This is a genomic window from Paraburkholderia bryophila (genome assembly GCF_013409255.1).
Taxonomy (GTDB): Bacteria; Pseudomonadota; Gammaproteobacteria; order Burkholderiales; family Burkholderiaceae; genus Paraburkholderia.
The window spans coordinates 2,985,214-3,042,884 of record NZ_JACCAS010000002.1 but is presented as its reverse complement, the minus strand read 5'-3'; the positions used below and the strand labels follow the sequence as shown (position 1 = coordinate 3,042,884).

51 protein-coding genes (2 of these 51 only partly in view) are annotated in these 57,671 nt (G+C 63.6%); 32 read left to right on the top strand and 19 right to left on the bottom strand.

Translation table 11 applies throughout. The annotated features are described in order from the left end of the window. The 10 genes from sapR to GGD40_RS34510 all read left to right on the top strand — a co-directional run. On the top strand, positions 1-107 hold the 3' end of the coding sequence (sapR, locus tag GGD40_RS34555) for a sap1 transcriptional regulator SapR (RefSeq protein WP_179746739.1). The gene continues 787 nt to the left of window position 1, outside the view; only the last 107 of its 894 coding nucleotides appear in the window; its start codon lies beyond the left edge, outside the window; it ends in the stop codon at positions 105-107. Positions 108-214: 107 nt separating this feature from the next. Next, positions 215-436 (top strand): hypothetical protein, encoded by a 222-nt coding sequence (locus GGD40_RS34550; RefSeq protein ID WP_179709054.1) that lies wholly within the window; start codon positions 215-217, stop codon positions 434-436. A gap of 119 nt (positions 437-555) precedes the next feature. Then, on the top strand, positions 556-1,167 hold the full coding sequence (locus GGD40_RS34545) for a GNAT family N-acetyltransferase (protein WP_179746738.1): 612 nt from the start codon (positions 556-558) through the stop codon (positions 1,165-1,167). Positions 1,168-1,325: 158 nt separating this feature from the next. Next, entirely contained in the window at positions 1,326-2,423 is a 1,098-nt protein-coding gene (locus GGD40_RS34540) for a hypothetical protein (RefSeq protein WP_179746737.1), read from the top strand. A 114-nt stretch (positions 2,424-2,537) separates the two neighbouring features. Further along, positions 2,538-3,389, top strand: coding sequence for a MerR family transcriptional regulator (locus tag GGD40_RS34535; protein ID WP_179746736.1), 852 nt, complete (start codon positions 2,538-2,540; stop codon positions 3,387-3,389). 257 nt (positions 3,390-3,646) lie between these two features. Next, positions 3,647-4,663 (top strand): sulfonate ABC transporter substrate-binding protein, encoded by a 1,017-nt coding sequence (locus tag GGD40_RS34530; protein ID WP_179746735.1) that lies wholly within the window; start codon positions 3,647-3,649, stop codon positions 4,661-4,663. A gap of 131 nt (positions 4,664-4,794) precedes the next feature. Then, complete coding sequence (locus tag GGD40_RS34525; RefSeq protein ID WP_179746734.1) at positions 4,795-6,390, top strand: flavin-containing monooxygenase; 1,596 nt, start codon at positions 4,795-4,797, stop codon at positions 6,388-6,390. A 42-nt stretch (positions 6,391-6,432) separates the two neighbouring features. Beyond that, the gene (locus GGD40_RS34520) at positions 6,433-7,341 is read left to right on the top strand and encodes an SDR family NAD(P)-dependent oxidoreductase (RefSeq protein ID WP_179746733.1); all 909 of its coding nucleotides are present in this window, start codon (positions 6,433-6,435) and stop codon (positions 7,339-7,341) included. Between the two features lie 59 nt (positions 7,342-7,400). Next, positions 7,401-8,282 (top strand): metal-dependent hydrolase, encoded by an 882-nt coding sequence (locus tag GGD40_RS34515; RefSeq protein WP_179746732.1) that lies wholly within the window; start codon positions 7,401-7,403, stop codon positions 8,280-8,282. Continuing rightward, on the top strand, positions 8,279-9,259 hold the full coding sequence (locus GGD40_RS34510) for an alpha/beta fold hydrolase (RefSeq protein ID WP_179746731.1): 981 nt from the start codon (positions 8,279-8,281) through the stop codon (positions 9,257-9,259). The genes GGD40_RS34515 and GGD40_RS34510 overlap by 4 nt, the downstream gene beginning before the upstream one ends. On the opposite strand, the gene GGD40_RS34505 is transcribed toward GGD40_RS34510, so the two are convergent. Then, positions 9,234-9,788 carry a putative glycolipid-binding domain-containing protein gene (locus GGD40_RS34505; protein ID WP_179746730.1) on the bottom strand — a complete coding sequence of 185 codons (555 nt, stop codon included), beginning with the start codon at positions 9,786-9,788 and terminating at the stop codon, positions 9,234-9,236. The two genes, GGD40_RS34510 and GGD40_RS34505, sit on opposite strands and share 26 nt — an antisense overlap. Positions 9,789-10,079: 291 nt before the next feature. Between GGD40_RS34505 and GGD40_RS34500 the strand changes: the two genes are divergently transcribed. The 3 genes from GGD40_RS34500 to GGD40_RS34490 all read left to right on the top strand — a co-directional run bounded on the left by GGD40_RS34500 (position 10,080) and on the right by GGD40_RS34490 (position 12,059). After that, positions 10,080-10,997 (top strand): urea transporter, encoded by a 918-nt coding sequence (locus tag GGD40_RS34500; protein ID WP_179746729.1) that lies wholly within the window; start codon positions 10,080-10,082, stop codon positions 10,995-10,997. A gap of 18 nt (positions 10,998-11,015) precedes the next feature. Then, positions 11,016-11,792, top strand: coding sequence for a class II aldolase/adducin family protein (locus tag GGD40_RS34495; protein ID WP_179746728.1), 777 nt, complete (start codon positions 11,016-11,018; stop codon positions 11,790-11,792). Between the two features lie 75 nt (positions 11,793-11,867). Then, positions 11,868-12,059 carry a 4-oxalocrotonate tautomerase gene (locus tag GGD40_RS34490; protein WP_035556550.1) on the top strand — a complete coding sequence of 64 codons (192 nt, stop codon included), beginning with the start codon at positions 11,868-11,870 and terminating at the stop codon, positions 12,057-12,059. Positions 12,060-12,210: 151 nt separating this feature from the next. On the opposite strand, the gene GGD40_RS34485 is transcribed toward GGD40_RS34490, so the two are convergent. The 7 genes from GGD40_RS34485 to garD all read right to left on the bottom strand — a co-directional run bounded on the left by GGD40_RS34485 (position 12,211) and on the right by garD (position 20,542). After that, positions 12,211-13,410: a porin gene (locus tag GGD40_RS34485; protein ID WP_179746727.1), complete on the bottom strand. Its 1,200-nt coding sequence runs from the start codon at positions 13,408-13,410 to the stop codon at positions 12,211-12,213. 76 nt (positions 13,411-13,486) lie between these two features. Beyond that, on the bottom strand, positions 13,487-14,839 hold the full coding sequence (locus GGD40_RS34480) for a TRAP transporter large permease (RefSeq protein WP_105509637.1): 1,353 nt from the start codon (positions 14,837-14,839) through the stop codon (positions 13,487-13,489). A gap of 7 nt (positions 14,840-14,846) precedes the next feature. Further along, positions 14,847-15,326, bottom strand: coding sequence for a TRAP transporter small permease (locus GGD40_RS34475; protein ID WP_179709078.1), 480 nt, complete (start codon positions 15,324-15,326; stop codon positions 14,847-14,849). Between the two features lie 165 nt (positions 15,327-15,491). Then, positions 15,492-16,484, bottom strand: a complete 993-nt coding sequence (locus GGD40_RS34470) for a TRAP transporter substrate-binding protein (RefSeq protein WP_179709079.1) — start codon at positions 16,482-16,484, stop codon at positions 15,492-15,494. Positions 16,485-17,125: 641 nt separating this feature from the next. Further along, a complete protein-coding gene (locus GGD40_RS34465; protein WP_179746726.1) occupies positions 17,126-18,061 on the bottom strand; it encodes an SMP-30/gluconolactonase/LRE family protein in 936 nt (311 codons plus the stop codon). After that, positions 18,058-18,900 carry an NAD-dependent epimerase/dehydratase family protein gene (locus tag GGD40_RS34460; protein ID WP_179746725.1) on the bottom strand — a complete coding sequence of 281 codons (843 nt, stop codon included), beginning with the start codon at positions 18,898-18,900 and terminating at the stop codon, positions 18,058-18,060. Before GGD40_RS34460 ends, GGD40_RS34465 begins: the two co-directional genes overlap by 4 nt. 52 nt (positions 18,901-18,952) lie before the next feature. Next, positions 18,953-20,542, bottom strand: a complete 1,590-nt coding sequence (garD, locus tag GGD40_RS34455; protein WP_179746724.1) for a galactarate dehydratase — start codon at positions 20,540-20,542, stop codon at positions 18,953-18,955. 214 nt (positions 20,543-20,756) lie between these two features. On the opposite strand from garD, the gene kdgD reads away from it, so the two are divergent. The 4 genes from kdgD to GGD40_RS34435 all read left to right on the top strand — a co-directional run bounded on the left by kdgD (position 20,757) and on the right by GGD40_RS34435 (position 25,724). Continuing rightward, the gene (kdgD, locus tag GGD40_RS34450; protein WP_134965340.1) at positions 20,757-21,674 is read left to right on the top strand and encodes a 5-dehydro-4-deoxyglucarate dehydratase; all 918 of its coding nucleotides are present in this window, start codon (positions 20,757-20,759) and stop codon (positions 21,672-21,674) included. A 107-nt stretch (positions 21,675-21,781) separates the two neighbouring features. Continuing rightward, positions 21,782-23,131, top strand: a complete 1,350-nt coding sequence (locus tag GGD40_RS34445) for an MFS transporter (protein ID WP_306456611.1) — start codon at positions 21,782-21,784, stop codon at positions 23,129-23,131. Between the two features lie 198 nt (positions 23,132-23,329). After that, on the top strand, positions 23,330-24,073 hold the full coding sequence (locus tag GGD40_RS34440) for a FadR/GntR family transcriptional regulator (RefSeq protein WP_176060689.1): 744 nt from the start codon (positions 23,330-23,332) through the stop codon (positions 24,071-24,073). A gap of 409 nt (positions 24,074-24,482) precedes the next feature. After that, complete coding sequence (locus tag GGD40_RS34435; protein ID WP_373565401.1) at positions 24,483-25,724, top strand: Fic family protein; 1,242 nt, start codon at positions 24,483-24,485, stop codon at positions 25,722-25,724. Between the two features lie 51 nt (positions 25,725-25,775). On the opposite strand, the gene GGD40_RS34430 is transcribed toward GGD40_RS34435, so the two are convergent. Continuing rightward, on the bottom strand, positions 25,776-27,359 hold the full coding sequence (locus GGD40_RS34430) for an aldehyde dehydrogenase (NADP(+)) (RefSeq protein WP_179709089.1): 1,584 nt from the start codon (positions 27,357-27,359) through the stop codon (positions 25,776-25,778). A 249-nt stretch (positions 27,360-27,608) separates the two neighbouring features. Here GGD40_RS34430 and garL point away from each other — a divergent pair, with 249 nt between their 5' ends. From garL to GGD40_RS34415, 3 genes are all read left to right on the top strand, one after another. Next, complete coding sequence (garL, locus tag GGD40_RS34425; RefSeq protein ID WP_179746722.1) at positions 27,609-28,409, top strand: 2-dehydro-3-deoxyglucarate aldolase; 801 nt, start codon at positions 27,609-27,611, stop codon at positions 28,407-28,409. Beyond that, positions 28,406-29,335, top strand: a complete 930-nt coding sequence (locus GGD40_RS34420) for a 2-hydroxy-3-oxopropionate reductase (RefSeq protein WP_373565429.1) — start codon at positions 28,406-28,408, stop codon at positions 29,333-29,335. Before garL ends, GGD40_RS34420 begins: the two co-directional genes overlap by 4 nt. 208 nt (positions 29,336-29,543) lie before the next feature. Next, positions 29,544-31,739 (top strand): glycoside hydrolase family 28 protein, encoded by a 2,196-nt coding sequence (locus GGD40_RS34415; protein WP_373565400.1) that lies wholly within the window; start codon positions 29,544-29,546, stop codon positions 31,737-31,739. A gap of 186 nt (positions 31,740-31,925) precedes the next feature. On the opposite strand, the gene GGD40_RS34410 is transcribed toward GGD40_RS34415, so the two are convergent. Together GGD40_RS34410 and GGD40_RS34405 are read right to left on the bottom strand one after the other, a co-directional pair. Further along, the gene (locus GGD40_RS34410) at positions 31,926-33,224 is read right to left on the bottom strand and encodes an MFS transporter (RefSeq protein ID WP_179746720.1); all 1,299 of its coding nucleotides are present in this window, start codon (positions 33,222-33,224) and stop codon (positions 31,926-31,928) included. Between the two features lie 28 nt (positions 33,225-33,252). After that, the gene (locus GGD40_RS34405) at positions 33,253-34,101 is read right to left on the bottom strand and encodes an NAD-dependent epimerase/dehydratase family protein (RefSeq protein ID WP_179746719.1); all 849 of its coding nucleotides are present in this window, start codon (positions 34,099-34,101) and stop codon (positions 33,253-33,255) included. Between the two features lie 428 nt (positions 34,102-34,529). On the opposite strand from GGD40_RS34405, the gene GGD40_RS34400 reads away from it, so the two are divergent. After that, positions 34,530-35,069 (top strand): DUF2867 domain-containing protein, encoded by a 540-nt coding sequence (locus GGD40_RS34400; protein WP_179709099.1) that lies wholly within the window; start codon positions 34,530-34,532, stop codon positions 35,067-35,069. 63 nt (positions 35,070-35,132) lie between these two features. Here the strand turns inward: GGD40_RS34400 and GGD40_RS34395 are convergent, their stop codons facing one another. The 5 genes from GGD40_RS34395 to GGD40_RS34375 form a co-directional block, all read right to left on the bottom strand. Further along, positions 35,133-35,951: an alpha/beta fold hydrolase gene (locus tag GGD40_RS34395; protein WP_179709101.1), complete on the bottom strand. Its 819-nt coding sequence runs from the start codon at positions 35,949-35,951 to the stop codon at positions 35,133-35,135. A gap of 374 nt (positions 35,952-36,325) precedes the next feature. Next, a complete protein-coding gene (locus tag GGD40_RS34390; protein ID WP_179746718.1) occupies positions 36,326-37,084 on the bottom strand; it encodes an IclR family transcriptional regulator in 759 nt (252 codons plus the stop codon). A 17-nt stretch (positions 37,085-37,101) separates the two neighbouring features. Beyond that, a complete protein-coding gene (locus tag GGD40_RS34385; protein WP_179709103.1) occupies positions 37,102-38,268 on the bottom strand; it encodes an acyl-CoA dehydrogenase family protein in 1,167 nt (388 codons plus the stop codon). 36 nt (positions 38,269-38,304) lie between these two features. Then, the gene (locus GGD40_RS34380; protein WP_176060678.1) at positions 38,305-39,606 is read right to left on the bottom strand and encodes a CitMHS family transporter; all 1,302 of its coding nucleotides are present in this window, start codon (positions 39,604-39,606) and stop codon (positions 38,305-38,307) included. A 192-nt stretch (positions 39,607-39,798) separates the two neighbouring features. Next, positions 39,799-40,944 (bottom strand): CaiB/BaiF CoA transferase family protein, encoded by a 1,146-nt coding sequence (locus GGD40_RS34375; RefSeq protein ID WP_257030665.1) that lies wholly within the window; start codon positions 40,942-40,944, stop codon positions 39,799-39,801. Positions 40,945-41,355: 411 nt separating this feature from the next. Between GGD40_RS34375 and GGD40_RS34370 the strand changes: the two genes are divergently transcribed. The 4 genes from GGD40_RS34370 to GGD40_RS34355 all read left to right on the top strand — a co-directional run bounded on the left by GGD40_RS34370 (position 41,356) and on the right by GGD40_RS34355 (position 45,114). Beyond that, a complete protein-coding gene (locus GGD40_RS34370) occupies positions 41,356-42,768 on the top strand; it encodes a cytochrome ubiquinol oxidase subunit I (protein ID WP_179746716.1) in 1,413 nt (470 codons plus the stop codon). Positions 42,769-42,814: 46 nt separating this feature from the next. Then, positions 42,815-43,819, top strand: a complete 1,005-nt coding sequence (gene cydB, locus GGD40_RS34365; RefSeq protein ID WP_179709109.1) for a cytochrome d ubiquinol oxidase subunit II — start codon at positions 42,815-42,817, stop codon at positions 43,817-43,819. Continuing rightward, the gene (locus tag GGD40_RS34360; protein ID WP_179744990.1) at positions 43,794-44,006 is read left to right on the top strand and encodes a hypothetical protein; all 213 of its coding nucleotides are present in this window, start codon (positions 43,794-43,796) and stop codon (positions 44,004-44,006) included. The genes cydB and GGD40_RS34360 overlap by 26 nt, the downstream gene beginning before the upstream one ends. A gap of 328 nt (positions 44,007-44,334) precedes the next feature. Continuing rightward, positions 44,335-45,114 (top strand): response regulator transcription factor, encoded by a 780-nt coding sequence (locus GGD40_RS34355; protein WP_179709111.1) that lies wholly within the window; start codon positions 44,335-44,337, stop codon positions 45,112-45,114. A gap of 15 nt (positions 45,115-45,129) precedes the next feature. On the opposite strand, the gene GGD40_RS34350 is transcribed toward GGD40_RS34355, so the two are convergent. Then, positions 45,130-47,028, bottom strand: coding sequence for an ATP-binding response regulator (locus GGD40_RS34350; RefSeq protein ID WP_179746715.1), 1,899 nt, complete (start codon positions 47,026-47,028; stop codon positions 45,130-45,132). 239 nt (positions 47,029-47,267) lie between these two features. Between GGD40_RS34350 and GGD40_RS34345 the strand changes: the two genes are divergently transcribed. The 3 genes from GGD40_RS34345 (at position 47,268) to GGD40_RS34335 (ending at position 52,426) form a co-directional block, all read left to right on the top strand. Further along, a complete protein-coding gene (locus tag GGD40_RS34345) occupies positions 47,268-48,059 on the top strand; it encodes a hypothetical protein (RefSeq protein ID WP_179746714.1) in 792 nt (263 codons plus the stop codon). A 53-nt stretch (positions 48,060-48,112) separates the two neighbouring features. Next, on the top strand, positions 48,113-51,523 hold the full coding sequence (locus tag GGD40_RS34340) for an alpha/beta fold hydrolase (protein WP_179746713.1): 3,411 nt from the start codon (positions 48,113-48,115) through the stop codon (positions 51,521-51,523). A gap of 120 nt (positions 51,524-51,643) precedes the next feature. Further along, positions 51,644-52,426, top strand: coding sequence for a substrate-binding domain-containing protein (locus tag GGD40_RS34335; protein ID WP_179709117.1), 783 nt, complete (start codon positions 51,644-51,646; stop codon positions 52,424-52,426). A gap of 73 nt (positions 52,427-52,499) precedes the next feature. Here GGD40_RS34335 and GGD40_RS34330 read toward each other — a convergent pair whose 3' ends face one another. Further along, a complete protein-coding gene (locus GGD40_RS34330) occupies positions 52,500-53,912 on the bottom strand; it encodes an FAD-binding oxidoreductase (RefSeq protein WP_179746712.1) in 1,413 nt (470 codons plus the stop codon). 21 nt (positions 53,913-53,933) lie between these two features. Beyond that, the gene (locus GGD40_RS34325) at positions 53,934-54,911 is read right to left on the bottom strand and encodes an isopenicillin N synthase family dioxygenase (protein WP_179746711.1); all 978 of its coding nucleotides are present in this window, start codon (positions 54,909-54,911) and stop codon (positions 53,934-53,936) included. A 278-nt stretch (positions 54,912-55,189) separates the two neighbouring features. Here GGD40_RS34325 and GGD40_RS34320 point away from each other — a divergent pair, with 278 nt between their 5' ends. The 4 genes in view from GGD40_RS34320 to GGD40_RS34305 are tightly spaced (at most 21 nt apart) and all read left to right on the top strand, a layout consistent with a single transcriptional unit that may run on beyond the window. Next, positions 55,190-56,017: a transporter substrate-binding domain-containing protein gene (locus GGD40_RS34320; protein ID WP_179709122.1), complete on the top strand. Its 828-nt coding sequence runs from the start codon at positions 55,190-55,192 to the stop codon at positions 56,015-56,017. Between the two features lie 21 nt (positions 56,018-56,038). Beyond that, on the top strand, positions 56,039-56,689 hold the full coding sequence (locus GGD40_RS34315) for an amino acid ABC transporter permease (RefSeq protein ID WP_179709124.1): 651 nt from the start codon (positions 56,039-56,041) through the stop codon (positions 56,687-56,689). A 19-nt stretch (positions 56,690-56,708) separates the two neighbouring features. Next, positions 56,709-57,371 (top strand): amino acid ABC transporter permease, encoded by a 663-nt coding sequence (locus GGD40_RS34310; RefSeq protein ID WP_176060669.1) that lies wholly within the window; start codon positions 56,709-56,711, stop codon positions 57,369-57,371. A 19-nt stretch (positions 57,372-57,390) separates the two neighbouring features. Next, positions 57,391-57,671, top strand: the 5' end (the start) of a protein-coding gene (locus GGD40_RS34305) for an amino acid ABC transporter ATP-binding protein (protein WP_306456610.1). 583 nt of this gene lie beyond the right edge of the window; only the first 281 of its 864 coding nucleotides appear in the window; it begins with the start codon at positions 57,391-57,393; the stop codon falls past the right edge of the window.

Here is a 57,671-nt window from a genome sequence, read left to right as displayed (position 1 = left end):
TCAATCTGCTGATCTCGGCGATCGTCGAACGGCTCGGGCCGGGTATCGACGAGCGCGTCGCCCGTAACCGCGAACTGCAGAGCGAATTCGACCAGTTCGATCTTTGACGCTTTCGGCGCATGGGCGCGTGTTGCAGTCAATCGGCCGAATCGACCGAATCGACCCCTCCGTTGCAAACCGGGTATCCTCTGCGGCTCGTTCCGAAGGAGGATTCATGAAATTGTCGCTTTGCCTCGTCGCCGCTTTGACGCTGTCCGCCGGTGCGGTCGCTCAAACCTCGCAAACTTTCCGCTTCGGCGAAGGCCAGAGCACGCTGCCGTCCGGCAATGGCCATGGCGCGCCCGCGCAATCCAACGCCAGCCCGAAGCACAAGACTCAACATCAGAAGCGTCACCGTGGACATGTGAAGCAGCCGGACACGTACTCGCATAACTGACCGGTATTGCCACACGAATAGCGGCCATACGCGATGGCGATTTTTGACTCGCTTCAAATCCGCGCGCGCGGCGGGCATAGTCAAACGTATTCATTCCAACGGCCACGACAGGAACACGTATGAGCACCACCCGCCCCGCGCCCTCCACGCCTGCCGCATCGGATGCGACCGCGACCTCGCCGCTGAATTCGCCGCGCAACCCACCGCTGATTCGCGACGCCACCGAAGCCGATCTACCCGCAATCCAGGCGATCTACGCGCACCATGTGCTGACCGGCGTCGCCTCGTTCGAAGAAACGCCGCCTTCCGTCGACGATCTGCGCACACGGCTCGCGTCGGTGCGCAGCCATGGGCTGCCGTATATGGTCGCCGAGATCGACGGCGAAGTCGCCGGCTATTGCTACGCGACGCCTTACCGGCCGCGCGCCGCGTATCGCAACACCATCGAAGATTCGATCTATGTGAACGACGCGTATCGCGGCCGAGGCCTCGGACGCATCCTGCTCGAAGCGCTGATCGAGCGTTGCGAAACCGGACCGTGGCGTCAGATGGTCGCCGTGATCGCCGACGGCGGCAGCGGCGGCTCGCTGTCGCTGCATACGCAGTTGGGCTTCGAATTGACCGGCACGTTGAAGGCGGTCGGCTTCAAGCACGGCCGCTGGCTCGATACCACGCTGATGCAACGCAAGCTCGGCGTGGGCGATTCGACGGCGCCGGACGACGTCGCGTAGGGGCGTACCAGAAGCGCTCGCGTCGCCTTGTCACTGGACGCATGGGATCGCTGCGCCTAATTTCGAGGTGACTCGCGGCGCCAACGAGTAGCGGCGCGCGAGAAGGTCGATTTCCGGTTCAAAGGATTCGACGTGACCTCGACATTCAGGAGCGCGCCGTGCCCCATCTCCCTTTTTCATGCCAGCAGCCGATGCGCTCGACGCGCAACGTCGACGCACCTCGTTCACGCTTCGCGGCGGCTCTCGCGTTTTTGCTGCTGGTGTGCCTGCTGGCTGCGGCGGGAGGCAGCGTCGCTTCCACGGTAACGGACTTCGACGGAGCGGTCGCTCGCGGATTGCCGGCCGGCTTACGCGGCGACCTGCCGGCTCAAGGCGCCGCGCGCGCCGATGCGACGCGTGCCGCTGCGATCATGCATGTCGACACGCGCATGCCGGTCAGGCTGGTTTATTCGGACGATGGCGAGGCCGCGCTGTACCGCGGCAAGGTCGACGGCTATCCGGCGATTTTTACCCGCTACGCGGACCGCCTGGATATTTTTGTCAACGCGGCGCCGCATTCCGACGCGTACACGATCAACTACGCCACCCAAAAACCCAACCCCGAGATACGCGTTCTCACCCAGCCGGCCAAAAGCGAAACCGTTCTTCGCGACATCGTGCTTGCGCCGGGCGAAACCACACCGGAATCGCCTACCGGCGACCGTGCAAAAGCAAAGGCCGACAGTCGCGATACCGCTGAATTGATCTTCTCCATATTCGTTCACGACGACGCCAAAAACGTCGCGATCAACGATCACCTAAGCTGGTGGGTTGGACTCATTGAAGCCTTGCTGCCGGTTGGGCGCACAATGGCGATCGATATTCGCCGCGACCTTCCCGGCGTCACCGACTTTGCCTATGCGAGCGACGACCCTAACAGGAAGCTCCTCGAGTGGCTGACACTCGTGCGCGCCAGGTTTCCGCAGGAGATCGACGTCGATAGCAAATTCCTCCTCTTCACGCGCAATCCGATAAGCAGTACCACGGCAGGAATAGCCTTTCAGGGCGGCGACTACGGCATTGCAAGTGCTAGCAGCCATCAAACTCTCGCCCACGAATTCGGCCACATGCTGGACGCAACCCATAAACACGCCGAAGTCAGATACAACGGCTGGTGGTGCGAAACGATCATGTTCGCAGCGCCGGTCGATTTACGATCGAATTGCTATGACTACTCCGACGCCAATGAAAAACTGATTCGATCCTACCTGGAATAAGCGTCGCCGCAGGCGCGCGACGCACGGTCCCGCTCGCTCCCATCACGCGCCATGACGCAACATGACGCACTGCCAGGCTGGCGGCCGCGCCGACGGCCGCGTTAAAATCCGCCCATGCCCAACATGCCGCCCTCCGTCCCGCCCTCGCCCGCCGACGCCAACGTCGCGGCCAGCCCAGCGCCGCGCAACGAATACACCGTCGACGAACTCGCGCGCGTCACCGACACCACGGTGCGCAACGTGCGCGCCTATCAGGACCGGGGCCTGCTCGCGCCGCCGGAAAAGCGCGGCCGGGTCGGCGTGTACGACGACACGCACGTGTCGCGTCTGAAGCTGATCAATCACCTGCTGACTCGCGGCTACACCCTGGCGAACATTCAAGACCTGATCATGGCCGTCGACGAGGGCCATGATCTGCGTTCGATCCTCGGTCTGGAGACCGCGATCGGCGGCCGCTGGTCGCGTGAGCGTCCGAAGAAATACTCGCTGATCGAACTGCTGCAAATGTTCGGCGACAAAGCCACGCCGAGCGCGCTCGGCAAAGCGGTCGAGCTCGGTCTGCTGGAACGCCACGGCCTCTCGTTCGTGTCGGGCAATCCCACGGCGCTGGCCGCCGGCGCGACCATGGCGAAGGAAGGCATTCCGCTCGCCGATCTGCTCGACGCCGTCGGCATCGCCCGGCCGCATTTCCAGGCGGTCGCCAAAGCGCTGGTGGATCTGGTGGTCCATCAACTGGATCGCTACGACGCCGACGCGCTGCCGCCGCCCGCCGACGTGCCCGCGCTGGTCGACGCGATCTGGCGCGTGCGGCCGCTCGCCATGGTGCTGGTGGAAAGCGAAATGAACCGCGCGCTCGAAGAAGCCTCCGGCGACTACCTGGGCGACCGCGTCGCGGCGATCATGGAAAAGAAGCTGGGCCATCCCGCCGACGGCGCTGCCGCGAAACCGGACAAGCCGAAGAAGTAGCCATACGCTGCTCGCCGCACGCCACGTGCGGCCTCGCCGCCTCGGCGCCTCGCGCGTCATATTCAAATCTCCATTGCTTCGTTGGTAGCGCTCCTCGTCCATGCGACGATCCATGAACGTCGCCGCGACGTGTTTCCCAGCGCTTGCGCGTCCATGCACGTCACGTCACCTGCTGTCAGATGACCCGCGTGCGCAAGGACCACGCTGACGACGCACGGCCGGCGAAATCACAATCGCACGCCATGGAGATTCGCCGCATGACCCGCCACGCCCGTTTTCCGCTTCACGTCGCCGCCGCTTTGCTGACGGCATTCACCACCTTCACCACCGTCAACGCCACCGCGCAGTCAGGCGGCAACGACAACCACAACGGCAGCGATGCCGCCAAGGTCCTGCGCATCGGCTACCAGAAGTCCGGCCTGCTCGCGATACTGAAGGCCCAAGGCTCGCTCGACGAACGCCTCAAACCGCTCGGCTACAGCATCAAGTGGTTCGAGTTCCCGGCGGGACCGCAACTGCTCGAAGCGCTGAACGCGAACAGCGTCGACTTCGGCTATACCGGCGCGCCGCCTCCGGTGTTCGCGCAGGCCGGCGGCGTGAACTTCGTCTATGTGGGCGCGGAACCGTCCGGCGAGCACGCGGAAGCGATTCTGGTGAGAAGCGATTCGACGCTGCGCAACGTCGCCGATCTCAAAGGCAAACGGATCGCGCTGCAGAAAGGATCGAGCTCGAACTACCTGCTGCTCGAAGCGCTGAAAAAAACCGGCCTGCGTTACGAAGACGTTCGGCCGGTCTACCTGGCCCCCGCCGACGCGCGCGCGGCGTTCGAAAGCGGCAGCGTCGATGCGTGGGTGATCTGGGATCCGTACTACGCGTCCGCGCAGCAGGCGTTGAAAGCGCGCACCCTGGCGGACTACGCGGGTCTCAACGGCCCCTACAACTTCTACGAGGCCACCCGCGACTTCGCCCGGCAGCATCCCGAGGTGGTCGGCGCGATTCTTGGACAATTACGCGCGGCCGGCCTGTGGGTCAACGCGCATCCGGTGGAAACCGCTGCGCTGATCGCGCCGAAGGTCGGCCTGGACCCGAAACTGGTCGAAACATGGGTACGCCGCTATCCGTACGGCACCACGGTCGTCACCGAAGACATCGCCCGCTCGCAGCAAGGCGTCGCGGATGCCTTCTACGGCGCTCACCTGATTCCGCAGAAAATCGTCGTGAAGGACGCCGTGTGGCAGAACCCCGTTGCCACGGCGGCGCTCGCGGCGAAATAGACCCGCCGACCGCGGCGTGCGGCCGCTCCTAGAGCCGGACATCTAACCGGCTTCTTGCGTCATCCGTTACCAGCCTCTATTGTTACATCACTCAATGTAACAGTTAAGACGGTAAAAAGGAGACGGATCGGATGAACGCACGTATGACGCCCCACGAAGCCACCGCTGACGCGTCCGCGCCGGTCGATACCGACATCGCCATCATCGGCTCCGGCTTTGCGGGGCTCGGCATGGCGATTCGCCTGCGGCAAGCCGGCCTGACCGACTTCATCATCGCGGAAAAGGCCGCGTCGGTCGGCGGCACCTGGCGCGACAACCACTATCCCGGTTGCGCCTGCGACGTCCAATCGCACGTCTATTCGTTCTCCTTCGCCCCGAATCCGCACTGGACCCGCATGTTCGCGCGCCAGCCGGAGATTCGCGGTTACCTGGAAGAATGCGCGCAGCGCTTCGGCGTTCAGCGTCATGTGCGCTTTGGCCATGAACTGGCGAGCGCGATCTACGACGAGACGCGCCACCGCTGGCAACTGACTTTCGCGAACGGCCAGCAATGGTCCGCGCGCGTGCTGATTTCGGCGATGGGTGGCCTCTCTCGCGCGGCCCTCCCCGACATTCCGGGGATCGAAAAATTTCGCGGCAAGACGTTCCATTCGCAGCAATGGGACCACGGTTATCCGCTCGACGGCAAACGTGTCGCCGTGATCGGCACCGGCGCAAGCGCGATCCAGTTCGTGCCGCAGATCGCGCCGCGCGTCGCGCATCTGGAACTGTTCCAGCGCACTCCGCCGTGGATCATGCCGAAGGCCGACCGTCCGGTGAAGCCGCTCGAACAATGGCTCTTCAGGCATCTGCCGTTCACACAGAAGATCATGCGCTCGGCGCTCTACTGCATGCTCGAATCGCGGGCGCTCGGTTTCGCGATTCATCCGTCGCTGATGAAAACCGCGCAGAAAGTCGCCGAACGGCATCTGCGCCGTCAGGTGCCCGACCCGCAACTGCGCGCCACGCTGACGCCGAACTACACGATGGGCTGCAAGCGCGTGCTGATTTCCAACGACTACTTCCCCGCGCTGTCGCGCCAGAACGTGGCGGTGACCACCACCGGGATCGCCCGCATCGAGGAAGACGCGGTGATCACGACCGACGGTGCGCGTCACCCGGCCGACTGCCTGATCTTCGGCACCGGCTTCCAGGTTGCCGATCCGTTTCCGCCGGGCGTGGTGCGTGGGCGTGGCGGCGTCGATATCGTCGATACGTGGCGCGACGGTGCGCATGCGTATCTGGGCACGGCGTTGCCGGGCTATCCGAACTTCTTCATGGTCGTGGGTCCGAACACCGGTCTCGGCCACAACTCGATGGTGTTCATGATCGAGTCGCAGGTCGAGTACATCCTGCGCGCGCTGAAGACGATGAACGCCGAGCGCGCCGCCGCGATCGAAGTGCGCCCGCAGGTGGAGCGCGCCTACAACGAGCGCATCCAGCAGAAACTCGGCCGCGCGATCTGGTCGACCGGCGGCTGCAAGAGCTGGTATCTCGATCCGAAGACCGGCAAGAACACCACGCTGTGGCCGGGGTTTGCGTACAAATTCCGCCAGGCCACGAGCACCTTCAGCATGGACGATTACGTCGCGTATGCGCCGGCGCAGCAGCCGGTTGGAATGGCGATGAATGCGCCGATGGAGGCGCCGAAGAATGCGCCGGTTACCGCGTCGGCGGAAGCGACCTGATCCGCACAACAACAACGACAACGTTGAACAGGAGATAAGCCAATGAAGAACTTCACCGACAGAGTGGCCGCCATCACCGGCGCAGGCTCGGGCATGGGCCGCTCGCTCGCGATTCAACTGGCGCGCGAAGGCTGCCATCTCGCCCTCGCCGACCGCAATGCCGCGAGCCTCGCCGACACCGCGCAACTCGCACAAGCCGCCGCGCCGCAGATCGTCGGCGCGCCGCTGCTCATCACCACGCGCGTGCTCGACGTCGCGGACCGCGCCGCGATGGTCGACTGGGCCGCGGAAACGGCCGCGCAGCATCGGCGGATCAACCTCGTGTTCAACAACGCGGGCGTGGCGCTGTCGAGCACGATCGAAGGCATGGATTACGCCGATCTCGAGTGGATCGTCGGCGTCAACTTCTGGGGCGTGGTGCACGGCACGAAAGCGTTTCTGCCGTATATCAAGGCCTCGGGCGCGGGGCATATCGTCAATACGTCGAGCGTGTTCGGGTTGTTCGCGCAGCCGGGCATGAGCGGCTACAACGCCACCAAATTCGCGGTGCGCGGCTTTACCGAATCGCTGCGCCAGGAACTCGATCTGATGAAGTGCGGCGTGTCGGCAACCTGCGTGCATCCCGGCGGCATTCACACGGGCATCGCGCAATCGAGCCGGATCGCGCCCAACATGGTCGGCTTCATGCTGGAAAACGAACAGCAAGGCAAGGACGACTTCGAGAAGTTCTTCATCACCACCGCCGACGAAGCCGCGCGCGTGATTCTCGACGGCGTGCGCAAGAACAAACGGCGCGTGCTGATAGGACGCGACGCGCGCGCCGCCGACTGGCTCGCGCGCACGTTGCCGGCGGCGTATCAGGCGCTGGTCGTGATGCAGGCGCGCCGGATGAAACGCATTGCGGAAAAGCGCGCGCGCCGTGCCGCGCAGATCGACGGCAGGCGCGCATGACGCGCGTCACGCCATCAACCGCTTCGACAGAACACCCAGGATCACAAGGAGAAAGGGCCATGATGCCGGTTCGCCGCGACCTTCGTTTCAATCTGCCGCCGGAACGTGCCTGCGACTGGCATGTGCAAGGCGCGCATGTGACACACTTCTTCAACGCGCTGTCGCTGCTATTCCCGGCGGGCGAGCGTTTCTTCATGGATAGCGTGCGCAACTATCGCGACCAGATCGACGACCCCGTGCTGAAAAAGCAGGTGCTCGGCTTCATCGGCCAGGAAGCCATGCATACGCGCGAGCACATCGAATACAACGACCTGCTGCAGGAAGCCGGGCTGCCGGCGCACAAGCTCGACAAGTGGCTGTGGGCGATCCTCAATTTCGGCCGCAAAGTGCTACCGCATTCGTATCAGCTCGCGGTCACCGTCTGCCTCGAACACTACACCGCGATGCTGGCGGCCCTGCTGCTGGAAGACGCGACGCGCGTCGGCGGCTCGGTGGAAGGCTACGCACAGATGTGGACGTGGCACGCGCTGGAAGAAACCGAGCACAAGGCCGTTTCGTACGACGTGTGGAACACCGTGCTCAAGCCGGGTCTCGGCCGTTACCTGCTGCGCACCGGCACCATGCTGGCCACCACCTTCACGTTCTGGCTGATCGTGTTCGATTTCCACCTGCGCCTGCTGATCGCCGACCGCAAACGCGGTGGCCACATTCGCGGCATGTGGCGCGTCGTCAAATATCTGTACGGTCCGCGTCACGGCGTGTTTCCGCGTATTGCCGGCGAATGGCTGAGCTTTTTCCGGCCCGGCTTCCATCCGTGGGATCACGACAATCGCGCGCAACTGGCGCGGATCGACGGTCTCGTCGCCGCCGTCGACGCCACCAATGCAACTGCCCCGAGCACCCGCAAGGCCGCGCGACGCGGCGCGCAGGCGGCCGCGTGATACGCGACACGCTGTCGGTCGTGGCCGGCGACGTGCGGCTCGCGGTCTACGTCAGCGGACCGCGCGACGCACCGCCGATCGTGCTGGTGCACGGTTATCCCGATTCGGCCGCGGTGTGGGAGCCGGTGCGCGCGCAACTGGATGCGCGCTACCGCGTCATCAGCTACGACGTGCGCGGCGCGGGCGCCTCCGAGGCGCCGGCCACGCGCAGCGCTTACCGACTCGAACGGCTGGCCGCGGATCTGGCGGCGGTTGCCGACGCAACCTGCGGCACGCGACCGTTTCATCTGGTCGGCCACGACTGGGGATCGATTCAGAGCTGGGAGGCGGTGACCGATCCGGCGTTCAAAGGCCGTATCGCGTCGTATACGTCGATTTCCGGGCCGTGCCTCGATCACGCGTCGCTCGGCTTGCGCGGGGGCGATGGTGCGCAGTTGGCGGATCAACCCGCGCATGAACCCGTCAAGCGGCCATTCGGCAGCGGTCTGCGGCAAATGATCAAGTCCTGGTACATTTTCTTTTTTCATCTGCCGTGGCTGCCGGAACTGGTGTGGCGCGCCGGCGGCGCACGCTGCTGGCCGCTGTGGCTGCGCGCGACCGAACGCGTGCGCCCTGAGCGCGATCCCGCGCAAAGGCGCAACGCGCTCAACGGTCTGAATCTGTATCGCGCGAATTTCATCGACAAGCTGCTGCGGCCGCGCTCGCGCCATGCGCATGCGCCGGTGCAGTTCATCGTGCCGCTGCGCGACCGCTATGTCGGGCCGGCGCTATCGCTCGGGCTGGAGGGATGGCTTGGCTCGTATCGGCGCACCGAGATCGATGCCGGCCACTGGGTCGTGCTGCGCGAACCCGAGCGGATCGCCGCGATGATCGAAGGCTTTGTCGCGCAGCAGCGGACCGGCCTCGGCCTTGACGAGACGCTCAACGAGACACCCAGCGCGACGGCGACGGTCAACCCTCGCGCGGCAGGCGTGTGAACAGCGTCGGATAGTCGATCACGAGGCCGTCTTCGTCCACCGTCAGGTTCGCCGTGAAGTTGCGGAACAGACCTTCGTAGCGATACACCTTATTCAACTCGATGCACGAATACGCCTGCTCGGCGCGCGTGACCTGCAAATCCGGCGTCGAGATATACGCCACTGAAATCGGCTGACGCTCGCCTTGCGCCAATTGCAGACGACGGATCGGCAGCGTGTTGGTGTACGGCGTGGCCGCAATGTCGATGTCGATGCAACCATCGAGCGCGCTCAGCACGTGGCCGTGACCATCGCGCCAATGGCCCTGGCCATCGCCGTGCAATTCCAGTTCGCCGCCGCCGGCGATCTTCAGCCACGCATGCGTGGTGCGCCATTGCGCGTCGCAGCGCACCGTGTAGTGCAATCCGTACGCCTTGCCGTAGCGCTGTCCCACCACCACGCTTTCCACCGCGAAGCCGTCGTCGCGGGCGTCGAACGTTAGATGTTCGATTCCTTCGTCCTCTTCCGAAGTCCATCGTAATTCACGCATTGTCTGTCTCCTCGTGAAACGGCTCGACCCGCATGCTTCGGGTTGCGCCGGGTACTCATCGGGTGTCTGGGGGTTCTCATCGTAGCGCGAAAGCTTTCGGTTCGCCGACACGGCGCGCCCCGCGCCTACGCATCGGGCTCGGTGTCGCAAATAGCCACTATCAACGCCTCGCGATGCCCTCAGCGCCGCTGCTAGCCTATGCTCGCGGTTCCGCTCCTTACCGACCTGGCTCGCACCTGACGCTCAAGCGTCGTGTCGCGCGCGTCGTCGAATTCACACCGCTCTCAAACCATGCACGCCGCCTCGACCCAAGCAAAATCCGCCGCTCTGCGCACACTGTTGCGCAGTCTCGGCCAGATCGTGCTGCAGCCGAATGCGTTCACCGGCGCGTGCCTGCTCGCCGGGTGGCTGCTGGTCGAACCGCGCCTCGCCTGCGCGGCGCTGATGGGCGCGACCGCGGCCAACGTGAGCGCCGTGCTGGCCGGCTATCGTGAAGCCGATACGCGCGACGGACTGCACGGCTTCAACGGCGCGCTGGCGGGTCTCGCCGCGTTCAATTTCATCGCCGACAATGCGACCGCCGCCGCGGTGGCGATTCTCGCCGCGACGGCGACAGCGTGGTTTCTCGAACCATGGACGCGCCGGCTGCGGGCGAACGGATTGGGCGTGTTCTCCAGCCCGTTTCTGATCGTCACATGGCTTTGGCTGCCGATGATCACGAGCGGCGCGCCAGTGGCACCCCAGGCGATCACGCCACCGTTCATCGCGACGCAATGGATCAACGGCATACTCGGCGCGCTCGCACAACCCGGCTTCGGCTCCGGCGCGTTGCCGGGCCTGCTCGTGCTGATCGGCATCGCCGCAGCGTCACGCAGGCATGCACTGTGGGCGCTGATCGGCGGCGCGCTCGCCAGCATGGCGCACGTGTTGCTCGGCGCCACGGCGAGTTCGCTCGACGCGGGCCTGTTAGGATTCAATGGCGCGCTGACCGCCATCGCGCTGGCCGATTGCGGCGCCGCGGCAACGCTTTGCGGCGTGGGCGTCGCGGTGCTGTTGCAAGCGGTCGCGAGCTACTTCGGCTGGCCGGCCATGACCGCGCCGTTCGTGCTCGCGAGCTGGAGCGTGCAGGGGTTCCGGCATCGCTTCACGCGGGGTGTCGTGGCGCGAAAAGCGATGGAACGCATCGATCCCTCTCAGCAACTCTCTTGAATGGGACTGGAGAACAACATGTCTTTCACTCATGCCCCTGCGGGCCGTCTCGCCGAAACAGGACCGCTGTCCGACGCGGAGCAGCAGACTCGCGTCGACCTCGCTGCCGCCTATCGTCTCGCCGCCCTCAACGGCTGGGACGATCTGATCTACACGCACATCTCGGCCAGCGTGCCCGGCGAACCGGGCCACTTTCTGATCAACCCCTTCGGCCTCGCGTTCGACGAAGTGTGCGCGTCGAACCTCGTGAAGATCGATATTGACGGCAATATTATCGGCACCAGCGAGCATCCGGTGAACGCGACCGGCTTCGCGCTGCATGCCGCCGTGCACGCGGCGCGCGCCGACGCGTTCTGCGTGATGCATCTGCACAATACGGCCGGCGTGGCGGTGTCGGCGCAACCCGCCGGTTTGCTGCCCGCGTCGCAGCACGCGCTGCGCTTTTACGGCCAGCTCGCGTATCACGACTATGAGGGCCTCGCGTTCTCACCGGCCGAGGGCGAACGTCTCGTCGCGCATCTCGCCGACAAACCCGCCATGCTGTTGCGCAACCACGGCACGCTGACCGCCGGCCGCACCGTGGCCGAAGCTTATGTGCTGATGGCGACGCTGCTCAAGGCATGCGAAATCCAGTTGCAGGCGCAAGCATGCGGTGCGGAACTCGTGGTGCCTGGCGATGCGGTCGCCGCGCGTACGGCCGAGCAACTTTACGACGGCGGCGCCATTGAAGGCGCGCTCGAATGGCCTGCGTTGCTGCGCAAGCTCGACCGGCTCGATCGCGCTTATCGTCACTGAAGTCGCCGCTGAAATCGCCACGAAAATCGCGCCTGGCCGCCCGCGTCCAACTCAATTCTTTAACGGAGTCATGTCATGCCCACGTTTCATATCGAACTCTTCGAAGGCCGCACAGTGGAACAGAAACGCCAGTTCGTCGAAGCCATCACGAAGGCAACCTGCGAATCGCTCAACGTCGAGCCGAATTCGGTCGACATCATCCTGACCGACGTGAAACGCGAAAACTGGGCAACGGGGGGTCGTTTGTGGTCGGACGCGGATGCGTGAAGGTTGCGTGAGCACCTAAGTCGTCGTCCGGAATTCCGCGCGCATTGCACGCGCAGTCAATACAGCGCAGCGACGCGTGTCTGAAACGCGTCGCTGCAGCGGCGTGAAACGTAAAATCACTACGTCCCTACGCCGCAGTTACTCACACCATTTAGAACTTGTGGATGATGCCCACGCCCGCAGCGAACTGGCTGCGTGACGACGACGGCGCGCTGTTCTGACCGTCGCCGATATCGGCCGTTGCGTTGATGATGCTGGTGCCGTTCGTCGCCAGCGTCTGGCCGCCCGCGCGCTGATATGCCTCGAGCGCGTACAGGCCGGTGCGCTTGGAGAGGCTGTAGTACTGCGACAGGTTGAACTGCTGATAACGCGCCGAACTCGTAATGCCGTTCGCCTGCGTGGCGCGCGTGTAGCTATAGCCAGCGGCCAGATCCAGCGCCGTCACCGGGCGGTAGTGCAGCACCGCGCCGCCCGTATTGAAGATCGCAGTGGTGTGGAACGGCGAGTTGATGCCCGCCACGTACTGCACGTTCGAGTACGAGAACGACACGTCCCATTGCGAGCTGAACGCGTAACCGCCGGTCACGGCCACGCGCTGCTGCGCCGCCGATTTCTGGTAGCCGTTGTTGATGCCCGACACACCCGCCTGCGCGCCCGCGTTCGACGTCGTGGAGTCGGCGCCCCACGCACCGCCGCCCGGCGTCGAATTGTTGATGCGCTGGAAGCCCACCGCGATACCGAACGGACCGGTAATGTATTGCAGCGCCGCGCTCCACGTCGAACCGGCATTCAGGCTGCCTGCCACGCCGCCCACCGAATACGAACCGCTCGCCGTGAACCCGTAGAAATTCGGCGACGTGTACACCAGCGAATTGTTCGCGCGGTACAAAGTGTCGAGCGAATCGATATCGCCCGGGTGCGCGCCGTAGGCGCCGGTCAGCCACGTGGTCGGGCTATACGGCGACAGCAGCGTGTAGTACGAGGTGTACTGGCGGCCGGCCGTCAACGTACCGTACGTGGCGTTGGCGACGCCCACATAAGCCTGGCGGTTGAACGCCAGACCGGAGACGCTCTGCGCGCCGGTCGCACTGTTGAAGCCCTCTTCCAACTGGAAGATCGCCTTGGTGCCGCCACCCAGGTCCTCGCCGCCCTTCAAACCGAAGCGGCTACCCGCCCAGATCCCGTTGACCATCTTGACCGCCGAGCGGCCGCCCGAGGTCGACCCGAGCGACGTCTGACTGCTCTGATAGCCGATCCCGGTATCGACGATCCCGTACAACGTCACGCTGCTCTGAGCGTGCGCGCCAAGGGCGACCAACCCAAGCGCAGAAGTTACCAGTGCCTTTTTCATTTGTGCTCCTCTGTTGAAAATTATTTTTTGATTCGCGGCGCCGCGCGGGCGCCGCTGAGTGTGAATGGGAGTCCGCTCAAAACACCGGGTGGCCATTGATCAGGCTCGGCAGCCAGGTGGAAAACATCGGTACGTAGGTGACGATGTTGATCGCGCTGAAAATGGCCAGGTAGTACGGCCACGCCACCTTGGTGGTCTCGCCGATCGACACGTTGCCGATCGCGCAGCCGATGAACTGCACCGAGCCGATCGGCGGATGCACGAGGCCCAACGAACAGTTCAGCAGAATCATGATGCCGAACTGCACCGGCCCCACGCCGGCATGCATCGCCATCGGCAGGAACAGCGGCGTCGTAATCAGGATGTGCGCCGCCATATCGACGAACGTGCCCAGGAAAACCTGCAGCAGGTTGATGTACAGCAGCATCAGCCACGGCATGCTGGTCGCACCGTCGAGCATGCGTTCGATCGCGTCCGGAATCTCCAGGTAGGCCATCTGGTAACGCAGCATGTTCGACACGCCGATCAGCAGCAGCACCACGCCGGTCGTCTTCGCCGCTTTCGAGAGCGCGTGGAAGAGCTTCTTCATCGTCATCGAGCGATACACGACGACGGTCAGCACCAGCGAATAGAACACGGCGATCGCCGCGGCTTCGGTCGCGGTGGCAATGCCCTTGGCGACGCAGAACAGAATGATCGCGATCACCATCAAGCCGGGCACGGCGCCGACGAAGGTTCGGGCCACCGCGTACCAGCCGGGGAATTTCTGCAGTTCGGTCGAACCGTCGGGACGGCGCGGATAACCGTACTTGACCGCTTGCCAGTACGCGGCGAGCAGCACGAAGCCCATCACCCACAGCACCGGCAGCAGACCGGAGAACAGCAGATCGCCGATCGACACGCCGCTCATCTGGTGACCGTTCAACGTGCCCGTAATGCCCTGGGCCGCGAACGCATAGATGATCATGTTCGTCGAGGTCGGCATCAACGCGCCCACCAGTGACGAATGGGTCGTCACGTTGACCGCATAGGCCGCGCTGTAGCCTTCGCGCTTCATCAACGGAATCACCACGCCGCCCATGGCCGACGTATCCGCCGACGGCGAACCGGACACCCCGCCGAACAGCGTGCAGGCGACCACGTTGGCCATGCCGAGGCCGCCGCGGAAATGCCCGACGGCCGCTTGCGCGAAACGCAGGATGCGGTCGGCGATGCCGCCGTGCAGCATCAGCTCACCGGACAGGATGAAGAACGGCACCGCGAGAAACGAAAAGCCGTTGATGCCCGAAATCATCGCCTGCATGGCGGTGGCCGCGGGCAGGCCTTCGTACAGATAAGTCAGGACGCACGACAGTCCCAACGCGAACGAAACAGGAACCCCGAGAACGAGAAAGACGAGGAAACTGACGGCGAGAATGGCAAGTTCCATGATTGCTCTAGTTGTGTTTCTTGACGAAAAGCGCGAGCAGGTTCTCGAGCGAGAACAAGGCAATACAAACGCTGGCGACGACCGGAATGCAATAGCGCACGCCTTCGGGCAAACCGAGAATCGGAATCCGGTCTTCCATGGTGGTTTCGGCCATTTGCAGACAGCCGAAGAAAATCGCCACGGCCAATGCGATCAGACAAAGATGTTGAAACGCGGCCGCCATGACCTGCCCTTTCGGCGGCAGCTTCGTGACCAGCGAATCGAGCCCGATGTGGCCGCCCTCGCGCACTTTCAGCGCGGCGCCGAACATGGCGATGACGATCACCAGCAGCAGCGCGATGGGCTCGACGAAATCGGGTGCGTCGTCGAAAACGTAGCGCATCACGACGCTATAGATCACGAGCAGGCTGAGCACGGCAAGACTCACCGACGCCACGATAACCAGCGCGTGAAACAGAAAATCATTTGGGCGCTTTATGAATCTCATTGACCCCATCCTTTTACCGCGGACCTGTCTTTAATAAATCAGTCATTCATGTCGACTTCTTTCAAGCGGCGCGGCGCGATGTGCGCGGACGGTGGAAAAGCCCAGCAGATTTTTCTGCCAGGCTTTTCCCGCTGTGACGGTCAAGCGCCGCGCAACCCGCAAGCCTTATTTGATGGCCTGAATCTCGTCGACGATCTGCTTCATTTGCGGGGTCTTTTCGTACTTTGCCCAGACCGGTTGCATCGCCTTCACGAATGCGGCGCGATCGATCTGCGCAGCCGGGATGATGGTCGCGCCACCCTTGGTGACCGTCTTCGCCGCATCGTTCTCGCGCGCGGTCCACAGCTTTTCGTAGTACGGCACCGAGTCAGCCGCGGCCTTCTTGATGATGACCTGCTCCTGCGGCGTGAGCGTGTCCCACACCTTCTTCGAGAACACCAGCACTTCAGGCGTCATCGAATGCTGGGTTTCGGAATAGACCGTCGCGACTTCGAAGTGCTTGGTCTCTTCATACGACGGCAGGTTGTTTTCCGCGGCGTCCACGAGACCCGTCTTCAGGCCCGTATAGACTTCGGCGAACGGCATCGGCGTGGGCGTGCCGCCCATTGCGCGGATCTCGTCGACCATCAGATCGGAAGGTTGCACACGCACCTTCAGACCTTTCATGTCGGCCGGCGAATGGACCGCCTTCTTCGCGTAGATCGAACGCGCGCCGCTCTCGTAGAACGTCAGCGCGATCATGCCCTTCGCCTGGAACGCGTCGAGAATCTTCTGGCCTTCCGGGCCGTACATCACTTTGCGGAAATGGTCGATGTCGCGGAACAGGAACGGCAACGACGGAATCATCGACTCGGGAACGATCTCGTTGAACGCGGCGCCGTTGGCGCGCGCCATGTCGAGCGCGCCGATGCGCACCTGATCGACCGTGTCGTTTTCCGAGCCCAGCGCGCTATTGCCGAACACCTTCACGGTGTCCTTGCCGCCGGTTGCCTTGCTGATCTCGTCACCCATGTATTTCACGGCCATATTGGTCGGATAGGTGTCGCCGTGCACGTCCGACACGCGGAACACGCGTGCTTCAGCCGACGCGGCACTGAAGGCCAGCACCGACGCTGCAACGATCATCGAAACACGGGAAGAGGCGAACTTCTTGTTCATCGTGACATTCCTTGTAAATGGACCATCCAATCGATTGGCCGATTGCGGAGGGCTGCTAGCGGAAGGCCAGTACGAATGCGATATGGCTTTACTGCGTCTCCCGACTCCGCGTTCGCTCACCCGTGTGGGCTGCGGACGCTTCGCCGTGCTGGTCTGTGCAACGTCCCCGGCACCGATCTCAGCACTCCTGTCAGACAACTCGACATCTTTTACTTTTGCTTCGACTGCATCGGCGCGCCGCTCGTGGCGATGAATCGTCCACGCAGCGGCCACCTTGTCCTGCTGTTGTCCTTAAATTCAAGAAAGGAATTTGTTTGGACTTGTATGTTGTACGACGACATACGAAGTCTATAAAACGCGGTTTAAGTTGTACAGACGGTATTTACCCGCAGAATTGAGATAGCCGGAACGGATGACTCAAGCGCCGCAACGCCAAGGCCTTATGGGATAAGGAGCCGAGATGACAAGGCGGGAAAGGCGTCTCGTGACGCTCTGTTTCTGGGTAGGAAAATGCGTGGCGAAGATGGCGTGAATGTGGCCGTTATGCCACACAGTCATACGACGAGTGATGAATTGAAGTGTGTGCAGAGAAGTGCGCCGGCCATGAATGCACGGCCGGCGCGTCACGCTGACGGTGTCGCTTACAGGACGCCCGCGTATTCAGGTTCCAGCAACCCCGTGACGCCGGGACGCACGGCGAACAGGTGGCCGTCGTGCTCGCTCGCGCCCGCTGCGGGCCGGATCGAGGTCACGAACAGCGTATCGAGATCGCGTCCGCCGAACGCGCACATGGCCGGCTTGACGGCCGGCACGACGATCTCGCGATCCAGCTTGCCTTGCGGCGTGAAGCGCAACAGCCGGCCCGCGTCGTTGGCGCAAATCCAGTAGCAGCCGTCGGCGTCGACCGCTGCGCCGTCGGGACGGCCCACGTAGTGATTCAGATCGGCGAACACGCGCCGGTTGCGCGGCTCGCCGGCGTCGACGTCGTAATCGAATGCCCATATCTGGCGGCGCAGCGGATGCGAGTCCGACAGGTACATGGTCGCGCCATCCGGCGACCACGCCAGACCGTTTTGCGTGATCAGCGCATCGATCACCGGCGCGGACAACACGCCGCGCTCGTCGAAGCGATACAGCGCGCCGGCCGGATTCGCCAGCGACATGTCCTGCACCATCGTGCCGGACCAGAAGCGCCCCTGGCGATCGCAACGGCCGTCGTTGAAGCGCATGTCGTCGCAGGCAAAGGAAGGCGCGGCGAGCCGGCGTGCTTCGACCTGAAGCGATTGACCGTCGGCCGTTGCGGTTTCGCTCAGCGTGACCGCGAACAGCCCCGTCTCGCAACCGGCCAGCACGGTGCCGTGGCGATCGAACGCGATACAGGCGACTTTCTCAGGCAAACGCCATTCGGAGCGGTGGCCCGCCTCTACCGCCAGGCGCACGATCTTTTGCGCGGGGATATCGACCCAGTAAAGTGCCTGCTCCGCTGCGCGCCACACCGGACTTTCGCCGACCATCGCGGGCGCCTCGCCCGCTGCCTCGACACGCTCAACGTTGGGATTGGCCGCCGAGGCGCTCATCGCTTCGGCTCCATCGGACCGGCGAGTATGAACGCGCCGCCCTGAAAACGCTGGGTCGGATCGTCGAGATCGGCGGTCGGCGCGCTGACCGGAAACAGATGCTCGAATTCGACCGAGCTGTCCTGCGGACGAAAACCGAGGAACGCCGCCTTCGTGTTGTCGACCCACTTGGTGCGGTTATCCGACACGCCGTAGACGATCGCATGTCCCACGCGATTAGTGAACAGCGAGCAGCGCACCAGCTCGATAAAGTCGCGATAGCTGAGAAACGTGACGAGCATGCGCGGATTCTTCGGCTGCTCGAACGACGAACCGATCCGCAGGCACACGGTCTCGAGCCCGAAGCGATCGAAGTAATAGCGCGACAGCGATTCGCCGAAGCACTTCGTCACGCCGTACAGGGTATCGGGGCGCAGCGGCGCGTCGATATCCACCACTTCGGTCACCGGATGAAAACCCACCGCGTGATTCGAGCTTGCGTAGACGATGCGCTTCACGCCCTGCTTCTGCGCCGCCGAATACAGGTTGTAGAGGCCGCGAATATTCGCTTCGAGCAGATCTTCGAACGGCGCCTCGACGGAAATGCCGCCGAGATGAATCACCGCGTCGACGCCTTCCAGCAGCGCGAGCACCGCGGCTTCGTCGGCGAGATCGACGATCGACGCTTCTTCGTGCGCCGCCACCTCGCCGAGCGGCGCGATGTCGGTGACGCGCACGACATCGGCCCACGCGGCGAGCGCGCCGCGCAACTGCTGGCCGAGATTGCCGGCGGCACCGGTCAACAGCAGACGGCGGAAGGGTTTCTGTACTGCGGAGTGAGCAGGATTCGAGTCGGTCATGTCTTGATATGAGTGTGATTGCGCTGAAGCCAGCCAGGCCACGCCCGGCCGCTCAGGTCACCGGCGCCGGATTGAACAGCGTCAACGCATTGTGGAGCTTGAGTTTTTCCGCGCAGGTCTGCTTGCGTCCGCTGGCGACGTCGAGCATCAGGCGGAACAGTTCCCAGCCCACGTCTTCGATACTCGCCGCGCCGGTCGCGATCGTGCCGGCGTTGATGTCCATCAGATCGTGCCAGCGGCGCGCGAGATCCGAGCGCGTCGCGACCTTGATCACGGGCACTTCGGCGAGGCTGTACGGCGTGCCGCGGCCCGTGGTGAACACGTGCAGATTGATACCGGCTGCCACCTGAAGCGTGCCGCAGATGAAATCGCTAGCCGGCGTGGCCGCGTAAATCAGCCCTTTCTGGCGGACCTTTTCGCCCGGCGACAACACGCCGGAAATCGCCGAATTGCCTGATTTGATGATCGAACCCATCGCCTTTTCGACGATGTTCGACAGCCCGCCCTTCTTGTTGCCGGGCGTGGTGTTGGCGCTGCGGTCCGCGCCGCCGCGCTTCAGATAATCGTCGTACCACTGCATTTCGCGGATGATCGCCGCGGCCACCTCGGGATTGGCCGCGCGCGCCGTCAGTTGATCGACGCCGTCGCGCACCTCGGTGACTTCGGAGAACATCACCGTCGCGCCGGCTCGCACCAGCAGGTCGGTCGCGAAGCCCACGGCGGGATTCGCGGTCAGCCCGGAGAACGCGTCGCTGCCGCCGCACTGCACGCCGATCACCAGATCGGCCGCGGGGCACGTCTCGCGACGGCGATTGTTCAGGCGCTTCAAATGGCCCTCGGCCATTCTCATGATCGAGTCGATCATCGACTGGAAGCCAACGTGCGCGTCGTCCTGCAGCACGACAACGTCGCCGTTCAGATCGGCCTCGACGTCGCCGATGTCGGCGATTTCCGCGACGTTAGCGGCCGCCGCGATCGGAATCGTGCCGGGCGGCATCAGACGCTCGGGCTGCAACTTCTCGCAACCGAGGCTGACCATCATCACCTCGCCGCCGAAGTTCGGATTCAGGCTGATGTTGCGCACGGTGCGGATCGGCACCATCGCGTCGGGCGCGTCGATCGCGACGCCGCAGCCGTAGGTGTGGCCGAGGCTCACCACGTCGTCGACATTCGGATAGCGCGGCAGCAATTCGGCCTTGATGCGCGTGACCGCATGCTGCACCACGTCGGCCACGCATTGCACGGTGGTCGTGATCGCCAGAATGTTGCGCGAGCCGACCGAACCGTCGGCATTGCGATAGCCCTCGAACGTGAAGCCTTCGAGCGGCGGCATCTCCGGCGCCTTGATGGTGGCGATCGGCAGGTCTTCGAGTCCGGGCGGGCTCGGCATGCGGATCACGTGCTCGTTGATCCAGCTACCCCTGGGCAACGCCTTGAGTGCGTAGCCGATCACCACGTTATAGCGGATCACCTCGTCGCCTTCGGCCAGATCGGCCAGCGCGACTTTGTGGCCTTGCGGCACGCGTTCGCGCAGCGCGATGCCGTCGGGGAAAACGGCGCCCTCGCCCAGACCGCCGTCGTTGACGACGATCGCGACATTGTCATTGGGGTGAACGCGAATGTAGAGCGGAGATTGTTCCATTGCATCGATCCTCATGGCGCTGCACGCGCACTGCGCCAGCTATTCATACGTCATCCTACAACATGAAAGATTGCGTGGATGTTCCGTATTTACCCTATGGCGTGCATTATGCCGCGAAAACCCCGTTGAGTTAGACGATTTGTTGTTGTACGATGACGTATAAGAAATCTCCATTTCGACAAACAACCCCATACCGCCGCCCTGGATACTCATCATGACGACACCGCAGGAACTCAAGCAGATCGTTTCGGAAGGCCTTCTCTCCTTCCCCGTCACCGACTTCGACGAACAAGGCGATTTCCGCGCCGACACCTATGCCGAGCGCCTCGAATGGCTCGCGCCGTACGGCGCATCGGCGCTGTTCGTGGCCGGCGGCACGGGTGAATTCTTCTCGCTCACGCACGACGATTACTCGAACGTGGTGCGCACCGCCGCCGAAGTCTGCAAAGGCAAGGTGCCAATCCTCGCCGGCGCGGGCGGCCCGACCCGCGTCGCGATCGCCTACGCGAAAGAGGCCGAGCGCCACGGCGCGAACGGCATTCTGCTGATGCCGCATTACCTGACCGAAGCCTGCCAGGAAGGTATCGCCGCGCACGCCGAAGAGGTCTGCAAGTCCGTGCCGAACATGGGCGTGATCATTTACAACCGCGCCAATTCCAAGCTTAACGCCGACATGCTCGAAGGGCTGGCGGAGCGCTGCCCCAACCTGATCGGCTTCAAGGACGGCGTGGGCGAGATCGAAAACATGGTGACGATCCGCCGTCGTCTCGGCGACCGTTTCTCGTACCTCGGCGGCCTGCCGACCGCCGAAGTCTATGCGGCGGCGTATAAGGCGCTGGGCGTGCCGGTGTATTCGTCGGCGGTGTTCAACTTCATTCCGAAGACCGCGATGGACTTCTACCGTGCGATCGCCGCGGACGATCACGCCACCGTCGGCAAGCTGATCGACGAATTCTTCCTGCCGTATCTGGCGATCCGCAACCGTCGCGCGGGCTACGCGGTCAGCATCGTGAAGGCGGGCGCGAAGCTCGTCGGCCACAGCGCCGGCCCGGTGCGCGCGCCGTTGACCGATCTGAACGAAGAAGAAATGGCGAAGCTCGACGCGCTGATCAAGACGCTCGGCCCGCAGTAATTGCGCGCTTGATTGTCGATTGCCAGAAGCGCCCGGGACGGTAACGTCGCCGGGCGTTTTTCGTAGCGCGGCAGCGCGCCGCCCGCATAACGATTCAGGAGATGACGATGGAAATGAGCCGGATGGCGAGTTCCGCCCACGCCGCGAAACGCACGAAGGTCCGCTACACGATCCTGCTGCTGATCTTTCTGATCACGACCTTCAACTACGCGGACCGCGCGACGCTGTCGATCACCGGCTCGGCGATGCGCGGCGAGTTCGGTCTCGACGCGATCAAGATGGGCTACATCTTCTCCGCGTTCAGTTGGGCCTATGTGCTGTCGCAACTGCCGGCCGGCTGGCTGCTGGATCGCTTCGGCGCACGGCGTGTCTACGCGGCGAGCATTTTCTTCTGGTCGCTCTTCACGCTGCTGCAAGGCACGATCGGCTTGCTGGGCAGCGCGGCCGCCGCCATTACCGCGCTGTTCGTGCTGCGCTTCGCGATGGGCGTGGCGGAATCGCCGGCGTTTCCGGCCAATGCCAAAGTGGTGGCGAGCTGGTTCCCCACTACGGAACGCGGCACGGCGTCGGCTATTTTCAATTCGGCGCAGTACTTCGCGGCGGTCGTGTTCACGCCGCTGATGGCGTGGCTCACCCACGCGTTCGGCTGGCACATGGTGTATCTCGTGATGGGCGCGACCGGGCTGCTGCTCGCCCTCACGTGGCTGAAGGTGATGAAGAACCCGGCGGATCATCCACGCGTGTCGCGCGCCGAACTCGACTACATCGAACAAGGCGGCGGCGTGGTGAATGGCCACCAAAAAACCCAGCCCAACGATCTCGCCCAGGCCGGCGGCTGGTTCCTGGTGCGTCAACTGCTCGGCAACCGCATGCTGCTCGGCGTGTATCTCGCGCAGTACTGCATCAACGTGCTGACCTACTTCTTCCTGACGTGGTTTCCGATCTACCTCGTGCAGGCGCGCGGCATGACGATTCTGCATGCGGGTCTGGTCGCGTCGTTGCCGGCGATCTGCGGTTTCTCCGGCGGCGTGCTCGGCGGCATTCTGTCGGACGGGATGATCCGCCGCGGCCATTCGCTGACCGTCGCGCGCAAGGTGCCGATCGTGGGCGGCATGCTGCTGTCGGTGTGCATCATCGGCTGTAACTATGTGTCGACCGACTGGATCGTCGTCGCGCTGATGTCGCTCGCGTTCTTCGGCAAAGGCATTGGCGCGCTCGGCTGGGCGGTCGTCGCGGATACGTCGCCGAAGGAAGCGCTTGGGCTGTCGGGCGCGATCTTCAATATGTTCGGCAACGTGGCCGGCATCGTCACGCCGATCGTGATCGGCTACCTCGTGGCGACGACCGGTTCGTTCAACGGCGCGCTGGTGTTCGTCGGCGTGAACGCGCTGCTGACCGTGTTCAGCTATCTGGTGATCGTGAAAGATATCCGGCGAGTCGAGTTGAGCCGGGGCTAACCCGGCGAGCGGTTATCGTACTTCCATGGCGGCGGCGTCATACGCGCCGCCGCCCCGCCAGGCTTGAAAGAGTACGTCCCGACGACGGCGACGGCGGCGTCGCGGAAAATGATCTGGTGTTTATATAATCAGTCGTCAGACGACGGTATAATGAGACGTACAAGTGTCTGCAACTATCTGATTTAAGGGGCGTTTTCGATGGCTACACCACTGGCATCCGCGGCACCGCCGCGACGCGCTCGCAATCTGGCCGAGTTCGTCGTCAGCTACGTCACCGAGCAGATCGGGTCCAACGCCTTGAAGCCCGGCGACAAACTGCCGACCGAATCGCAGTTGATGGTCACGCTGAGCGTGAGCCGCACCGTGATTCGCGAAGCGATTTCCCGCCTGCAGGCGGGCAAGGTCATCGAAACGCGTCATGGTATCGGCAGCTTCGTGCTGGAGCCGCAGCGCGAAAAACTGGGCATCGACATGGTGCCCGCCACCACGTTGCGCGACGTGTTGTCGATTCTGGAGCTGCGTATCAGCCTGGAGACGGAATGTGCCGGGCTGGCCGCGCAACGCGCCAAACCGGACGACCTCGCGCGCATGCGCACCGCGCTCGACGCGATCGAGGCCACGCGTCACAACGGGCTGGATAGCGTCGACGCCGACTTGCAGTTCCATATCTCGGTGGCGCGCGCCACCGGCAACCGCTACTTCGTCGATATCCTGACGCAGATGGGCAGCGCGCTGATTCCGCGCAACCGGCTCGACTCGGCGGGCATTGCTCGCGCGGAACCGGACGCGTATCTGTCGCTGGTCAATCTCGAACACGAGAGCATTCTCGAGGCCATCACCCGGCACGACGCGGAAGGCGCGCGCGCGGCAATGCGCATGCATCTATCGAATAGCCGCGAGCGGCTGCGGCGGGCGAATGAAACGGCTGAGGCGAATAGCTGAGGCGTTGGCTCTGGCGGCTCTGGTGGTGATAAAAAAGCCTGTGATTTCGTTGTCGAAATCACGGGCTTTTTGTTTTGGCGGGCGGTGTGGGTGTCGCTTGATCGCGTAAGACTGCCCGCGAGCAAAGCCTCTCAAATCACATCAAGACGTTGATAAGGTTGCCCGCAAACTTATCACTAAAACTTAATCTCATCACTTCAGTGATAAAATTTTGCACATCTTATCAAGATCAACTTTTCTTATCACTCAAGTGATATGATTTTGATAAGCTTATCACCTACACGTCGTCATGCCCGCCCAGCCCTCCTTGAACCTTATCGTCGACTACATTGCGCGAGAACTTGAAGCGGGCGCGGCGGGCGTTTCCGCCGGCGCCATCCAGACGCATGTGAACCGCCCGAGGCCCACCGTGAACCGTGCCTTGGCACGGCTCGTCGCAACGGGCGTACTCGAACGGAACGGGGCCGGCCGGGCGGTTACCTACCGGATTTCGCCCCTCCCGTCAGCCACTCCCACGATCGCGCAAGATCAGCAGGAGGCACGAGACTCACCCGCCTGGTGCTATCAGTCCACGGAACTCGTCGCCGCGCTGTCCGCTCCCCTCGGCACCCGTAAGCCCGTTTCCTATCAACGCGTTTTCGTCGACGGCTATCAGCCGAACGTGAGCAGCCTGCTCCCTGCGTCGTTGGCAGCGCAGCTTCAGGAAAAGGGCAAATCGAAGGATCAGCAACCCGCCGGCACCTATGCCCGCAAGGTGCTGGAGCAGTTGCTCATCGACTTGTCCTGGTCCTCGTCACGGTTGGAGGGGAATCGCAAAAGCCGGCTGGACACCCGCGAACTGTTCGAGCGGGGCCGCTCCGAGAGCGATGACCGCGACGCGACCATGCTGCTGAACCACAAGGAAGCGATTGAATTCATGGTGGATGCGGTCCCCACCGAGGGCATGACCGTGCCCGTCGTGCGCAATCTGCAGAGTCTGCTGATGCGCGATCTGTTGCAGGACCCGGCGGATCTTGGCGCGATCCGCAGCAAGATCGTCAACATTCACGGCTCGGTGTATCTGCCCTCTCAGGTTCCCAACCTGCTGGAAGAGATGCTGCGGCAAATCGTCGACAAAGCAACGCGCGTTCACAATCCGGTCGAAGCCGCGTTCTTCCTGTGGGTGAACCTGGCGTATCTGCAGCCCTTCGTGGACGGCAACAAGCGCACCAGTCGTCTGAGCGCCAACATGCCGCTGATGCTGTCGAACTGCGCGCCGCTGTCGTTTCTGGACGTGGAACAAACCGACTACGCGCTAGCGATGCTTGGCGTCTACGAACGGCTCGATGTGTCGCTCGCGGTCGAGTTGTTCGACTGGACCTACCGCCGCTCGATCGACAAATATCAGGTCATTGTCGAGTCGATGGGTGGACCGGACCCGTTGCGGGCCCGTTATCGCGAACACCTAGGCGAGGCGATCCGGCAGATCGTTTTCTTCGGTTCCACGCTCGCTCAGGCGATCGAAGCGGCAGGGATTCCCCCGGTCGATGTGGCGGTGTTCAACGCCATGTTGAACACCGAGCTGGCGCATCTCGAGGCGTACAACTGCGCCCGCTATCGCATGCCGATGACGAAAACGCAGGCGTGGATCGACAAGGGGCGTCCGCGCTAGCGTCGGCGATCTTGCCGCGGAGATCGCGGCAAAAACACCGGCGCCCGCCACTCAACTCCGCGTAATCTCCCCATCGCGGCGACGCCACAAATCCAGCGGATTCGCGTCGGCCAACGCCTCCGGCAGCAATTCCGCCGGGAAATCCTGGTAGCACACCGGCCGCAGGAATCGCTCGATCGAGGTCGTGCCTACCGACGTCGCGCGACTATCCGAGGTCGCCGGGAACGGGCCGCCATGCACCATGGCATGCGAGACTTCGACGCCGGTCGGGAAACCGTTGACCAGAATCCGCCCTGCCTTGCGCTCCAGAATCGGCACCAGCTTGTGCGCCGCCGCGAGATCCGCGCGATCCATCTGCAACGTGGCCGTCAGTTGTCCTTCGACATGTTCGGCCACCGCCAGCATTTCCTGCTCGTCCTTGCAACGTACGATCGTCGAGGTGGGGCCGAACACTTCGTCTTCCAGCGCCGGGGTGGCGAGGAACGTCTGTGCGTCGGTTACGAACAACGCGGCGCACGCCTGCGTCGGGCCGGTCGCGTCGACGCCATGCGCGACGGCCTCCACGCCTTGGGTTCCCGCCAGCTTGCCCTCGCCGGCTTCATAAGCCGCGTGAATGCCGGACGTGAGCATGGTCTGCGCCGGCTTGCCGCTCAATGCGCTGGACGCCGCGGCGACGAAGCTCTTGAGCGCGTCGCCGTCGACGGCAATCGCCAGACCCGGGTTGGTACAGAACTGCCCGGCGCCGAGCACCAGCGAATCGACGAAACCGCGCGCGATGCTCTCGCCGCGCTCAGCCAGCGCGTTCGACAGCAGAAACACCGGGTTGATGCTGCTCATTTCGGCGTAGACCGGAATCGGCTCGGCGCGCGCCGCCGCGATACGCATCAGCGCCACACCGCCCGCGCGCGAACCGGTGAAGCCCACCGCCTTGATCGCCGGATGCGCAACCAACGCTTCGCCGATCGCATTACCCGCGCCGACGACCAGCGAGAACACGCCCTCGGGCAAGTCCATGTCCTGCGCGACGCGCTGGATCACCCGGCCGACCATCTCCGAAGTGCCCAGATGCGCCGGATGCGCCTTCACCACCACCGGGCAACCCGCCGCGAGCGCCGCCGCGGTATCGCCACCCGCCACCGAAAACGCCAACGGGAAATTGCTGGCGCCGAACACCGCGACCGGGCCGAGCGCAATCTTTTGCATCCGCAGATCGGAGCGCGGCAGCGGCTTGCGCTCCGGCAACGGTGAATCAAGCGTTGCGTCAAGCCACTGCCCGGCGCGCACCACTTGCGCGAACAGCTTGAGCTGACCCGTCGTGCGGCCGCGCTCGCCTTCGAGGCGCGCCTTCGGCAGCCCCGACTCCTGCTGCGCGCGCTCGATCAGCGCGTCGCCCAGCGCCGTGATGCCGTCGGCAATGCGTTCGAGAAACTCGGCGCGCACCGTCAGCGGCAAGTGCCGGTACGGCTCGAACGCCTGTTGCGCGAGCTCGCAAGCTCGTCCGACATCGGCCACCGAAGCGCCGCCGAAAACCGGCTCCGCGATGTCGGCACCCGTGGCAGGATTGAACGCATGCAGGGATTTTTCCTCGCCGCGCACGGCTTGGCGACCGATCAGCATTTCGCCGGTAATGGACATTTCGCTTCCTTAAAAAGACTGCCGTAGATATAAGTTATCCTACAACATGGAGAGGGTTACATGCAACCCAAACTACCATTCCTACGGCGAGTTCGGGTATACGTGGCCGTTACAACATAGAGGCCCAATGCTAATCTGCTTTTAGACATACGACGACCTATAACTCAAGCGGCATCGCTCGAGTTCTGCTCACTGGACGGGTCGTCGGCCGGAGCTTGCCCGATTCATCGCCGTTTGAGGAGATATCCCATGCCCGCCGTCGCGCCCTACCAGGCCTTACCTAACAGTTTCCGCCACGCCGTTCGCGCAGGCGACACCTTGATCGGCTGCTGGGCGTCGCTGGCGAGTCCGGTCGTCACGGAATTGCTCGGCATCATCGGTTTCGACTGGATGCTGCTGGACGCCGAACACGCGCCCAACGACGTCCTGACGCTGATCCCCCAGTTGATGGCGCTCAAGGACAGCGCGAGCGCACCGGTCGTGCGGCCGCCGGCTAACGACAGCGTGTTTATCAAACGACTGCTCGACAGCGGCTTCACGAATTTCCTGGTGCCGTTCGTCGACAGCGCCGACGACGCGGCCCGCGCCGTGGCAGCGACGCGTTATCCGCCGCAAGGCATTCGCGGCGTGTCGGTGAGCCAGCGCGGCAATCGCTACGCGACCGTGGCCGACTACTTCCAGATCGCCAACGACAACGTCTGCGTGGTCGTGCAGATCGAAAGCCGCAAAGCCGTCGACGCGATCGACGATATTCTCGCGGTCGACGGCGTCGACGCCGTGTTCGTCGGCCCGTCCGACCTCGCGGCCGCGTACGGCCAGCTCGGCAACCCGAACCATCCGGACGTGCAACAGGCGATCGCGCACGTGTTCGAACGCGCGCAGGCCGTGGGCAAAGCCAGCGGCATCCTCGCGCCGGCCCAGGCCGACGCCGAACGGTATCTCGCGATGGGCTGCCGCGTGATCGCGGTCTGCGCGGACATCGGGCTGCTGAAAAACGCCGCGCAGACGGTTCAACACCACTTCATGCAGAAACAGGCAGGCCAGGCATAACCACGGCCGCCACGACCTCTTGGGAGCACTCCATGCAAAAAGCAGGCTTTATCGGACTCGGCATCATGGGCAAGCCCATGGCCGCCAACCTTCTCAAGAACGGCGTCCCGCTCGCCGCCTTCACGCGCAGCGGCGTGCCCGACGATCTCACCCAGGCCGGCGCCGTCGCGTGTGACAGCCCGGCCGCGGTCGCCGCGCAGGCCGACGTGATTTTCATCATGGTGCCCGATACGCCGGACGTCGAACGCGTGCTGTTCGGCGAACAAGGTCTCGCCGACGCATTGCGCGCGGGACAAACCGTGGTCGACATGAGCTCGATTTCGCCGATGGCCACCCGCGAGTTCGCGGCCCGCGTGCGCGAGCGCGGCGCGGACTATCTGGACGCGCCCGTGTCGGGCGGCGAAGTCGGCGCCAAGGCCGGCTCGCTGACCATCATGGTGGGCGGCGAAAGCGCGAGCTTCGACAGCGTCAAGCCGCTGTTCGACATGATGGGCAAGAACGTCACGCTGATCGGCGCGGTCGGCGCCGGCCAGGTGTGCAAGGTGGCGAATCAGGTGATCGTTGCCGCGACTATCGAAGCGGTCGGCGAAGCGCTGCTGCTCGCCTCGAAAGCCGGCGTCGATCCGGCGCGCGTGCGCGAAGCGCTGATGGGCGGCTTCGCGTCGTCGCGCATTCTCGAAGTACACGGCGAACGGATGACCAAACGCAGCTTCGACCCAGGCTTCCGCATCGAACTGCACCAGAAGGATCTGAACCTCGCGCTCTCGACCGCGCAGGCGCTCGGCGTGTCGCTGCCGAACACCGCCACGTGCCAGGCGTTGTTCAACGCCTGCGTGGCGCACGGCGGCAAGGCGTGGGACCACTCCGCGATGGTGCGCGCGCTGGAAATTCTGGCCAATCACGAAATCGGCCAGCCGGTCGCTTAAGCCGCAAGTCCTCACCCGCAGCACCGCTCCCCCTGCTCTATGCCAATAGACAGGATGGATCGGTGCGTGCGCGACATTTCATCGCTCAAGTTTTCTTACAAAAAGTAGTCAGGATCACTGATAACCAGACAAGCGCTTCCGCCGAAGCAACGATCCTCATCCCCTCAAACATGACTAGCAGATGCCCGCATAGGGCAAGGAGACATCCGTGACCATCCACGATAAAAACAGCGGCGATCCGGCGACATCGAAAATCCGCGAACAGGACAAACTTAACTCCCCCAAACGACGGTCATTCCTCGTGTTCGCAGGAACCTCCGCGGGCGCGGGCCTGTTCGCTACCCTGCCCGGATGCGGCGGCGGCAGCGGTTCGTTAGGTTCCTCGACACCGGCGCCGAGCGCACCGGTCGCGGCGGCGGACCCGATCTGGGGGCCGACCGGCCAGGCAACCGTGATCATCAACAAGCTGGCCAGCATCACACCGTCGATGTTTCCAGCGGTCGATTTCCAGGTGACGAGCTACGGCGCACGCACGCTGCAAGCGTCCGCGTTGATTCAGGCCAGCGCATGGCCGGGCGGCACGATTCCCTGGGTGACCGGCTCGCAGGCCGCGGCATCGCCGCAAAGCCCGGGCTCGACGATCATGGTGCCGTACGACATGACGGACACGGTTTACGACTCGTACGCCGCGTTCAATGCCGCGATTCAGGCTGCGCATGCGGCGGGCGGCGGCCGCGTCGTGGTGCCGGCCGGCAACTGGTATTGCGGCGGCCCGATCGTGCTGCTGAGCAACGTGAATTTCCATCTGAGCTCGGGCTGCACGATCTATTTCAGCCCCAACCCGGTCGACTACGCGAAGAGCGGTCCCTACACGACGGCGAACGGCAATCTGTTCTGGTCGCGCTGGCAGGCCAACGACTGCCTGAACTTCGGCGCGCCGATCTATGCGTACCAGCAGACCAACATCGCGCTGACCGCCGACGACAACACCTGCGTCCTCAACGGTCAGTCCATGACGCCGATGCAGCTGAGCACCAAGGCGCCGACGTCGTGCTGGTGGACCTTCAAAGGCACGAGCGGCGAGTACGGTTACGTGAAACCGGCTTCGGGCGGCGCACCGGTTTCGCAAGCCGACGCGAACACGGGCACCACCGCCTACTCGGCCAACGGCGCCACCTACCCGGGCAACACCGCGCTGACGAGTCTGCCCGCCGCGCAGATCACGAATCCGCAGACCAACGTCTCGTTCACGAATCAGGATGGCACCACGACGACGCTGATGACGCTGCTCACCGCGTCGGGCTGGAATCAGGATCAGAACTATTTGCCGGCGCTGTCGGAACTCGGCGTGCCGGTGCTGAATCGCGTCTTCGGCCTCGGCCATTTTCTGCGGCCGTGCATGGTCGAGTTCATCGGTTGCACGAACGTGTTGCTGCAGAACTATCACACGCAAAACACGCCGTTCTGGCAGCATCATCCGACCGATTGCACGAACGTGCTGATCGACGGCGTGTTCGCGGACAGCATCGGCCCGAACAACGACGGCTTCGATCCGGACGCCTGCAACTACGTGCTGGTGCAGAACGTCCAGTTCAATACCGGCGACGACTGCATCGCGATCAAGTCCGGCAAGTGTCTCGACACGCAGTACGGCCCGATGCAGAACATCGTGGTCCAGAATTGCACGATGCAAAGCGGCCACGGCGGCCTCACGATCGGCAGCGAAATGAGCGCGGGCGTGCAGAACGTCTACGCCCGCAATCTGACCATGCAGAACGCGAACTGGGCGAGCAATCCGCTGAACATCGCGCTTCGCTTCAAGACCAACATGAACCGTGGCGGGTTTATCAACAACGTGTGGATCAACGGCGTCACGCTGCCCAACGGCGTGAATCTGACCGGCAAATACGGCGGCGGCGCGCTCGGCTCGGCGTATCCGGGCTCGGTCGCCGGCACCGGTACGGTCGGTCTCGCGGCCAACCCGTCGACGGGCCAGGGCGGCCTGATCACGTTCGACTGCGATTACAGCCCCTCGGGCGATGCGGTGCGCTGGAACCCGGCGACGATCAACAACGTCAACATCTCGAACGTGAACGCGACCAATACGTCGGGTGCGGTGAGCTACGCGTTGACGTCGGGCTTCCCGGCGACGTCGGGTTCGTGTTTTCAGGCCATCGTCGCGCAGGGTCCGGTCGCCGCGGACTACAACGGTCCGTTGCCCATCCCCAGCGTACCGCCGATCACCGGCGTGACCATCTCGAACTGCAACCTCGGCACGCCGATCTGCACGGGACCGGTATCGGCCACCGTGCCGGGACCGCTCTTCGTGGACAACGTGAAATCCATCACGCTGAGCAATGTGGTGATCGCCGGTGTGACGTATAACGGCGCGCTGACAGGCTAACAGGCTGACGATTGCGAGGTCCGCGGCGTGCAGGCTGCCGCGGACCATGTGTTGGTTCGATGCGGGCGCAACGTGTTGGCTTCAGCACACCTCGCACCCCGCCTCTCGCTCAACCGGTTCAACCCACCACTGCGGCAAAAAAAATGGGACGCTTTCGGGCGTCCCATTTTTACTTCCACCGGTCCATCACTTCACCACCGCTCCCGCTGCCGCCCAATGCGGCTCGGGCGGCGCCTTTTCCGGGCTCTTGGCTAGCAGGCAAACCACACCGGCGGCCACGATATCGAACACCGCCAGCACGACGAACAACGGGCTATAACCGATCCGGGTAACCAGCACACCGAACAGCGCCGTGAACGCCGCGGCGCCCAGGTAGCCCGCCATGCCGCCCATGCCGGTTGCGGTAGCGACTTCGTTCTTGCCGAACATATCCGACGTGATCGCGTACAGCGCACCCGACAAGGTCTGATGCGCGAAGCCACCAACGCACAGCAGCGCCACCGCCGCGTAAGGACTCGCCACCAGACCCACGCACGCCGGTCCGATCATGCACAGCGCGCCGACCACGAACACCAGCTTGCGCGACGTGAACAGCGAGACCTTCGCGTACTTGTGAAACAGCGGGCTGAGGTAACCGCCGAGCACGCAGCCGATATCCGCGGCAAGGAACGGCATCCACGCATACAGCGCGACTTCCTTCAGGTTCATGTGACGCTCGGTCATCATGTACAGCGGAATCCATGCGTTGAAGGTCTGCCATGCCGGCTCCGACAGAATGCGCGGAATGCCGATCGCCCAGAAGTCGCGGCTGCCGAGCATCGCGAAGCGGCTGCGCTTCACGGCGCCGAGGTCGTCGCTATGCTTCGCTTCCTGGCCGCTCAGAATGTAGTCGCGTTCCGCATCGCCCAGCAGCTTCTGCTGGCGCGGATGCTTGTAAAGCACCATCCACAGCACGCTCCAGACGATCCCCGCCACGCCGACAATCACGAACGCCAGTTGCCACTCGCCGTGCAGCAAGGCCCACACCACCAGCGGCGGCGCCAGCAGCGCACCGATCGACGAGCCGATGTTGAACCAGCCGATCGCGACTGACCGCTCCTTGGCCGGAAACCATTCGCTGGTTGCCTTGACGCCGGCTGGAATACCGGCCGCCTCGGCAAGACCGAGCACGCCGCGGAAGAACGCGAGGCTGCGCCAGCCGGTCGACCACGCCGCCGCCGCGCATGCCAGCGACCACGCCAGCGCGAACACCGCGAAGCCGAGCTTGGTACCGACGGTATCGAGCACGAAGCCCGCGACCGGCTGCATGAACGCGTAACAGAGCTGCCACGCGACGACCACGTTCGCGTACTGCGCAGTGGTGATGTTGAGGTCCTTCATCAACGTCGGCGCCGCCACCGACAGCGTATTGCGCGCGAGGTAATTGATGATGAGTCCGGCCGCGACCAGGCTGACCATCCACCAGCGGATGCCCTTGATTTTCATGACTACGTCTCCTCGAATCTCTGACCGGTCAAACGGGCCGGGCTGCCGACGCGGCCGAGCCTGAACGGTCGGGACCGGCGCCCTCGTCCGTGCGCGAATAGTCGATGCCGACGAAGCTGCCGCCCTGGAAACGCTGACCCAACGCATCGAGCGGATTCGGGCGCGCGAGAATCTCTTCGGCGAAGGCTTCGGCGTCCTGCGTCGGCTGATAGCCCAGACGCTCGGCGCCGCTGTTGTCCCACCAGCTACGCGTGTTGGCGGACACGCCCCAGATCGTCAGGAAGCCGACGTCTTCCGCTTCGACACAACGGTCGAGAAAATGCAGCAGATCGCGATGACCGAACCAGGTGCTCAGATGGCGCGGCTCGGTCGGTCGCTCGAGGCAACTGCCGATCCGCACGCAAATGCTTTCGATACCATGCTTGTCCCAGTACATGCGCGCCAGCGCTTCGCCCCACACCTTACTCAGGCCGTAGAAACCGTCCGGACGCAACGCGCAGTCGAGCTCCAGATGCTCGGTGACCGGGTACATGCCGATCGCGTGATTCGAACTGGCGAACACGATGCGCCGCACGCCTTGCCGGCGCGCGCCTTCGTAGACTTCGACCAGCGCGCGCAGATTGTTGTCGATGATTTCGGGCAGCGGACGCTCCACGCTGGTCCCCGCGAAATGAATCAGCACATCCACGCCGTCCAGCAGACGATCGACGATCGCCGGGTCGCGCAGATCGCCGTGCATCACGTCTTCGCCATCCACCAGCGGTGTGAGCGGCTTCGAGCCCGCGGCAGAACGCAACGGCGTACCGCGTGCGACCAACGCCGCGCGCACCACGGCGCCTAGCTGACCACCGGCGCCACTCAGGGCAATCTTCTTCATAAGGTTCCTTTACTGCGCCGCGCGCGCGATCTGACTGGATGACAACCTGCGGGAGAAGCGCGGCTGTTTCGCCTGCGACAATTCGCCTTAGTTGTACGATAACGTACTATCAACGAAGGGAGACCGGATTTCAACCAGGCACTTACCCTTATTCTAAGTTGGGAATCAGGGATTTCCACTTGATAAACAAAGACATAGCTTCACTCTATTTATGTGACGTCATATAACTAGAGCGGTGATTTTTTCGGAGAAAAGTCCACCACCCGCCCACCTCATGTCGTTCAGGTTCAAGCCGGCGGTACTCAACCGCGAGTAGACTGAGTGCGCTCAAGCAAGACCGCGCTGCGTTGCGCAACGCGCAATACACCGCAACTGCTGGAGCAAACGCGCCCTCCGCGCCCGACTACTTTTCAGCGCAGCACGTCACCATGACCAATGCCCTTAGCTCTGTGCTCCCCGTCGCCGTACCGGCGGAATCCGCCGTCAGCGGTCTGTACCACGCGCCGGACCTCGCCGATGCGTACGCGGTCCGTCTGCCGGACGACGCCATCGACGATCCCGAATTGCTCGCGCGCTTTCTGTTCGAGCATCAGGCGGGCTGGGTGGGTAAGTTGATGAGCGTGCGCGATGCGATCGTCGGCCGCTTCGGGCTCAAGACGACCCGACAGTTACGCACCGAAACCTCGCCGGGTTCGCGCGAACGCGTCGAATTTTTCAGAATCTACACGCGCAGCGCGCGCGAGATCATTCTCGGCGAGAACGACAGCCATCTGGATTTCCGGGTGTCCGTGCTGCAGCAAACCCGCGACTCGGACGGCGATCAGTCGCGCTATCTGATCCTCTCGACCGTCGTGCATTGCCACAACGGGCTCGGGCGTTTTTATATTCTCGCGATCGCGCCGTTTCACCGGTTGGTGGTGCGCTCTTCGCTGCGGCGCGCGGCACGGATTGGCTGGCCGACGGCCTGAGCGGCTGAGCGTGCGAACTACCGCGGGCGCGGCCCCAACGCCGCGCCCGCTTCACCGTACTTACTAGCCGATAAACTCCAGCAAATCGGCATTTACCTTATCGGCCTCGACGACACACATACCGTGTTGCCCGCCCGGATACACCTTCAGCGTGGCGTTCTTCACGATCTTCGCCGTTTGCCGCCCCGCCGCGTCGATCGGCACGATCTGGTCGTCGTCGCCATGCAGCACCAGCGTCGGCACGTCGATCTTCTTCAGGTCTTCCGTGTAATCGACTTCGGAGAACTGCTTGATGCAGTCGTACAGGCCTTTGATCGAACCGGCCATGCCTTGCCGCCAGAACGAATCGATCACGCCTTGCGAGACCTTCGCGTTCGGACGGTTATAGCCGTGGAACGGCACCGCCAGATCCTTGAAAAACTGCGAGCGGTCGTCCACCACGCCTTTGCGGATACCGTCGAACACGTCGATCGGCAGGCCGATGGGGTTGCCCTCCGTCTTCAGCATCAGCGGCGGCACCGCGCCGATCAGCACGGCCTTCGCGACCCGCTGCGTGCCATGCCGGCCGATGTAATGCGCCACTTCACCACCGCCGGTCGAATGGCCGACGAGCGTCGCGTCCTGCAGGTCGAGATGCTCGATCAGCGCCGCGAGGTCGTCGGCGTAGGTATCCATGTCGTTGCCGTCCCACGGCTGGGCCGAACGGCCATGACCGCGGCGGTCGTGCGCGATCACGCGGAAACCCTTGCTACCGAGAAACAGCATCTGCGCGTCCCACGCGTCAGCCGTCAACGGCCAGCCGTGCGAGAACACGACCGGGCGGCCCTTGCCCCAATCCTTGTAGAAAATGTCCGTACCGTCTTTCGTCTTGATCGTGCTCATCTGCTGACTCCTTTTGGTGAAGTCTGCCGTTACCGGCAGGGGGATGAAGCGTGCTCGTTCAAACCGTTCGCGTGACGCGCGGGCGCGATGCTCTTACTGGCAACGTATGCCCCACGCCCTACAGCTCTATGACGGATTCGCGAAGCGCCGATGAATCTCACGGGCGCCTCGGCATGACTATTCGAAGCGAATAACGGGAATCGATGGATGAATCGCCACGGCGTAACGCTCATGAATTCCGGAGCGCGCGTTCAGCTGAGGAACGCTGCCGTTTGGCTGTCTGCATGGTAGAGGTAAATGCGCGCGCTGACTACCGCGCGGCCTGCCAGAAAGTCGATTCCGGTGGCGTGATTGTCGGTTGAAGACGAGTCGGGCTACGCCTGGGGTTCCTGCTGCTCCGACTCCTGCGCTTCGATCGCCTGTTTCACGCGCATCAATTCCGTGGCGTGGGCGTTCTGATCTTTCTGGATACGCTCGGTCGGACCCACGACCGACAGCCCGTACAGGTCGCCGCCTATCGTCACCGCCACGGCCACCGCCGACAATTCCGGCGCACTCTCGCCGAGATTGGCGCACCAGCCTTGCGCTTTGGCCGCCGCGGCCTGCGCAACGAGCGCGGGCAGATCGACGACCGTCGCGGCGGTGAAGTGGTCGAACGACAACTGCGTGCCGAGCGCCTGCTGCGCCGCTGCATTCAGTTCGCCAAAAATCGCCTTGCCGATCGAGTTCGCATGCAAGGGCCGCAACTCGCCGGGCGCGCGCGTATAGCGGATCGCCTTGGTGGATTCCACCACGTCGAGGTACACCACCGCCGCGCCTTGAATCTTGCCGAGCACCGCGGTCTCGCCGCTTGCGTCGCGCAATTGAACCAGCCGCGGATGCACCATCTCGACAATCGGATCGACCGCATTGATTGCGCTTGCAAGCATCTGCAAACGCCGGGTCGGATAGTAGCCGCCGCGCTTTCTGACTTCGTAGAGATAGCCGCGGCTCACCAGCGTGCGCGCCAGCGCGAGGCAGCTCGACATCGGCACGTTCAGCAAACGCGCCAGCTCGGTGAGCGGCAGCGGCCGTTGCTCGGCGGCAAACAGTTCGAACAGGTCCAGCGTGCGGGCAACGAGTTTGACATCCATGGCGGTTCGGAGAGACTTCAATACGACTTCGGCAGGCCCAGTACTTTCTCCGCGATGAAACACAGAATCATCTGCGGACTCACGGGCGCGAGCCTCGGAATCATACACTCCCGCAGATAGCGTTCGACGTGATATTCCTTCGCGTAGCCCATCCCGCCGAGCGTGGCGATTGCCGTCTGACACGACTGGAACGCAGCTTCGGCGGCGAGGTATTTGGCGGCGTTGGCTTCGGCGCCGCACGGCTGACCGGCGTCGTACAACGCGGCCGCTTTGAACACCATCAGATTGGCGGCTTCGAGTTGCATCCATGCCTGTGCGAGCGGATGCTGGATCCCCTGGTTCTGGCCGATCGGCCGGCCGAATACCACCCGCTCCTTCGCGTATTGCGTGGCGCGCTTCAACGCCGCCTGACCGAGGCCGATCGCTTCGGCGGCGATCAGAATCCGCTCCGGGTTCAGACCGTGCAGCAGATAGCGAAAGCCCGCGCCTTCGTCGCCGATGCGGTCTTCCACCGGCACCCGCAGATTGTCGATGAACAGCATGTTCGAATCGACCGCCTTGCGGCCCATCTTCTCGATCTCGCGCACTTCCACGCGCTCGCGATCCAGATCCGTATAGAACAGCGTGAGGCCGTCGGTCGGTTTGGCGCACTGCTCGAACGGCGTGGTGCGCGCGATGATCAGCATCTTGCTCGCCACCTGCGCGGTCGAGATCCAGATCTTGCGGCCGGTCAGCACGTAGTGGTCGCCATCGCGCACGGCCTGGGTTTTCAGATGCGTGGTGTCGAGACCGGCGTCCGGTTCGGTGACCGCGAAACAGGCCTTGTCGCGACCGTCGATCAGCGGCGGCAGGAAGCGCCGCTTCTGCGCGTCGTTGCCGAACACCTGCACCGGGTTCAGGCCGAAGATGTTCATATGCACCGCCGACGCCCCCGACAAGCCCGCGCCCGAGCCGCTGATGGTGCGCATCATCAGCGCCGCCTCGGTCATGCCGAGGCCCGAGCCGCCGTAGTCCGGCGACATCGCGATGCCGAGCCAGCCCGCGTCGGCCAGCGTGCGATGAAAGTCGTGCGGGAAGCCGCCGTCGCGATCGCGCGAGAGCCAGTACTCGTCATCGTATTTTTCGCAGAGCTTTTCGATCGCGGCCTGGATCGATAGCTGGTCTTCGGTGAGATCGAAATTCATATCAACGTCCTTGGTAAAGCCCTATAAGCAACCGGCTCAGAGCGGAAACACGCCGACCAGCACCGCGGTGAACACCATGATGACGGTGGCGGCGAAGAGAAAGGGAATCGTGAATTTCTGATGCTCGGCGAGTTCGACACCAGTCAGGCCGACGATCAGAAACGTGGCCGGCGTCAGCGGACTGACCGGGAAACCGGTGGTCATCTGCCCGAGCAACGCCGCCTGCGCCATCTGCACGGGCGGCACGCCGAGCAGCTTGCCGCTCTCCGCGAGCACCGGCAGGATGCCGAAATAGAACGAGTCGGGATCGAACAGCAGACTGAGCGGCATCGACACGAGCCCGAGCACGAACGGCATATGACGCGCGTGTTCGACCGGCACGTGCTGCACGAGCACCTGCGCCATCGCGGTGAGCATGCCGGTGCCGGACATGATGCCGGTGAACGCGCCCGCCGCCAGCAGCACGCTGGCCATCATCAGCGCGGCTTTGGCGTGCGCGTCGATACGCTCGCGCTGCTGCTTGACGTCCGGATAATTGATGATCAGCGCGGCGACCGTGCCGAGCATGAACATCACCATCGGATCGACAATGCCCGACACCAGCGTGACCAGCACGAACAGCGTCAGCGCGAGGTTGATCCAGAAGCGGCCCGGGCGGCGCAACACCTGCTCTTCCGCGCTCAGTTCGCGCGGCGTCACCGCCACGGCCGCGGCGCTCGCGCGGTCGAGCCCGAGACGCTTTTCCTCGCGTTTGCCGAGCCAGTACGCGCTACCGAAGACGAACACCAGTCCGACGATCTGCACCGGCAGCATCGGATAAAAAATCACCGTGCCGGGGATATGCAAGGCGGCGGACGCGCGCAGCATCGGCCCCACCCACGGCAGAAAATTCACGCCCGCCGCCATCGACGCGACGCACGCCAGAATCCGTTTATCGATGCCGAGGCGTGTGTAAAGCGGCAGCATCGCGGGCAGCGTGACGAGAAACGTCACCGCACCGGAACCGTCGAGATGAATCAGCAGCGCGAGCAATGCGGAGCCCATCACGATTCGCGTGGGGTGACAGCCGACCACCCGCAACACACCGTTGATGATCGGATCGAGCATGCCGGCGTCGGTCAGGATCCCGAAGAACAGAATCGCGAACACGAACATGCCGGCCACCGGCCCGATGTTCTGCACACCGTGCACGATGTACTTGGCGGTCGAGAGGCCAAAGCCGGCCGCGAGCGCCGCCACGATCGGCACGACGATCAACGCGACGAGCGGCGACAGGCGCTTCGTGATGATCAGGCCGAACAGCGCGACGATCGCGACGGTGCCGATCAGCGCGAGCATGACGCGGCTCCTCGCGCACGGAACGCGCTCGCAGTCGAAGAAGCGTTAAAAGCCGACGGCGAGCGCCGTCCTGCGCGATTCGTGCACATGCTGTCTCCTTGGCGGCACGCGGCCGCTCTTTATGGTTTCGACGGAAATGGCTTCAGATGAAGCGTGGGTGAAGCGGGATGAAACGCGAATGAAGTGGCAACCTCAATCGTCGGCGGGCGGCTTGCCGAACACCTGCTCAGCGTGTTCGTTCAATCCGGGCGGCGTGCTGCGATAGGTGGCCGGCGTGCGGCTCAGCTTGATCGGCGACGCGATGCCACGGTACGAGCCGAGCTCCACCCGCATCGCCCGATGCGCGGTGTGCGGATGCTCCAGCGCCGCGCCGAGCCCGAGCACCGGCGCGCACGGCACGCCGCGCCGGATCAGCGTATCGGCGAGCAACTCGCCTTGCCACGACGCGAAGCGCTGCTCCAACTCCGCGCGCAATTCGCGCCGGTGCGCACTGCGCTCGCGGTTGCTGGCAAAACGCGGATCGTCGACCAGCACCTGCGCATCGATCACCGCGCACAGTCCCGCGAATTGCGAGTTATTGCCCACCGCCAGAAAGATATCGACGCTGCCCGTATGGAACATGTCGTACGGCGTGATGTTCGGATGCGCATTGCCGGTGCGCTGCGGCTCCTGGCCCGAGTAGAACCAGTTCGGCGTATGCGGATGCAGGATCGACAACGCGCTGTCGAACAGCGTCGACTCGACGAACTGGCCCTGCCCGCTCGTCTCGCGCTCGCGCAGCGCCATCAGGATGCCGAGCGCCGCATTCAGGCCGGTGACGAGATCGACGATCGGCACGCCGACGCGCAACGGCGCGCCGCCCGCCTCGCCGTTCACGCTCATCAGACCGGTCAACGCCTGGACCGCCGCGTCGTAACCCGGCAGCGCGCCGAGCGGCCCATCGGCGCCGAAGCCGGACACGCGGCAATGCACGAGCCGCGGAAAGCGCGCGCGCAACGTGTCGTAGCCGAGCCCCCAGCGCTCCAGCGTGCCGATCTTGAAGTTCTCGACCAGCACGTCGGCGGTTTCGAGTAATTGCAGCAGCTTGTCGCGCTCGGCGGGCTGGCGCAGATCGAGCGCCACGCCCAGCTTGTTGCGATTCACACCGATGAAATACGATGCCGTGTCGCCGTCGAACGGCGGCCCCCAGGTGCGCGTTTCGTCGCCGTCGGGCGGCTCGACCTTGATCACCTCGGCGCCGTGGTCGGCGAGGATCTGCGTGCAGTACGGACCGCCCAGCACGCGTGACAGATCGATAACGCGAAGTCCCGCGAGCGAACCCGGCGTGAGATTGAACAAAGCTTGTCTCCTGAATGACCGCTGAAGGCAGCGGCGCTTAATTCCCATGCATGAATAAAACTTTATGCTCAGGAATTATTGAAGTCAAGCCGGTTGAGGGGAAACACCTGGGCCTGCTTGCCCCAGCGTGTCGGTGCATCCGCCGGGTGCTGCAGCGCGGTCGATTGCCGCAGTTTCACGGCGGTGCGTCAAAACGCACGCCGCGGCACATTCAGGAAAACTTGATACCTATCAATAACTTGCTGTCTCAAAATTGAAAATCGTCGTAAAACAAGGTGGTTTTTTGACGCATGTCGCATCGCAGCACGAAATCCGCCGATCCCCTACGCTTCGCCCATCTGCCCAGCAGTGCGCACCGACAACGGTCGACGCGCGTAGTCCGCCCCCGCGGGCCTCACGCCCTTCACGCTCATGAACTCCGCACTATCGGCATTCGATCTCGCCCGCATCCAGTTTGCGTTTACCGTCTCGTTTCACATCGTGTTCCCGGCGCTCAGCATCGGCCTCGCCAGCTTCATTGCCGTGCTCGAATGGCGCTGGCTCAAAACCGGCAAGGCGTACTACAAAGATCTTTGCCTGTTCTGGTCGAAGATCTTCGCAGTCGCCTTCGGTATGGGCGTCGTCTCCGGCGTGGTGATGAGCTATCAGTTCGGCACCAACTGGTCGGGCTTCTCCAGTTTCGCCGGACCCGTCACCGGGCCGCTGCTGATGTACGAGGTGATGACCGCGTTCTTCCTCGAAGCGGGCTTCCTCGGCATCATGCTGTTCGGCTGGCAGCGCGTGAGTCCGCGCGCCCACTTCGGCGCCACGCTGATGGTGGCAGTCGGCACGCTGATCTCGACCTTCTGGATTCTCGCGTCCAATAGCTGGATGCAAACGCCGCAAGGCTTCGAAGTCGTCAACGGCCGCGTCGTGCCGCTCGACTGGTTCAAGATCATTTTCAATCCGTCGTTCCCGTACCGGCTCGCGCATATGGCGCTCGCGGCGTTCATCGTCGCCGGACTGGTGGTAGCGGCCGTGGGTGCGTGGCACCTGCTGCGCGGACGGCGCGATCCGGCCGTCAAGAAGATGTTTTCGATGGCGCTGTGGCTGCTGCTGATCCTCACGCCGATTCAGGCGGTGGTCGGCGATCAGCATGGCTTGAATACGCGCAAGTATCAGCCGGCCAAGATCGCGGCGATCGAAGGTCTGTGGGAAACCGAGAAAGGCGGCACCGCGCTGAATCTGTTCGGCATTCCCGACATGCAGGCGGAAACCACGCGCTATGCGGTGTCGATTCCGCATCTGGGCAGCCTGATCCTCACGCATAGCTGGGACGGCGAAATTCGCGGCCTCAAGGAATTCCCGCCGCAAGACCGGCCGAACTCGACGGTGGTGTTCTGGAGTTTCCGGATCATGGCCGGCCTCGGCACGCTGATGATTCTGATGTCGATCGTCGCGTGGGCAATGCGCCGCCGTGAACGCCTGTTCGAATCGAAGTGGTTCCAGCGTTGCGTGCTCGCCATGGGCCCGACCGGCTTCATTTCGCTGCTGGCCGGCTGGGTCACCACCGAAGCCGGACGTCAGCCGTGGGTCGTGTACGGCGTGATGCGCACGTCGCAGGCCGTGTCGCCGTTGACCACCCAGCAGGTCGGCATTTCGCTGATGACCTTCGTGGTCGTGTACTTCCTCGTGTTCGGCACCGGCGTCTACTACATGCTCAAGCTGATGCGCTCGGGTCCGGCGCTGCCGGGCCAGACGCCGAACGGCGTGCCGCATCCCACGCCGAATCAGACCGCGCGCCGCCCGCTCTCCGCCGCCGATCAGATGATCGACGCCGCCTGAGCCCGACCTTCACGCATCACTTGCGACATAAAAAGCGAGAAAGACAATGGACGTAACCGTAGTGTGGGCCGCGATCATCGCGCTGGGCCTGTTCATGTATGTGGTGCTGGACGGCTTCGATCTGGGCATCGGCATCATCTTCCCGTTCTTCCCCGACGAGAAAGAGCGCGACCTGATGATGAACACCGTCGCGCCGGTGTGGGACGGCAACGAAACCTGGCTCGTGCTCGGCGGCGCCGGTTTGTTCGCGGTGTTTCCGGCGGTGTATTCGACCGTGCTGTCCGCGCTCTACCTGCCGCTGATCTTCATGCTGGTGTGCCTGATCTTCCGTGGCGTGTCGTTCGAGATCCGCGCCAAGGCGAATCGCACCAAGCATCTGTGGGATCTGGCCTTCATAGGCGGTTCGGCGGGCGCGACGTTCTTCCAGGGCATCGCGCTGGGCGCGTTCCTGCAAGGCATTCCGGTGATCGACGGCGCCTATGCCGGCGACGCCTTCGGCTGGCTCACGCCGTTCAGCCTGCTGACGGGTCTCGGACTGGTGGTGACCTATGCGCTGCTCGGCTGCTGCTGGCTGGTGGCGAAGACCGAAGGCGATCTGCAACGCCGACTGCATCGCGTGGTATGGCCGCTGACGCTGGTGCTGCTCGGCTTCATCGCAATGGTCAGCCTGTGGACGCCGCTGCAAGACCCGAACATCGCGCAGCGCTGGTTCCACGACAACCTGTTCTACCGTCTGCTGCCGGTGCCGTTCCTCGTGGCGGTGTGCGCGTTCTTCATGTATCGCGCGGTGCGTGACCGGCATCACAACACGCCGTTCGCGCTGGCGTTGCTGCTGGTGCTGCTCGGCTACGTGGGGCTGCTGGTGAGCCTGTGGCCGTATGCGATTCCGTCGAGCATGACGTTGTGGGAGGCGGCCGCCCCGCGTTCGAGCCAGATGTTCACGCTGGTCGGCGCGGCGGTGATTCTGCCGATCATCCTCGGCTATACGACGCTGGGTTACTGGGTATTTCGCGGCAAGGTGAGTCATGGCGACCAACATCACTATCATTAAGCGGCTGCAAGCGCGCAACGTTGGCAACGACGACAGCGGCATTGCCGCCAGCCGTCGGCCGGCGGCGCGCAAACTGCCCGGCTGGCTGTGGTTCGTCGCGTTGTGGTGCTTCGGCGTGGGCACGGCGATGTCGCTCGGTTTCGCGTTCAAGCTTCTGATGAATGCGACGCTGTTCGCGGTCAAATAGACGCCCGTTCGCGCAGGTTAAGCCGATGCGCATAACCTTCGGCATCCTGCGTGCTTTGCTTAAAAATGGGAGCAGCCTGCTCGTCTACCTAGCAAGCCGGAACCGATGCGCGGGAGACCAGCCTCATACAAAACGCGGTGCATGGGTGCACCCGGCGATCGTACAAATAGAAAGTTGGCGGCGCAGCACAGCGGAACACGCAGCGCGCCGCCGGCGGGCTTATGATCGCGAGATAGCCGGCAATGATGCGATTCACCACAATAGAAGTAAAACGAAACCCGACAACGGCGGTAGTCCACCACGCGCAGGCCCGACTCGCGGAGACATCATGAAGTTTCTTGTGGCCGACGACCATGAACTGATCAGGCAAGGCGTCAAAGGCATGCTGCGCGGGCTCGATCCCGACGCCCAGTTCGACGAAGCCGATAGCTGGGAAACCCTCGCCACCGCCGCGCGTCCCGACGCCGACCACGATCTCGCGATCGTCGATCTGCATATGCCCGGCATGAGCGGCGCTTCATCGCTCGAGGTGCTGTTGAAGGCGAACCCGGCGTTGCCGGTGGTCGTGTTGTCCGCCGAAGAATCGCCCGACGAAATGCGCGCGGTGCTGGCCGCCGGCGCGCTTGGTTTCGTGCCGAAGCGGCAGCCCGCGAGCGTGATGCTGAAAGCGATCGAACTGGTACTGTCGGGCGGCGCGTATGTACCGATGGAAGCGCTGAGCCTGCTCGGTTCGCGTGAGACCAAGGCCAGCCCCGTGCATGCCGATACGGCGGCTGAGATGGCGCTGCAAGGCGCGGGCGCGTCGTCAGTCGCGCAGGCTGCCGCGCCAACGTCAGGCGTCTCCGGCGTCACGGAACCGATCACGCAGATCCAGTCGCTGCAGCCGCATCAGCAGCATTTGCTGGAGAACCTGTCGCCGCGTCAGCAGGACATCATGCGGCTCGTGCATCGCGGCTGGACCAACAAGATGATCGCGCGCGATCTGGGTGTCGCCGAAGGGACGGTGAAGGTGCATCTGTCGGTGATCTTCCGGGCGCTCGGCGTGCACAACCGGTCGACGGCGATCGCGGTGATCAACGGCTGGCTGGAAGCGGGGAAGACTTTGTAGCGGTGTGGGCGGCCTTCAGATCCTCGCTTCGTCCGGCGGACCGTTCGCCGCCTCCCGCATCACGCCGTTTGCGCTCCAGCTCTCCGCTTTACCGGCCGCTCCCTCCTCCTCATCCGCGCGCAACGCCAGCGCGGCCGTCGCCCGCCCCTTATCCAGTTCCGCCTGCTGCCACAGCATTTCCAGCGTGCGCCGCAAACGCGCGGGCGTCACCGGCTTATGCAACACCGGAATCCCCTGCAACGCCAACGCCGCCAGTTCCGCCGACGCCATATCCCCCGTGATCAGCAAGGTCACGATGTTTTCATGCCCCGCGCGCGCCAGCACGTGGCGCACGGCAGTCAGCGCCTGCGCGCCGGTGCGGTGATTCGCCAACTGGTAATCGCACAGCACCGCATCCGGCACGAAACCCGTTTCGAGCACCGCGAGCGCGTCGACCTCGTCGCGGGTGCCGCGTACGTCGCAACCCCAGCGCGCGAGCAGACTGGCGAGGCCTTCGAGTATCGACGGATCGTCGTCGATGCACAGCACGCGCCGCCCCTGCGCCGACGGACCACCCGCCACCGTTTCGTTCAGGCTCGCGACGATCCCGCCCGCTTCGCCCACCTGCACTGAAAAACGAAACACGGACCCGCGCCCCGGCGCCGAACGCAAACGCAGTTCGCCGCCGAGCATCTCGACCAGCCGCTTCACCGTCGGCAAGCCGAGCCCATGCCCCTGACGCGCGTCGCGCTGCGGATTGGCAACCTGATAGAACTCTTCGAAGACCTGCTCGTGCTCCTCGGCCGGAATGCCGATGCCCGAATCGCGCACCTCGACAAACCCGCCCGACTCGCGTCCCGCGCGACGAAAGCCCAACCAGATGGCGCCTTCCTCGGTATAGCGCACCGCGTTCGACAGCAGATTGCTCAGCACGCGCTCCAGCAACACCGGATCGTCGTGCACGATCATCGTGGTCGGCGCGATCCGCAGCGCGAGACCTTTGGCCGCCGCCTGCGGACGATACTGGCTGCCGACCCGCTCGAACAGTTCGGCCAGCCGGAAATGCAGCCGGATCACCTGGGTCACGCCGCTTTCGAGCCGCGCGAGATCGAGCACCTGGTTGAACAGTTGATTCAACGCCTCGACGTTGTAGACGATATGTTCGGCGGTCTTCGCGTGCTGCGCGGGGGTTGCCGCCGTGTCGTTGAGCGACGCCGCGAGCAAACCGATCGCATGCAGAGGCTGCCGCAGATCGTGGCTGGCGGCCGCGAAAAAGCGCGTTTTCGCGAGACTCGCTTCTTCGGCGACATGCTTCTGCGCGGCGAGCGACTCCGCCAGATATTGCTGATCGACGCGCGCCTGCACGACCTGGCGAAACAGCTTGCGGTAACTCATCGCGTAGACGTTGATCGCGCAAAAGAAGAACGCGAGGACGATCGCGAGAATCGTGCGGTCGAACGTATGCGTGCCGAAATGCAGCACGATCGACGGAAACAGCAGGAACGGAATCGCGGTGGAAAAGTTCAGCAGGTCGAAGCCGTTCGACATGAACACGCCGGCCGCCAGCGTCACGAGCATTACCGTATGCAGCAGCGGCAAATCCATCTGCGGGCTATGAAACGCGAACCAGATCGCGAAACCCGGCGCGCTGTACAGCAACATGCCGCGCACCGCGTGCAGCACGATCCAGCCACGCGGCGACGCGAGCTGCGGATAGCGGCGATTGCAGATCCACAAAGCGAGGCTGCCGCAATTAGCCGCCGCATAGAACCCGAAACACGCGACGAACAGCGGCGGCGACGGAATCGCCGGCCAGTAGATGGCCACCAGTACCGCGATCGAAAACCAGTGCGAAAAAAAGGCGATCGGATCCTGCGCGTAAAGCACGCGGACAAGGTCTTCGTCGATCGCACGCTGGATAGGGTCGGCCCGCATCGTGCGGTCTCCGTTTCTTCAGATGAATGACAAGCGTGTCATGCCGAATCGCGTTTTTATGCCGGATGGTTTACCCGGCAGTTTACCCATCAGCTACCACTTAATCCATATAGGCGAAGCCGTCGCCGGAAACCATACTGGCTTCACATTCCAGCGCGGCTTCACCTTCCCGGTTTTCGCTTGTCCGCCTGTTGTCAGGGCTCACCGCGCTCCTTGCCTTACCCCCTATGGAGGTTGTTATGGGCGTAGTTCCGAGCCACGCGTTCGTCCGCACACTCGACGACGCGGTCCTGCCCGATCTGTGGCGCCGGCGCACCCAGTTGTCCGCCGACGAAATGGTGTCGATGGTCGAACTGGTCAAGCGGGCTTTGCGGACCTATCATCCGCTGGAGTTGCAGGCGCTCGGCGACGATAAGGAAGAGCTGGTCGCCCAGTTCATTTACGCCAAGGTGCTGCGGCTCGCGCCAGGCCATACGGAAACCAACGCCTGCGCCGAGAGCGCGCCGTCCAACGGTTACGCATTGTGCGCGTATTTCCGCCGTTATCTGATCGATTGCCTGCGCAGCGCCGGCCATCAGCGCAACGTGTCGATGGAAAACGAAGGCATGGCGCACGAAATCGATCTGCACGCGCAGGCGCTGGAAGATCCGGTGGAAAGCGTGCTGCTGCAGTACGGCCTCGACGAGCAACGCGTGCGCAGCGCCGCACGCGCGTTCATCGAGGGGCTCGACGAGCCCGAGCGGATCGTGCTGGCCGGCAGTCTCGGCTGGTGTTCGGAAGGGAAAGGCGGTCTGTCGGCGGTTGCGGCTCAGCATCGGGTGCCCTCTTATCACTATCGCGCCGTCAAACTCGGCGTCACCATGAAAAAGACGGCCGGCGCCGACGAATTTTCCAATACCAAGATCGGCCGCTGGTTGACGGAACAACTCGGCATCGAGATCGAGATCGAGAACCGCTCGGTGATTCTGCTTGCACTGAACCTGCTCGCAGCCGAATCGAGCGACAGCGAAATGAATGAAGCAGCCGCGTAATTGCGCACGCTGCCCGCCCTTCCCCGCATTCCGTTCCTGACGAGGTGGTCTTGATGAATCGCTTATCGAGCGCCGTAACGGCGATGAAAGCGCATTACGACGTAGTGGTAGTGGGTTCGGGCTACGGCGGCGCGATCGCCGCGAGCCGCATGGCACGCGCCGGACTCAGCGTCTGCGTGCTGGAACGCGGGCGCGAATTCATGGCGGGCGAGTACCCTCGCACACCGTTTCAGGGCGCCGAAGAGGTGCAGTACAACACGGCCCTCGCGCACGTCGGCTCGCCGCTCGCGCTGCTTGAAGTGCACGTGAACGACGATGTCAACGCGGTGGTCGGCTGCGGTCTGGGCGGCACCTCATTGATCAACGCGAATGTCGCGCTCGAAGCCGATCCGCGCCTGTGGGACGATCCGCGCTGGCCGAAGGCGCTGCGCGACGACGCGGCGGGCCGCGAGCGCGGCTATACGCTTGCGCGCGCGATGCTGCAACCGTCGCCGGTGCCCGCCAGTTATCCGGCGCTGCCGAAACTGCAGGCGCTCGAAAAATCCGCCCAGGCGCTCGGCATGGCGGACCGCTTCAGCCGGCCGCCGATCACCGTCACGTTCGAGGATCGCGTGAACGCCGCGGGCGTCGAACAAAAGGCCTGCGTGGGCTGCGGCGATTGCAATTCGGGCTGCAATTACGACGCGAAGAATTCGACGCATATGAACTATCTGCCCGATGCCGTCGCGCACGGTGCGCAGATTTTCACGGGCGCCGCGGTGCATTCGGTGTTGCGCGACGCGGCCACGCAGCAATGGACGGTGCGCTATCAACTGGTGAGCCTCGGCCGCGAAAGTTACGGCGCGCCCGATCTGTTCGTCAGCGCCGATCTCGTCATCGTGTCGGCCGGCACGATCGGTTCGACCGCGCTGCTGTTGCGCTCGCGTGAAGCGGGCCTGAGCGTGTCGGCCATGCTCGGCGAACATTTCACCGGCAACGGCGACGTGCTTTCCTTCGCATACAACACCGACGACATCATCAACGGCGTCGGCTGGGGCACGCACACGCCGGGGCAAATTCCACCAGTCGGGCCGACTATCACCGGCCTGATCGATCATCGCGATACCGCGAATGTGAGAGACGGTTTCGTGATCGAAGAAGGTTCGCTCGCCGGCCCGGTCGGCGCGGCGCTCGTCGGCCTGCTCGGCGCCGCCGCGCCGCTCGAAGGCGTGGATGTTGGCGGCGCGCCGAGCGCCGAGCGACAACTCGCGTACGACGCCCGCGTGCTCGAAAGCTTTCTGCGCGGTCCGTATCGTGGCGCGCTGAACCACACGCAAAGCTATCTCGTGATGGCGCACGACGACGAAAGCGGTCAGATTCACGTCGACGACAAGGGCCAGCCGCGCATCGTATGGAAAAACGCCGGCAAGCAGCCGATCTTTGCAACGGTCGAGCACACTCTCGAACAGGCGACGGTACCGCTCGGCGGCAAGTATCTGCGCAATCCGATTTCCACCGACATCGTCGGCAATCGCACTGTCACCGTGCATCCGCTTGGCGGCTGCGGCATGGGCGAAGATGCGGAGCACGGCGTGGTCGATCACCTGGGGCGCGTTTTCAATGGCGCGGCGGGCACGGCGGTGCACGAAGGCCTCTATGTGATGGACGGCGCCGTCATGCCGATCTCGCTCGGCGTCAATCCGCTGCTGACCATTTCCGCGCTGGCCGAGCGTAACTGCGCGCTGCTCGCCGCGTCGCGCGACCGGCAGATCGACTACACGGCCAAGGGTACCGCCGCCACGCCGCCCGCGCCAAAGATCGGCCTGCGCTTCACGGAGACGATGATCGGCACGTACACGCCCGCGGTCGCGGGACAAGCCGCTACGAGTCCGATCGAATTCACGCTGACCGTCGAATCCGACGATCTCGCCGACATGCTCAGCAACCCGCAACACCTGGCTCACACCGCCGGCACGCTGACCTGTCCGGCGCTTTCCCCGCAACCGCTGACGATCGTCGACGGCACGTTCAATCTGTTCGTGGTCAGCGAGTCCGATGTGGACGAGCGCAACATGAACTACCGGATGACGCTCGCCTCCACCGAAGGCAATACGTACTGCCTGACGGGGCAAAAAATCATCACGCGCACCTCGCCGATCAATCTCTGGGCGCAGACCAACACGCTGTACGCCGAGATTCGCGCGGGCGCGCAAACCACCGGACCCTTGCTCGGCAAAGCAACGCTGATCATCACGCCCGAGAACTTCCTCAAGCAGCAACGCACGCTCGAAGTCACCAACACGCCCGACCTCGAAACGCGCCTCGAATGGACGCTGAAGTTCGGCAAGTTTTTCGCGGGCGTGCTGTTCACCGAATACGGCGGCGTGGCCGCGCCGCTGGAGTTCTTCGACACGCAGGCCGCGCCGCGTCTAAAACGCGCATTGCGCGCGCCCGCGCCGCAAATCATGTACTTCGATACGCCCGACGGCACGACCTTGCGGCTGACCCGCTACTTCGATCCGGCGAATCAAACCTCGCGCCCGTTGCTGCTGATTCACGGTTCGGGCGTTTCCAGCCGGATCTTTTCCACCGACCTGATCGCGACCAACCTCGTCGAATATCTGTGCGCTTGCGGCTATGACGTGTGGCTCGTCGATCTGCGCGTCAGCATCGAGTTACCCAGCGTGCTGGTGCCGACCAATGTCGACAAAGTCGCGCGCGAAGACATTCCGGCCGCCGTCGCCAAAATACGCGAAGTGAGCGGCGTGCCCAAGATTCAGGTGCTCGGCCACTGCATGGGCGGGCTGGCGTTGAGCATGTCGCTGCTATACGGCCTCGAAGGCGTGCGCTCGGCGGTGATTTCGCAGGTGTCGACGCATCCGGTGCCGGGCACGCTGCAGAAGATCAAGGCGGGTCTGCATATTCCAGGCATCATGCAGCATCTCGGCGTGCGCGATCTGACTGCGTACACGCAGCACCGTTCATGGCCGAAGAACCTGTTCGACGAAGCGCTCAAGTTTTACCCGCTCGATCACGACGAAGGCTGCGGCAACCCGATCTGCCATCGCGCGACGTTTCTGTACGGCTTGCTATACGAACACGCGCAATTGAACGAGACGTTGCACGAGAACCTGCAGGAACTGTTCGGCATTCACGATATGGAAGTATTCAAACATCTCGCCGCGATGGTGCGGGCCGGCAAGGTGGTCGATGCCGAAGGCGAGGACGTTTATCTGACTGGCGCGGACGGCATGAAGGGACTGGAGGGGATGCGTCTGCCGCTCGGTTTTATTCACGGCGAGCGAAACGAAACCTATCTGCCGGAAAGTACGCAACTCACGTTCGACATGCTGACGCGCGCCTTCCCGGAGCAGCCTTACGAACGGCATCTGATTCCCGACTATGGGCATATCGACTGCATCTTCGGCAAGGATGCCGTGGTGGATGTGTACCCGCTAATTGCAAGGTATCTCGACGCGCATTGACGGCGAGCGAGCGCGGCACGACAGGGGCTCGTTCAGGTATGGTACGGATGACGGGGCGATGACACGCTTCACCCCGTCATCCTCCCAACACTGCACACTGTCATTTCAATGCCGATGCCGATGAGATCCTTCTTTCTCGCCATGTTCACCGCCGGGCTGCTGGGCAGCACCGTGGCCGCCGCCAACGTCCAGGCGGCCGAACTCAAGGTCATGAGTTCCGGCGGCTTCACCGCCGCCTACAAGCTGCTCGGTCCAAAGTTCACCGCATCGACCGGCAATACGCTCGACACGATCCTCGGACCGTCGATGGGTCAATCGCCGGAAGCCATTCCCAACCGCCTCGCACGCGGCGAATCCGCCGACGTGGTCATCATGGTCGGCTACGCGCTCGACGACCTGATCAAGCAAGGCAAGGTGATGCCCGGCTCGCGTGTCGAACTGGCGGATTCGCGGATCGGCATGGCCGTGCGCGATGGCGCGCCCAAGCCGGATATCGGTTCGATCGACGCGCTGAAAAACACCCTGCTGCACGCAAAGTCGATTGCCTATTCGGATAGCGCGAGCGGCGTCTATATCGAGCGCGAACTCTTCAAGCGGCTCGGCATCGAGGACCAGGTGAAGGCCAAAGCGAAGATGATTCCGAAGATCCCGGTCGCGTCGGTCGTCGCCAATGGCGACTATGAAGTCGGCTTTCAGCAGGTCAGCGAGTTGCTGCCGGTGGCGGGCGCCACGTTCGTCGGCAAGATTCCGGAATCGGTGCAATCCGTCACGCGCTATGCCGCGGGTATTCCTGTCGGCGCGCCGCATCCGCAGGAAGCGAAAGCGCTGCTCGAGTATCTGGCGTCGCCGGATGCGCAGGCGGCGGTCAGGTCGACCGGCATGGATTCGGTGCCCGCGCACTAAGGCCGTACCTGCCGCCATGGTGGGCCGAGGGCGCTCATTGCGCCCTCACCCACTCAACCCGCAACCCACCCCATCAAAACAGCTTGCCCGGATTCAGAATCCCGTGCGGGTCCAGCGCGTGTTTGATCGCGGCCATGGCTGCCAGCTCCGTCGGCGAGCGCGAGATCGGCAAGAACTCTCGCTTGAGCAAACCAATTCCGTGTTCCGCCGACACCGAGCCGTGCAACGGCCCGAGCATCTCGTAGACGAACGCGTACACCGCATGATGCGTGACGCCGGGAATCGAATGACCGTCGACGGTCACATGCAGATTCGAATCGCCGATATGCCCGAAGAAATACGCTTCATTGCCGGGCCAGCGCTGATCGAGCGCGGCGCGGCAACGGTCGACGAACGCGCCGATCCCGCCGATCGGCAGACTCACGTCGAAATTGATCGCGTCGAGCCGCACGGGAAACTCCGCCGTGCATTCGCGGATCGCCCATAACGCGCGCACGTCGGCCACCGATTGCGCGATCACCGCATCACGAATTGCGCCTTCGTCGAGCGCTTCGGTCAGCACGGCGGCGAAACGCTCGCCGTCGTCGCCGGCATCGAAACTCGCATGCTCGATCAACGCATACAGCGGATGAGACTCGGCGAACGGCGAACGCGTACCCGTCAGCTTCACGCCGAAGTCGTAGAAATCCGGCCACATGATTTCGAAGGCGCCGATGTCGTTGCCGAAGCGCGTCGATAGACGGCGCAGCAGGCTCACCGCGGCGTCGTAACCATCGAGCGCGACCAGCGCCGTATGACGCGCGGCGCGCGGCGGATGCAGCCGCAACACCGCGCGCGTGATCACACCGAGCGTGCCTTCCGAACCGATGAACCAGTGCTTCAGGTCATAGCCGGTGTTGTTCTTCACCATCTTGCCGAGCGACGTCAGGACGTCGCCGTTGGCGAGCACGACCTCGAGCCCGAGTACCTGATCGCGCGCAGTACCCGACTGGATCACGCGATTGCCGCCCGCATTAGTCGCGAGATTGCCGCCGATCTGGCACGAGCCGCGCGCGCCGAGATCGAGCGCGAGTTCGAAACCGGCTTCCGCCGCGGCTTCTTGAGCCGTTTGCAACGTGGTACCGGCGCGCACGGTCAGCGTGGCCGAGGCCGAGTCGACCTCTTCGACACCGCTCAAGCGTTCCAGCGATAGCGCGATATCCGTGGCCCGCGCAATCGCCCCGCCCGCGAGACCGGTCATGCCGCCCTGCGGCACGACGGGCTGATGCGCCGCGTGGCAGATAGCCAGCGCGCGCGATACCTCTTCGGTGGTACGCGGCAGCAGCAACGCCGCCGGGCGCGTGGGGTCGTGACGGGTCCAGTCGGTCATCGCCCGTTCGCCGATCTGCTCGCCCACGCGGACCGCGTCGTCGCCTAGCGCGGCGCGCAGTGCGTCGAGCGTCGACGCCAGCGACGCCGTGTCGTTTGTCTTTCCGTTATCTGTCATGCAGGAGTTCCTTGCGCGCCTTCAGCTTTGCGCTTCTTCCGCGCGTTTCTTTCGATAGCCCATCGAATCGTTAATGCGCCCGAGAATGTAGTCGCCCGCCGCGACCGGCTGATAGCGGATCTCGGCTTCGTTCGCGCCGAGTTCGCGCGGATCGACGCTCGCGCCGTAAGTCGGATCATAGAACGTCGCGATCGAATAGCGCTCGCAACCCGACGCGTTAATCACGCGATGCAAGGTGGAGCGAAAGCGGTCGTTGGTCCAGCGCGCCAGCAGATCGCCCACGTTCACCACAAAGCTGCCGTCTACCGGCGGCGCGTCGACCCACGTATCGTTGGCGATCTCGCGCACCTGCAGGCCGCCCACCTGATCCTGCCACAGCAACGTGATGCAACCGTAGTCGGTATGCGGCGCGACGCCGAACTGATCCGCGTCTGACTGGGGCGGCTGCGGCGGATAGTAGACCATCTGCGTGCGTTGCATCCGTTTGGTATAACGCGGCGCGAAGAAATGCTCGTCGACGCCGAGGCTCACCGCGACCGCGCGCAGCAGATCGGCGCCGCAGGCCGCGACCGACTCGTAGTAGCCGTACAGCGCAGGACGCAATTCAGGCATGAAGTCCGGCCAGTTATTCGGCCCACGCAGCGCCTGACCGGCGAGCACGTCGGGATCGTCCTCCGGCAGTTCGAGGCCGATGCTGAAAAACTCCTTGTAGTCGGGACGTTTGGCCTGGTACATGGTGGCATCGCCCAACGCATTGAAACCGCGATGTCGACGATTGACCGCCGCGCGCCGTTTGGTCTCCACGGGGAACGCGAAAAATTCGCGCGCCGCCTGCTCCGCCGCATCGATCGACGTTTGCGGCACGCCATGATTGACGATGTAAAAGAAGCCGATCGTCGTGCACGCCTCGTGAATTTCACCCGCCACGCGCTGCAAGGCCTGCGGGTCGCCCGCGCGAACGCCGGCGAGATCGATGATCGGAATACGGGTCACAGGCATCGCGTGGCTCCCTGAAAGGCCGTTGCAATCTACTGACGAAAATACCGACAAAAAAGCGCCGCGCGCTTCCTGCATCTGCAGTTGTATATACCGCCAAAAGCACCCCCGCAAGTTGCTTTGCAATGCGCTGGGTTAGGGCTTTTCTCTAGTCGCCAGTTTATTTTTTTCGCGGGAAAAACGCGGTATATACTGCCTCGCATGACTCGCGCCGGGCTTGAACCGCTCACCGCTCAGCTCACCGATTTCGCGCGACACCGCTTTGCCCACTGGAGAATCCCATGCGTATCCTTGCAGGCTGGAAGTGTCGTCTGTTGATGTTGGCGTTGTGCGCGGCAAGCGTCACCGCGCACGCGGAAGATCAGCTCGCCAAAGTGAAGAAAGCCGGCGAGCTGGTGGTCGGCACCGAGATGCAGTTCGCGCCATTCGATTTCCTCGAAAACGGTCAGCAAGCCGGCTTCAACAAAGATCTGTTCGCCGAGGTCGGCAAGGAGATGGGCGTGAAGGTGCGCTTTATCGACCTGCCGTGGCCGAGCGTGCTGCCGGGTCTGGAAGCGGGCAAATTCGACATGGTGGGCGGCCCGTTGACGGTCACCAAGGCGCGCATGGAACGCTATACGTACACGCTGCCCATCGCCGACGCCACCGACGCGCTGCTCAAACGCGCGAACGACACCGCGCTCAAACAATCGTCGGATATCGCCGGCAAGACGGTCGGCGCGGGCAAGGGCTCGGCGCAGCTCGACCAGTTGAAGACCTACGTCGCGACGCTGCCGAAACCGCCTGAAATCCGCGAATACGTCGACAACAATCAGGCTTACGCCGACCTCGCCGCCGGCCGGATCGCGGCGGTCGCGAACTCCATGACCAACATTGCGTATGTGGCCAAGCAGCGTCCGGAGACGTTCGCCGTGGTGCAGCCGCCGTTCGGCGCGAAGGTGTACTTTGCCTACTGCCTGCGTAAAGACGCGGACAGCAAGCCGCTCGCCGACGCGTTCAACGCCGCGCTCGTGAAAATGCACAACGACGGTCGCCTCGCGGCGTTGCAGAAGAAATGGTTCGGCGTGGCGATGGATGCGCCGACCACGATGCCGATGCCGAACTACTGATAGCGTGAGAGTGCGACGCTTATGTTCAGCACGACCGTCTTCGTTCAGGGCTTGCCGCTGCTATTGCACGCGGCGCTCGCCACCATCGGCATTTCGCTGACGGGGCTCCTGATCGGCTTCTTCGTCGCGATCGGCGTGTGCGCGGCGCGGCTCTCGCCGAAGCGCGCCGCCCGTCTGTTCGGCGGCGCCTACGTGTTCTTCTTTCGCGGCGTGCCGATGCTGGTGCAACTGCTGCTGGTGTACTACCTGCTGCCGTTCGCGGGCATCAACGTGTCGCCCATCGTGGCCGCGATCAGCGCCGTGTCGTTGTGCTCCGCGTCGTATATCGCCGAAATCCTGCGCGGCGGTTTTCTCAGCATTCCACCCGGTCATCTCGAAGCCGCGCGCATGCTCGGCCTCTCGCCGTTCGACATGCTGCGGCGCATTCTCGTGCCGCAAGCCATTCGCTTGACGCTGCCTTCGCTGGTGAACGAAATGGTGCTGCTGATCAAGGCTTCGTCGCTGATCTCGGTGGTGGGTGTGGCTGAGTTGACGCGCACTGCGCAGAACATCGCCGCCAGCACGTACCGGCCGCTCGAAGCGTATCTGGCCGCCGGGCTGATTTACTTCGTGATCTGCGGCACGCTCGCGCTCGTCGCACATGCCGCCGAATACCGGCTGCAACACGCCTGACCGACTCCAGACCCACGTCATGCAACAGTTCGATCCGACCGTCATCACGCACAACCTTCAGCCGATCGCCGCGGGCTTCGCGACGACGCTCGGCACGTGGATCGCGGGCGTCGTGCTCGGCCTGCTGATCGGCTTTCTGATCGCCGTGCTGCAACTCTTTTGCGGACGCTGGGTGCGCGGCGTATTGCGCTTCTATATCGAACTGTTTCGCGGCACGCCGTTTCTCGTGCAACTGTTTCTGCTCTACTACGGCGGCCCGTCGTTCGGCCTCACGCTCGAACCGATGACAGCCGGCGTACTGGGCCTCGGCCTCTACGGCAGCGCATATTTCGCCGAGGCGTTCCGCTCCGGATTTCAATCGGTGCCGCCGGGCCATCTCGAAGCGGCGTCGTGTCTCGGGCTCACGCGCTGGCAAGCGGTGCTGCGCATTCAAGCGCCGCAAATGCTGGTGCTGATCGTACCCGCGCTGACTAATCTGATCATCGTGCTGAGCAAGGAAACGGCGGTGCTGTCCATCGTCACCGTGCCCGAGCTCACCTTCGTGCTGACCGGCATCGGCTCGGCCACCTTCGCTTTCGTCGAAACCTTGCTGGCGCTGTGCGTGTGTTATCTCGCGCTGGTCGAGCTGACCTCGCGCGCAGGTATGTGGGCCGAGACCCGCGTCGCACGTTTCATGGCATGAACGCAATCCGGACTCCCTGATGAACGCTATCGCCGACATGCCCTCCTCCGCGTCCGCCACGGCCACGAGCGCACCCGCGCCGCTGATCGAAGTGCGCGACCTGCGCAAACGCTTCGGCGAAGTCGAGGTGCTGCGCGGCGTCGATCTCGAGATCGCGCGCTCCGAAGTGGTGTGCATCATCGGCCCGTCGGGTTCGGGCAAGAGCACGCTGCTGCGCTGCCTCGCCGCGCTCGAGACTTACGATCAGGGCGACGTGCGTATAGAAGGCGAATTGCTCGGCTATAGCGAGCGCAACGGCAA

What these genes read in the sequence shown, in the direction of transcription:
- GGD40_RS34465 (WP_179746726.1), bottom strand. Translation starts at nt 18,061, where the DNA reads ATGAGCGCCTCGGCGGCCAATCCCAACGTTGAGCGTGTCGAGGCAGCG.
- GGD40_RS34440 (WP_176060689.1), top strand. Translation starts at nt 23,330, where the DNA reads ATGGCTACACCACTGGCATCCGCGGCACCGCCGCGACGCGCTCGCAAT.
- GGD40_RS34410 (WP_179746720.1), bottom strand. Translation starts at nt 33,224, where the DNA reads ATGAAAATCAAGGGCATCCGCTGGTGGATGGTCAGCCTGGTCGCGGCC.
- GGD40_RS34380 (WP_176060678.1), bottom strand. Translation starts at nt 39,606, where the DNA reads ATGCTCGCGCTGATCGGCACCGTCGCGATCGTCGCGCTGTTCGGCCTG.
- kdgD (WP_134965340.1), top strand. Translation starts at nt 20,757, where the DNA reads ATGACGACACCGCAGGAACTCAAGCAGATCGTTTCGGAAGGCCTTCTC.
- GGD40_RS34395 (WP_179709101.1), bottom strand. Translation starts at nt 35,951, where the DNA reads ATGAGCACGATCAAGACGAAAGACGGTACGGACATTTTCTACAAGGAT.
- GGD40_RS34350 (WP_179746715.1), bottom strand. Translation starts at nt 47,028, where the DNA reads ATGCGGGCCGACCCTATCCAGCGTGCGATCGACGAAGACCTTGTCCGC.
- GGD40_RS34370 (WP_179746716.1), top strand. Translation starts at nt 41,356, where the DNA reads ATGAACTCCGCACTATCGGCATTCGATCTCGCCCGCATCCAGTTTGCG.
- GGD40_RS34515 (WP_179746732.1), top strand. Translation starts at nt 7,401, where the DNA reads ATGATGCCGGTTCGCCGCGACCTTCGTTTCAATCTGCCGCCGGAACGT.
- GGD40_RS34505 (WP_179746730.1), bottom strand. Translation starts at nt 9,788, where the DNA reads ATGCGTGAATTACGATGGACTTCGGAAGAGGACGAAGGAATCGAACAT.
- GGD40_RS34520 (WP_179746733.1), top strand. Translation starts at nt 6,433, where the DNA reads ATGAAGAACTTCACCGACAGAGTGGCCGCCATCACCGGCGCAGGCTCG.
- GGD40_RS34320 (WP_179709122.1), top strand. Translation starts at nt 55,190, where the DNA reads ATGCGTATCCTTGCAGGCTGGAAGTGTCGTCTGTTGATGTTGGCGTTG.
- GGD40_RS34470 (WP_179709079.1), bottom strand. Translation starts at nt 16,484, where the DNA reads ATGAACAAGAAGTTCGCCTCTTCCCGTGTTTCGATGATCGTTGCAGCG.
- GGD40_RS34545 (WP_179746738.1), top strand. Translation starts at nt 556, where the DNA reads ATGAGCACCACCCGCCCCGCGCCCTCCACGCCTGCCGCATCGGATGCG.
- GGD40_RS34480 (WP_105509637.1), bottom strand. Translation starts at nt 14,839, where the DNA reads ATGGAACTTGCCATTCTCGCCGTCAGTTTCCTCGTCTTTCTCGTTCTC.
- GGD40_RS34340 (WP_179746713.1), top strand. Translation starts at nt 48,113, where the DNA reads ATGAATCGCTTATCGAGCGCCGTAACGGCGATGAAAGCGCATTACGAC.
- GGD40_RS34490 (WP_035556550.1), top strand. Translation starts at nt 11,868, where the DNA reads ATGCCCACGTTTCATATCGAACTCTTCGAAGGCCGCACAGTGGAACAG.
- cydB (WP_179709109.1), top strand. Translation starts at nt 42,815, where the DNA reads ATGGACGTAACCGTAGTGTGGGCCGCGATCATCGCGCTGGGCCTGTTC.
- GGD40_RS34360 (WP_179744990.1), top strand. Translation starts at nt 43,794, where the DNA reads ATGGCGACCAACATCACTATCATTAAGCGGCTGCAAGCGCGCAACGTT.
- GGD40_RS34495 (WP_179746728.1), top strand. Translation starts at nt 11,016, where the DNA reads ATGTCTTTCACTCATGCCCCTGCGGGCCGTCTCGCCGAAACAGGACCG.
- GGD40_RS34345 (WP_179746714.1), top strand. Translation starts at nt 47,268, where the DNA reads ATGGGCGTAGTTCCGAGCCACGCGTTCGTCCGCACACTCGACGACGCG.
- GGD40_RS34485 (WP_179746727.1), bottom strand. Translation starts at nt 13,410, where the DNA reads ATGAAAAAGGCACTGGTAACTTCTGCGCTTGGGTTGGTCGCCCTTGGC.
- GGD40_RS34335 (WP_179709117.1), top strand. Translation starts at nt 51,644, where the DNA reads ATGAGATCCTTCTTTCTCGCCATGTTCACCGCCGGGCTGCTGGGCAGC.
- GGD40_RS34475 (WP_179709078.1), bottom strand. Translation starts at nt 15,326, where the DNA reads ATGAGATTCATAAAGCGCCCAAATGATTTTCTGTTTCACGCGCTGGTT.
- GGD40_RS34405 (WP_179746719.1), bottom strand. Translation starts at nt 34,101, where the DNA reads ATGAAGAAGATTGCCCTGAGTGGCGCCGGTGGTCAGCTAGGCGCCGTG.
- GGD40_RS34390 (WP_179746718.1), bottom strand. Translation starts at nt 37,084, where the DNA reads ATGGATGTCAAACTCGTTGCCCGCACGCTGGACCTGTTCGAACTGTTT.
- GGD40_RS34310 (WP_176060669.1), top strand. Translation starts at nt 56,709, where the DNA reads ATGCAACAGTTCGATCCGACCGTCATCACGCACAACCTTCAGCCGATC.
- GGD40_RS34535 (WP_179746736.1), top strand. Translation starts at nt 2,538, where the DNA reads ATGCCCAACATGCCGCCCTCCGTCCCGCCCTCGCCCGCCGACGCCAAC.
- garD (WP_179746724.1), bottom strand. Translation starts at nt 20,542, where the DNA reads ATGGAACAATCTCCGCTCTACATTCGCGTTCACCCCAATGACAATGTC.
- GGD40_RS34315 (WP_179709124.1), top strand. Translation starts at nt 56,039, where the DNA reads ATGTTCAGCACGACCGTCTTCGTTCAGGGCTTGCCGCTGCTATTGCAC.
- GGD40_RS34330 (WP_179746712.1), bottom strand. Translation starts at nt 53,912, where the DNA reads ATGACAGATAACGGAAAGACAAACGACACGGCGTCGCTGGCGTCGACG.
- GGD40_RS34460 (WP_179746725.1), bottom strand. Translation starts at nt 18,900, where the DNA reads ATGACCGACTCGAATCCTGCTCACTCCGCAGTACAGAAACCCTTCCGC.
- GGD40_RS34385 (WP_179709103.1), bottom strand. Translation starts at nt 38,268, where the DNA reads ATGAATTTCGATCTCACCGAAGACCAGCTATCGATCCAGGCCGCGATC.
- GGD40_RS34500 (WP_179746729.1), top strand. Translation starts at nt 10,080, where the DNA reads ATGCACGCCGCCTCGACCCAAGCAAAATCCGCCGCTCTGCGCACACTG.
- GGD40_RS34325 (WP_179746711.1), bottom strand. Translation starts at nt 54,911, where the DNA reads ATGCCTGTGACCCGTATTCCGATCATCGATCTCGCCGGCGTTCGCGCG.
- GGD40_RS34445 (WP_306456611.1), top strand. Translation starts at nt 21,782, where the DNA reads ATGGAAATGAGCCGGATGGCGAGTTCCGCCCACGCCGCGAAACGCACG.
- GGD40_RS34400 (WP_179709099.1), top strand. Translation starts at nt 34,530, where the DNA reads ATGACCAATGCCCTTAGCTCTGTGCTCCCCGTCGCCGTACCGGCGGAA.
- GGD40_RS34430 (WP_179709089.1), bottom strand. Translation starts at nt 27,359, where the DNA reads ATGTCCATTACCGGCGAAATGCTGATCGGTCGCCAAGCCGTGCGCGGC.
- GGD40_RS34530 (WP_179746735.1), top strand. Translation starts at nt 3,647, where the DNA reads ATGACCCGCCACGCCCGTTTTCCGCTTCACGTCGCCGCCGCTTTGCTG.
- garL (WP_179746722.1), top strand. Translation starts at nt 27,609, where the DNA reads ATGCCCGCCGTCGCGCCCTACCAGGCCTTACCTAACAGTTTCCGCCAC.
- GGD40_RS34525 (WP_179746734.1), top strand. Translation starts at nt 4,795, where the DNA reads ATGAACGCACGTATGACGCCCCACGAAGCCACCGCTGACGCGTCCGCG.
- GGD40_RS34550 (WP_179709054.1), top strand. Translation starts at nt 215, where the DNA reads ATGAAATTGTCGCTTTGCCTCGTCGCCGCTTTGACGCTGTCCGCCGGT.
- GGD40_RS34355 (WP_179709111.1), top strand. Translation starts at nt 44,335, where the DNA reads ATGAAGTTTCTTGTGGCCGACGACCATGAACTGATCAGGCAAGGCGTC.